This is a genomic window from Nocardia sp. NPDC004260 (genome assembly GCF_053603155.1).
In genome coordinates, this window is the sequence record NZ_JBSGEZ010000026.1 from 1 (window position 1) to 55292 (window position 55292).

A 55292-nucleotide genomic window follows, 5' to 3' on the forward strand; every position below is an offset into this window, starting at 1 on the left:
AGGGCGACATCGACCGAAACACCTACAAGATTGAGATCGACGTCACCATCAACACCAGTTGACACCAGCCCGACCAGCCTATGTGAGCGGCATTGCGGTTAGCGGGCGAGGCGGCGGTACGGTCGAGGACCCGATCGACCTCGGCGCGCGCGTCGGCCACCCGGCCGAGATCGGGCACCGGGCAGGCGATCGCGGCCCGCAGCGACAGCGACCCCTTCGCGTCGAAGTGCTCGATCAACTGACGTGTCCAGGCCGTCACCGCCTGCGCGGATCGGTAGCCCGGTAGCAGCACGTAGACGCGGTCACCGATCGCGGTGGTCACCGAGTCACCGCGAAAGGAACTGGCACGCAACCGGAGTACGCCACCCAGCGCGGCCCGGTCGGCGCCGGACGCGTGCTCACCCGCCATGAGCGCGAAGCCGATCACCGCGGCCGGACCGGTCGACGGAAGACGCAGCGCGTTCGCCACCGCCGCGGCGTCGACCGCCGCACCCGCGCCGAACAGCCGGCGGATCAGCAGCGCCTCGGTGGTGGGCGCGTCCAGGCTCCGGGAGATCAGGCGTCCCGCGATGGCCGCCGCGCCGCGCAGGATCTCCGCCGCGTCCGGGTGGAACGGCCGATCCCCCTGCTGCAGCCAGATCGCGCCGAGCACGCGCGGGGCGCGTGCTCGCGCGTCGGTGGGTCGGCGTATCCCGATCGCCAGCCTGCGCTTGATGTTCAACTCGTCGTGGGCGGGCACGTCGACGATCTCGTCTGTGTCGCGCAGCCGATCGAGCACGCCCCACTGCCGCAGCAGGGTCAGGTACTCCGGCGGTCCCTCCCGGCCCAGGATCGATCGCACACGCAACTCGTCGGCGGTCTCGTCGGACGCCGAGTACGCGAGCACATGCGACTGCGGGTCCTCGATCGACACCATCCCGCCCGCGTGGTCCGCGATCATCTGCGCCAGCGCGAACAGGTCGATGTCCGCGGCGACTTCCTCACCATCCCCGCCCACGTTCCCGTCCTTCGGCCAACTCGACAACGCATTTGCCTCATCTTTGTCCAATCGACTCATTGTCCGGACAGTTTTCCGGTGTTGACTTCCCAGTACCGAAATTTCATCTGACAACTGGAGGTTCCATGGACGCCGTCGTGTCCCCGCCCCCGCCGGTCAACGATCCGGTGGGCAGCTTCGCGCCGGGCACGGCGGAACGCGAGCGCCTGCGGACGAAGCTGGCCGATCTGGCCGCGACCCCGACGGAGGTCACCCACGTGATCGGCGGTGTGCATCGGCACGGCTCGGGCGAACGCGTCACGGTGAGGCAGCCGCACCGGCACGCCGCCGTGCTCGGCACGCTCACCACGGCCGGGCCCGGCGAGGTTCGCGACGCCATCGCGGCGGCCGCCGCCGCGGCCCCGGGGTGGCGTGCGCTGCCGTTCGCCGAGCGCGCCGCGATCTTCCTGCGCGCCGCGGACCTGCTGGCCGGCCCGTGGCGCGAAACCATCGCCGCCGCAACGATGCTGGGCCAGTCGAAGACGGCCTACCAGGCCGAGATCGACACCCCGTGCGAGCTGGTCGACTTCTGGCGGTTCAACGTGCACTTCGCTCAACGGATCCTGGCGGATCAGCCGATCTCGGCCCCCGGAGTGTGGAATCGGATGGACTACCGGCCGCTCGAGGGATTCGTCTACGCGATCACGCCGTTCAACTTCTCCGCCATCGCGGGCAACCTGCCCACCGCACCCGCGCTGATGGGCAACACCGTGGTGTGGAAACCGGCTCTCACCCAATCGGTGGCGGCGTACTGGACGATGAAGCTGCTCGAGGCGGCGGGGCTGCCGCCCGGCGTGATCAACATGGTGCACGGCGCGGGCCCCGAGGTGTCGGAAGTGGCCCTGGCCGACCACCGGCTCGCGGGCATCCACTTCACCGGATCCACCGCGACCTTCCGCCACCTCTGGCGCACCGTCGCGACGCATCTCGACCGCTACGACTCCTACCCGCGCCTGGTCGGCGAGACCGGCGGCAAAGACTTCGTCGTCGCGCACAGCTCCGCAGATCCGGACGTACTGAGTACGGCCCTGATCCGCGGCGCGTTCGACTACCAGGGCCAGAAGTGCTCGGCCGCCTCGCGCGCTTTCCTGCCGCGGTCGGTGTGGGATCGGATGGGCCGCGAGTTCATCGACCGGGTGGCCGGGCTCAGCTACGGCGACGTCACCGATTTCGGTCACTTCGGCGGCGCACTCATCGATCGGCGGGCTTTCGACAAGAACACCGAAGCCCTCGCGCGCGCCAAGGCGACCCCGAGCCTGACCATCGCCACGGGCGGCCACGCCGACGACAGCGTCGGCTATTTCGTCGAGCCGACCGTCCTGCTCGGCGACGACCCGACCGACGAGGCGTTCCGCACCGAGTACTTCGGCCCGATCCTGGCCGTGCACGTGTACGACGATTCGGTCCGCGGCTCGTTCGAGTCCGTGCTCGACCTGATCGACCGTGGTTCGCCCTACGGCCTGACCGGCTCGGTCATCGCCCGGGATCGCGCGGCGATCGCCACGGCCGCCGACCGGTTGCGCTTCGCGGCGGGCAACTTCTACATCAACGACAAACCCACCGGCGCGGTCGTCGGCCAGCAGCCGTTCGGCGGGTCGCGCGCGTCCGGCACCAACGACAAGGCAGGCTCGGCACAGAACCTGCTGCGCTGGACCTCCGCTCGCACGATCAAGGAAACCTTCGTCCCCGCGACCGACCACCGCTACCCGCACCAGGAGTTGTGATGGCCTTCTCCGGACTGCTGCGGCCCGCCGTGCTGGCGGCCTCCCGCTCCCCGCGCGTGGAGCGCGCGATCACCCGCATCCCGGCCACCAGGAAGGTGGTCGACCGTTTCATCGCGGGCGAGACCGAGGGCGACGCGGTCGCCGCGACCTCGGCGCTGCTCGGCTCCGGCCGCTCGGTCACCATCGACTACCTCGGCGAGGACACCACCGATCTCGACCGCGCCCGTGGCACCGTCGCACACTATCTGCGGCTGTTGTCGGCACTGGCGCGACTGCGGGCCGTGAACGATCCTCCGGTGCCGCAGCTGGAAGTGTCGCTGAAGCTTTCCGCACTGGGCCAGTCGCTCCCGCAGAACGGATACGCCATCGCCCGGGAGCACGCCTACGAGATCTGCACGGCGGCGAAGTCCGCCGGGGTCTGGGTGACCGTCGACGCCGAAGACCACACCACCACCGACGCGACGCTGGCGATCGTGCGCGAGCTGCGTTTGGACTTCCCATGGCTCGGCACGGTCTTGCAGGCCTATCTCAAACGCACCGAGGCGGACTGCCACACCTTCGCGGGCCCGGGATCGCGGATCCGCTTGTGCAAGGGCGCCTATCGCGAACCCGCGTCGGTGGCCTATCGGAGCCGTTCCGCGGTGGACGAATCCTACTTGCGGTGCCTGCGGGTTCTGCTGGAAGGCAAGGGGTACCCGATGATCGCCACACACGACCCGGCGCTGATCGATGCCGCGCTGCGCCAGGTGCGGGAAAGCGGCCGGAAGTCAGGCGATTTCGAGTTCCAGATGCTGCACGGCATCCGCGACACCGAACAGCGGCGCCTGGCCGGAGTGGGCCACACACTGCGCGTCTACGTGCCCTACGGAGACCAGTGGTACGGCTACTTCATGCGCAGGCTGGCCGAACGCCCGGCCAACATCGCGTTCTTTTTGCGCTCCTTGCGCGACCGCTGAGCGGGAGCGCGGACGGGCGAAGCCCACTCAACCGAGTCACCAGCACTGGCACGCTTTTCGCCGCCGCTTGCGGCGCCGCGCGACCATACTGGCGGAACACACGGTTTCGACCGAGTACGTGCCGTTGGCGCTGGAGAAAACGAACACAGCTTTAAGGAACAGCATGGTCCTCGCTCACCTACGCGCCCAGATGACGCGCCGCAAACCGCTCGGCGAGGTCGAGGACGAAGCCGCCACGGCCGACGAGCAGTTGTCGCGGTCGCTCGGCCTGTGGCAGCTCACCGCGATCGGTGTCGGCGGCATCATCGGCGCGGGCATCTTCACCTTGGCGGGCGCGGTGGCGCACTCGGTCACGGGGCCTTCGGTGTTGATCTCGTTCCTCATCGCGGGTGTGGCCAGCGCCGCCGCCGCGCTGTGTTACGCCGAGTTCGCCGGGATGGTGCCCAAGGCCGGGTCCGCCTACACCTACGGATACGTATCGCTCGGCGAGATCGCGGGCTGGTTCATCGGCTGGGATCTGCTGCTGGAGTACGTCGCGGTCGCGGCGGTGGTGGCCATCGGGGTCTCCGGCTACTTCAAATTCCTGTTGGAACAGGTCGACATCGCGTTGCCGGATTGGATGCTGGGCGCGGCGGGAACGGGTGACGGCCACGTCGTCGACGTGTTCGCCATGCTGTTCTGCCTCGGCACAGCCTGGCTGCTCTCGCGCGGCATCCGCAGCGTCGGCCGGTTCGAGACCGTCGCCGTCGGCATCAAGGTGGCCATCGTCGTGCTGATCATCGCGCTCGGCGTGTTCCACATCGACAGCTCGAACTACACCCCCTACTTCCCGTTCGGCACGAGCGCGGTGTGGACGGGCGCGGCCACCGTCTTCTTCGCCGTGTTCGGCTACGACGCGATGAGCACCGCCGCCGAGGAGTCCACCGAGGGCAAGAAGCATCTGCCGAAGGCGATCATCTATTCGCTGGCCATCGCCATGGTCCTCTACGTACTGGCGACCCTGGTGCTCACCGGCATGCAGAAGTACACCGAGATCAGCCCGACCAGCGGGTTCTCCACCGCGTTCGAATCGGTCGGGCAGCCGGGCGTCGCGAACATCATCGCGATCGGCGCCATCATCGGCATCGTCACCGTGGTGCTCACCTTCATGCTCGGCGTCACCCGCGTGTGGTTCGCCATGAGCCGCGACGGGCTGCTGCCGGAATGGTTCGCCAAGACCCATCCGGTCCGGAAGGTACCCACCCGGGTGACCTGGATCGTCGGCATCGGAGCGGCGCTGATGGCCGGGCTGCTGGACATCACCGTGGTGGCCGAACTGACCAATATCGGCATCCTGATGGCGTTCATCGTGGTGTCCGTCGCCGTGATCGTGCTACGGCGCACCCGCCCCGACGAGCCGCGCGAGTTCCGCCTGCCGTTCATGCTGGTCGTGCCGCTGATCGGCATCGGGTTCTCGGTGTATCTGATCTGGTCGCTGCCGTGGGAGACCTGGGCGCGCTTCGTGATCTGGCTGGTCGTCGGCCTGATCGTCTACTTCACCTACTCGCGCACCCATTCCAGGCTCGAGCGGCCCCGGCTCGCCGCGGCGGAAGGCCCCGCGCCTTCCTGACCGCGGGTCGTCGGCGGGTACCCCATTGCGCAAAGGTCGCTCGACTGCCTACGGTCGAAAACGTCGGCATCGGCGGCAGCCGCGACGTCGCGCGGCTCGGAAGGAGCGGTGGCGGATGGATCTGCGGGAGGTCGTGTCGGCGGGTGTGCTCGAACAGCGCGAGTTGCTGGCCCAGGGCGCACTTTCGGCGGAGCAACTGATCGAGGCGACGCTCGACGAAATCGATGCCGCGGCGGGTCTCGGCGCGTTCACTCATGTCCTGCGGGATGAGGCCAAGGCGGCGGCCGTCGAGCGGGACCGCGAGCGCGCGGCGGGCGAGCCGGTCGGCCCGTTGCACGGGGTGCCGGTCGCGGTGAAAGACGAGTTCGATGTCGCCGGCGTGGTGACCACCTTCGGCACCAGGGCGAATGCCACGCCCGCCGTGGCGGACGCCGAAGCCGTGCGCAGGCTGCGCGCGGCCGGGGCGATCATCATCGGCAAGACCGCGATGCCGGAATTCGGGCAGTGGCCCTACACCGAGTCCAGCACCTTCGGCGTCACCCGCAACCCGTGGGATCCGAGCCGCTCCGCAGGCGGATCGAGCGGCGGGTCCGCTACCGCGGTCGCGGCCGGGCTGGTGCCGGTCGCGCTCGCAGGCGACGGTGGCGGGTCGATCCGGATCCCGGCGGCTTGTTGCGGATTATTCGGTCTCAAGCCGCAACGCGGGCGTGTGCCGATGTCCCCGAACGAACACCTGTGGTGGGCATTGGGCGCCGCCGGGCCGCTGACCCGCGGCGTGCTGGACTCCGCCGTCGTCTACGACGTCATCCGTGGCAGCACCCCCACCGACCGATTCCGGGCGCCGGAACCGCCGACCTCGTTCGAGGCGGCGGCGCGCGAACCGGCCCGGCCGTTGCGCATCGGCTACAGCACCAAAGCGCACGCCCTGATGGCGAAACTCGATCCGCAGCACGTGCGCGCCGTCCGCGACACCGCGAAACTGCTCACAGAACTGGGCCACACGGTGGCGGAGATCGATCCGCACTACCCGGAATCCATGCACGCGTTCTTCCCGCAGTTCTTCGGCGGCGTGCGCGCGGAACTGGCCGAGATCGATCATCCGGAACTGCTCGAACGCCGCACCAAGCAGACGATGGCGCTCGGCGCCTGGGCGCGCAGGCCGGTCATCGAATGGGCGATCCGGCGCGCGGAGGCGTTGGCGCGCAAAATGGATCGCGTCTTCACCGAATGCGATCTGCTGCTGACTCCCACCATCGCGATCCGCCCGCCGCTGCTCGGCGTGCTCGACGGGGCGAATTCGGTACGAGCTCAGCTCGCTTCGATTCCGATGGTCGCCTACACCGAACTGTGGAATGTCACCGGCCACCCCGCCGCCTCGCTGCCCGCGGGCGTCGGTGACGACGGGCTGCCGTTGTCGGTGCAGCTGGTCGGCCCTACGAACGGCGAGACGACGATTCTTCCGATCGCCGCGCAACTCGAGCACGCGCGCCCGCATCCCCGTCCGGCGATCCTCTCGGCCCGCTAGCCGATCCGGGCTCGGCCGACCGGTCCATGCCCGGACATTTACCGATCGCGCCGCGGCGCGCTCGCGACGAATCAGCGGCCACAGCACCGCAGAAGATCCACCCCTGGCAAACCTGCCGCGAACCCATCGGTAAGATACAACTTGTGTCTAAGATGTATTCATCGGCTGAGCAGGCCTACCGCGCCGTGAAGGAGCGCATCCTGTCCGGCGCGCTCGCGGGCGGGGAGCTGATCAGCGAGGGCGAGATCGCCGCCGACCTGGGCACCTCCCGCACGCCGGTGCGCGAGGCGTTTCTGCGGCTGGAGACCGAGGGGTGGATGAAGCTGTACCCGAAGCGCGGCGCGCTGGTGGTGCCGATCCCACCGGACGAAGCCGAGCATGTCGCGCACGCCAGGTATGTGGTGGAGACCGCCGCGGTTCGCAGCGCCACCGTGAACGACCCCGGCATGCTGGTCGAGGCGTTGCGTTCCTCGATCCGGCGGCAGCGCGAACTGGCCGCCGCGGGTGATCTCGACGGCTTCGCGCTCGCCGACACCGACTTCCACCGCACCTACGTCCTGGCCGGTGGCAATCCGCTGCTGTCGGGTTTCTACGACTCGCTGCGGGAACGCCAGCGCCGGATGAACAGCGTCGCCCTGCGCCGCGGCCCGGTCGACATCACCCGGATCATCGAGCAGCACGCGCGCCTGGCCGACCTCGTCGCGGCCTCGGACGTCGACGGGTTCGCCGACGCGCTGGTCGAGCACCTGTCCGGCGTGCACCAACTGGAACTACGAGGCCGGTGATGGCGACACTCACCGTCACCGCGCCCCGCGATCGGGTCGTCTCCAGCCGATGGCGGGGCGTCGCCGCCGCGATGTTCGCGATCGCTTGGGCCGGAAACGAATTCACGCCGCTGCTGGTGATGTACAAGAGCGACGGGCTGGCGGCCACGACCGTCGACCTGCTGCTGTTCTACTACGTGCTCGGCATCGTGCCCGCGTTGCTGATCGGCGGCCCGCTGTCGGATCGCTACGGCCGCCGGGCCCTGCTGCGGCCGGCGCCGCTGATCGCCGCGGCCGGATCACTGCTGCTCGCGTTCGGGTCCGCGTCGGTGCCGGTCCTGTCGGCGGGACGAGTGCTGTGCGGCATCGCGCTCGGGCTGGCGATGGCGGTCGGCGGCAGCTGGCTCAAAGAGCTGGCGCAACCGCCCTACAGTCCGGAGCTTCCCGCGGGCACGGGCGCGCGCCGTTCCGCGATGAGCCTCACCGCGGGCTTCGCCATCGGTGCTTGCTGCGCCGGTGTACTCGCGCAATGGGCGCCGTGGCCGAACACCTTGGCATACCTGATCAACGTAGGCGTGTGCCTGATCGCCGCCGTGTGGGTCCGGCGTACCCCCGAAACCGTCCCCCGGCGGCGGAACGCGGGGAGCCTCCGCGACGACCTGCGCATTCCCGCGGCGGGGCACCGGCGCTTCCGCACGGTGGCATTGCCTGCCGCGTTGTGGCTGTTCACCTCCGCCGCGGCGGCCTACGCGGTGCTGCCCGCGCTGATGGCGCCTCAGGTCGGCGCGGCGCCGATCGCGTTCTCCGCCATGATCTGTGTCATCACCCTCGGCTGCGGGTTCGCCGTCCAGTCCGTCGCGCGGCGGATCGACCGGCCCGGCACCGCGCGGGCGGCGACGGTGGCACTGATCGCGGTCACGATCGGGATGGCGCTCGCCGCGACGGCTTCCGATCTGTTGACCCTGTGGGCGACGGTGGCCGCCGCCGTGGTGCTGGGAGTCGGCTACGGCATCGGTCTGGTGGCCGGGCTGCAGGAGATCGAACGCATCGCCCGCCCGGACGATCTGGCCGGGCTGACAGCCGTGTTCTACTCCGCGAGCTACTTGGGCTTCGGCACCCCGGCCCTGCTTTCGTTCCTGCACGACATGTTCGGTCTCGGCTATCCGGCGATGTTCGGTGCAGGCGCACTCGCGGCGGCCGGATGCCTCGGTCCGGTGCTGCGCGACTATCGCGGCTGACGGTTACCGATCCGCCGCGCCGCTCTCAGCTTTTCGGCGTCAGCAGGACGAGCGGAATCTCGCGCGTGGTCTTCGTCTGATAACCGGCGTAGACCGGCTGCGCGGAGGTGACCCGGGGCCACAACGCCGCGCGCTCCTCGCTGGTGGCCACCCGAGCCGTCATCGGGACCTTCGGCCCGTTGCGCACCGACACGACGACGTCCGGGTTGTCGCGCAGGTTCAGGAACCACGCCGGGTGGACGGGGTCGCCGCCCCGCGAAGCGACCACGACATAGGTGTCACCGTCGACGATCGGCGCCGTGAGCATCACCGCGTGCGGCCGGCCCGATTTGCGGCCGGTGGTGGTGAGCTCGAGCGACGGCATGCCGGAGAAGTCGTTGCCCAGTTTCCCGAAGCTGATCTTCAGTAGGACGCGATGCGCCGTATTCATGGTCTTCAGCGCGAAATTCGAGGGCATACGATCCTCACGATCGACTCGACGGGTGGTTCGGCTCGACGACCCCCGCGACGGGAGATCACGAATCGGACTGTACCCGAATCGGCGCGGCTCGCTCAGCGGGCGGACCATCCCGACCACCGCGCCACATCGATGGCTATCACCGGGCCAGGTGGCGGCTGCTGTTCGTACTGGGAGTAGCGCGCGGTCAAGTGAGCGATCGCCGCCTGCGCCTCGGCGCCGTCCGCGATGCGGGCCGTACCGTCGGCGCGAGCCCACCACAGCTGGGTCCAGTCGTCGCCGTAGCGGTCGACGAGCACGGCGACCGCAGGGTTCGCCGCGATATTGTCCAGGCGGCGCAGCGCCGTGGTCGTCTTCGGTTTCGCGTCGACGCTGGTGTAGACGACCTCCCCCGCCACTGCGAAGACTATGGGCACCAAATGCGGGCGTAGTTGCGGCGAAACCGTTGCCAACCGTGCGACCGGACTGGTCGCGAATCGTTTGCGCGCCTCCTCGGAACTCAGCCGCACACCCGCCTCCTCGAGCTCGCCGTCCCCGGAAATCGGGGATCGAGTATGTTCCGCCCCCTATGCAACCGGACATTTGCCGTGAAATCACGGCGATCGACTACTACCACGCTACGGTCGAGTCAATGTGTGACCCGTCAAGAGGCTATGTCGTCAGAAGGTGGAGGCGGTTGTGGAAATCGATATCACTGCCCGGCTGAACCTAGCGTTCGAGATGTGGGAGCGTGCGCACGGGCGCCCGCTCGCCGACGATACGGTCGAGACATGGGTGACCGCAGCCGGGTACGACCTGGAACCAGGTCACCTGACGAAAGTTCGACGCGGTCAGGTCGCCACGCTCCCGGAGCAGACCCGCGCCGGGCTGGCCCACGTGTTCGGGCTCGACCCCAACTATTTCGTGTTCGATCCCGGTCCCGACCGGGCCTGCGACGCCGAAGTGATCGCGCACCTGGACAATTCGGCCCTGCGCCGCCTCGGACAGGCCGTGAACGGCGTATCGCTGCGCACCCTGCTGTACCTGGAGTCCGTCGCCGAAGTACTCCGCCAGGCCGACGGCCTGCCCCCGTGCGAGCAAACCGCACAACTCTGATCGAACGACAGCGGCTCGGCTTCGGCCCCCCGGGAAGCCCGGCGGGCCGGCCACACCGCCCCGGCGCCACCGCCACTCGCGGACGCGATCACATGACGCGTCGATAATCCAAGCTTGCAATATCGCATCGGTAATACGGCCGCACATAGGACGCCCCGGCACACCGATAGTGAATTCTAGGCAAACGTTAATTTCCCCATTTGGCACCGAGTGCGTCGCCGTGTAGCACTTTTCGGCGCGTCGTCAGCGTAATCCGAGCATCGGCACGGCAGCGGAATATCCGCCCGCGCCGCTTTCCCGCGAAATACGTCCGAGTGGCGCCGCACCGCCCACCCCGCTATGCTCGGGCCGCGATATTTCGAAACTGCTTGCCGGTCTGCGTATTTGGGGTGACGAGGCACGCAGAAGGGGGCAAGTTTGCCGTTTCCCGGCGGCAAGCGCGAGTGCGGAAGTACGGAACTTGTCAGAGTTATTGAATCCGGCGGTGAGTGAGCCCGGCGAAGACGCCGTCCGGCATCCGAAACCGCCGTACGCGACATTGTGGGCCTGCGTTGTCGCGACCGCTGCCGTCGTCACGGCGGCGGTGTACTACGCGCCCGCCGAATTCCGGATCCCACTCGCGGCGGGCGCCACCGCCGCCGCCGTCGCCCTGTGCGCCGCCACCACGGCGGCCGTCCACTTCCGCAGGCAGGCCCGGCACGCCCGGCGGGACGCAGGCCGGGCCAGGGACGACCGAGCGCTCGTCGCCAGCGGCGCGGAGGCCGAGGTCACCGCCGCGAGCGCGGCGGTCGCCGAATACGAAGCGCGCGCGAAGAGCAGTGATAGTCGTCGCGCCGCGGCCATGGCGGCCTTCGCGGGCGCGGCGGGCCGCATGCAGGCGATGACCACCAGCATGCTCGCGGAACTGCGCGAGATGGAGCACCGCCACGGCGACCCCACCGTGCTCGCCGATCTCCTGCAACTCGATCACCGCACCGCTCGGGCGGGCAGGCTCGCCGACAGCATCGCCGTGCTCAGCGGCGCGCGATCCGGCCGCCGCTGGGCCAAACCCATTGCGATGGAATCGATTCTGCGTGGCGCGATGGGACGTGTCGCGGGCTATCAGCGAGTCCGGTTGCGCGCGATCGCCGACATCGCGGTCTCCGGTCACGCCGCGGAAGGCGTCATGCACGCGCTCGCGGAACTGCTCGACAACGCCTGCAACTTCTCCCCGCCCACCACCGAGGTGCACGTCTACGCCGCCGAGGTTCCGGCGGGCGTGATCATCACCATCGAGGACAGCGGATTGGTCATGAGCGAGTCGGCGCTGCGCCGGGCCGAGGCGGCGGTCTCGGCCGGCACGCCGGACGCCCGCGGGGCCGGAGCCGACCTGTCCTCCCTGACCGGGACCAGGCTCGGCCTCGCCGTGGTGGGCAATCTGGCGCGCAAGCACGGGCTCACCGTCTCCTACCGGCCTTCCGCCATCGGCGGCACCGCCGTGGTCGTGGTGATCCCGCGGGACCTCACCACCCGCGCGGAACGGCCGCAGCCGTCCACCACGGGCACGCTGCCCGTCGCGCGGGAGCGGTCTCGCGCAGCCGCCCCGCTCGATCACGAATCCGCCGATCCGGAGCCCGTGCGTCCGTCGCCCGCGGTGGACGCTCCCGCCGTCGCGCCCCGAGCGCTGCCCAAGCGGCGTCGCGGCAGCACGCTGGCCGCTGTCCATCCCGAGGGCATCGGCGCACCGGAGGCCGCCGCACCGACTCCTCCTCCGGCACGACCGGACTCGCTCGGCGCGTTCCAGCGCGCGATGTCCGGGCCCACGACCGGCAGCGCCGCCACCATTCCCCCTGCCCCCTCCGTCTCCGTGGAGAACGAACGATGACAACCTCCGAGACCGCCCAGCTGAGCTGGCTTTTGGAACAGCTGCTCACCCGCACACCGCGCACCAGACACGCCCTGCTGCTGTCCAGCGACGGGTTGAAGATCTGTCACACGCCCGAACTCACCGTGGACGGGGCCGACCAGCTCGCCGCCATCGCGGCGGGCATCCAGAGCCTCTCGCACGGCGCGTCGGTGGAATTCGGCGACGGCCGGGCCGGGGTGCGCCAGTCGATGACGGAGTTCTACGGCGGCATCCTGTTCATCGTCGAAGCGGGGCTCGGCGCGCACATCGCGGTCGTCGCCGCCGAGGACGCGGACGCCGGGCTGGTCGGCCACAATATGCGGGAGCTGGTGGAACAGCTCGGCGAACACTTGGCGGCCACACCGCGCTTCCCGGGAGCGGGCGTGTCGTGAGCAGACCAGGCCGCGACGACCACCCCGATCGGCTCTACACGCTGACCGGCGGGCGCAGCAAACCGGACTCCGACGCCTTCGATCTGGTCACCCTGGTGGTCAGCGAGTGCGCGCCGACGCCGGGCATGCAGTCCGAGCACGTGGCGATCCTCGACCTGTGCCGAGCTCCGACCGCCGTCGTCGAAATCGCGGCCGAGCTGCGGATTCCGGTCGGCATCGCGACCATCCTGCTGTCGGACCTGCTGCACGCGGGCAAGATCACCGTGCGTCCTCCGCAGACCGGTCCGTCCGACTCGCCATGGCACTGCCTGCCCGACACCACGACGCTCGAGAAGGTGCTCGTTGGACTCCGCAAGCTCTGATCCGCGTCCCGCCCGCGCGGACGCGCCCCTGCACCGTGCGACCACGCGGGGACTGAAGGTCGTCATCGTCGGCGGTTTCGGCGTCGGCAAGACGACGATGGTCCGCGCGGTCAGCGAGATCCGGCCGCTCGATACCGAGGCGATCATGACCGACGAGGGGCTGGAGATCGACGATCCCAGTGGCGCGCCGGGCAAATCGACGACGACCGTCGCCTTCGACTTCGGGCGGATCACCATCGATGACGAGCATGTGCTGTACCTGTTCGGCGCACCGGGACAACAGCGGTTCCGGTTCCTCTGGGATCGGCTGTTCACCGGCGCGCTCGGCGCGATCGTGCTGGTCGACCCGCACCGGATCGCGGATTCCTGGTACGCGGTCGACCGGCTGGAACACCAGAAGACACCGTTCGTCGTGGCCTGCAACGACTTCGGCGAGGGCCACCGCCCCGACGAGGTCCGCGACGCGCTCGACCTGGATCGGCACGTGCCGGTGATCGACTGCGACGCCCGCTCCCGCGAGTCCGGCAAGGGCGTCCTCATCACCCTCGTCGAACACCTCTATTCCCGCGCGCCGTCCCCGGCGGCCCGGCGCCCCTTGTTCCCCACTCCGGAGGCCGCGTCATGACCACGCCCGCGCCGAGCTCCGCCGACAGCTGCCCCATCGGCACCGCACCGGTCCCGTTGAGCGGCCCGCGTTTCCATACCGACCCGCATCAGCTCTATCACGAGATGCGCCGGGAGCACGGACCGGTGGTCGCCGTGGAGCTGCCCGGCGGCGTCCCCGCCTGGCTGGTCATCGGCTACCGCGAATTGCATCAGGTGACCAACGATCCCGAGTTGTTCCCCCGCGATGTCGGGCGGTGGAACCAGTGGCCGAACATCCCGCCGGACTGGCCCTTGCTGCCGATGGTCGGGCAGCCGATGCCGTCGATCTATTTCACCGCGGGCGCGGAGCACCGCAGGCACGTGGCGATGGTGGAACCGGCATTGGAGACCGTCGACACCTTCGAATTGCGCCGCACCTGCGAGGACCTGGCCGACCGCCTGATCGACGCGTTCTGCGGCAGGGGCGAAGCGGAGCTGGTCGCCGATTTCGCCGAACCGCTGCCGGTGCTGGCCCTGGCGCGGATCCTCGGCTTCCCCGACGCGGACGGACCGCGGCTGGCGTGGACGATGAAGACCCTCGCCGACGGCGGGGCCGACGCCCAGGCCGCGCATCAGCAGTTCGCCGAGCACATGGGGCGGTTGCTCGCGACCAAGAAAGTCGCGCGAGGCGCCGATTTGGTGTCCTGGATGCTGGCGCATCCCGGTCCGTTCTCCGACGAGGAATACGTCCTGGACCTGATGGCGATCACCGCCGCCGGATACCTGCCCACGGCCGACTGGATCGGGAACTCGGTGCGGCTGATGCTCACCGACGACCGGTTCGCCGCGGCGCTCGGCGGCGGGCGACACAGTGTGGGCCAGGCGATGAACGAAGTGCTGTGGGAGGACACCCCGACCCAGATCCTCGCCGGACGGTGGGCAGCCCGCGACACGCGGCTCGGCGACAAGGTCATCAGGGCCGGTGACATGCTGCTGCTCGGCCTGGCCGCGGCCAACGCCGATCCCCATGTGCGCCAGCATGTTTCCGACGGCGCCGAGCCGGCGCACTCGGGCAACAGCGCGCACTTCGCGTTCAGCTACGGCGAATACCGCTGCCCGTTCCCCGCGCAGGAGATCGCCGAGGTCATCGCGCGCACCGGCATCGAGGTGCTGCTCGACCGGCTGCCCGATCTCGATCTCGCGGTGCCCGCCCAGAACCTGGTCCGGCGACCGTCGGCCTTCCTGCGCGGCATGACATCCCTGCCCGTCCGCTTCACACCCGTTCGTGCCGTCGGAGGTACCCCGTGACCAGAGAATGCCCACACGCAGCAGCCCTTGTCATCGATCCGATGGTCGGCGACCTGGGCGGAGAGACCAGCAGCCTGCGCGCCGCGGGTCCGCTCACCCGGATCGAGTTGCTCGGCGTGCCCGCTTGGACCGTCACCCAGCACGCACTGGCCAGGCAGTTGCTCGTCGACACCAGGCTGGTCAAGGACATCAACGCCTGGGCGCTGTGGCAGTCCGGCGCGGTGACCAGGCAGTGGCCGCTGATCGGCATGATCGACGCGGGCCGTTCCATGTTCACCGTCGACGGTCCCGAGCACCGCAGGCTGCGGATCAAGACCACCCAGGCGTTGACCAAGCGCAGGCTCGACGCGCTGCGTCCCGCGGTCGAGCGGATGACCGCCGAACTGCTCGACGACCTGTCCGAGGCCGGACGCGACGGCGCGGCAGTCGACCTCAAGACGGTGTTCGCCTACCCGCTGCCGATGCGGGTCATCAGCGAGCTGATGGGCGTGGACCGCGCCGACCATCCGATGCTGCTCGACTGGTACAACGCGTTCTTCTCGCTGCTGACGCCGCAGGACGAGCGGTTGCGGGTGATCGACGAGTTGGACGTCTATTTCACCGATTTGGTGCGCAAGAAGACCGCCGACCCGACCGACGACCTGACCAGCGCCTTCATCGTCGGCGACGACACCGAGCCGCTGACCGAAGAGGAAGTGGTCGGCAACCTGAAGGCGCTGGTGGCCGCCGGGCACGAAACCACGATCGGCCTCATCCTCAACACCGTGCGCGCCCTGCTGGCGCGGCCGGAGCAGTTGAGCGCCGTCCACACCGGTGACCGCACCTGGGACGCCGCGGTGGAGGAGACCCTGCGCTGGGACAGCCCGGTGACTCATCTGCTCATGCGTTTCGCGATCGAGGACATCGCCGTCGGCGACACCGTCATCGAGAGAGGCGAGGGCGTGGTCATGTCCTACCGCGCGATCGGCCGGGACTTCGCCGTCCACGGCGAGGACGCCGACGACTTCGACGTCTCCCGCCCGACGGCCAACCGGCACTTGGCTTTCGGCTACGGCCCGCACATCTGCCCCGGCGCAGCGCTCGCCCGCATGGAAGAGGGCATCGCGCTGCCCGCCTTGTTCGCCCGCTTCCCCGGCCTGCGCTCGGCCGTGCCGGTCGAACAGATCCGCAACCTGCCGGTGCTCACCCAGAACGACCTCGAAGCGTTCCCGGTGTATCTGGGGAACTGACCGTGACCGGCGAATTCGCACCGGCGCGCCCAGCTGTGCGACTCCGCACCCGTAGGGCCGGATCACGCCGAAGGACGTCGGTCTGCCGACAGTGGGCCGGCGGCGGTCGCGGCCAGCGGCAAGCGGAGGTCGCGATACTCACCGGGGTGACGTCAGCAGGCGACAACTCTCAGGATGACTCCCCGTAGTAGGTGGCGATCGCGGCGGCGCGGTAGCGAAGGGAAGTGCGCAACGACTGCGGGGCCAGTGCTTCCGCGTCTGTGGTGAGCTGCCACAGCGCCCATTCGGCGTGTCGCGAGTCTTGGAAGATCACCTCCAGCCGCAGCCAGCCGTTTGTGTCGGTTTCCTCGGCGCGGACGGCCAGTGCGGTGCTCACCAGTTCCTCCCGCCGGGCTGGGTTCACCCGTACCAGCACGGCGATTCGGTCGCCGCCGGTCCGGAACCGCGCGCTGCGTTCCTGCCACGCCCGGTCCAGATCGACCCGGCCTGGTCGCTGTGCCGGTTCGGGGAGTTCCTTCGCAGCCAGCACCCGCGACAGCCGGTAGGTGCGGTCCGCGCCAGATCTCGTGGCCAGCAGGTAGCCCTGGTCGCGAACGATGACCAAGCCGATCGGGTCCACCGTGCGCCACTTCGGGGTCTGGTCCACAGCCGCGTAGTGGATGCGCAGCTTGTGTCCGGCGAACACCGCGCGCCGGATCTCCGCCGATATGGTGTCGGGCACTTCCTCAGCGATCAGCCGACGCGACAGCAGATCGGTCTGCGGATCGATGAGCAATCGCTCGGCCACGTCAGCCGCGGTGTCCCGATAGCTTTCGGGTAGCGCGTCGATCACCTTGAGCATCGCCGAAGCAAGCGCCGAGCCGAGGCCGAATGCCTGTGCGCCGCGACGTGATCCGGCGACCAGCAGGGCAAGCGCCTCGTCGTGGTTCAGCCCGGTGAGCTCGGTCCGAAACCCAGGTAACAACGCGTAACCGCCGTGCCGGCCGCGTTCGGCGTAGACCGGGACACCGGCCGCGGACAGCGCCTCGATGTCGCGCAACACGGTGCGGGTGGACACCTCCAGCTCGTCGGCCAGCTCGGCCGCAGTCAGCCGACCACGCTGGCGCAGCAGTAGCACCAGCGAGACCAACCGGTCGGCGCGCATACGAAAACTCTAACGAATACACGACACAGGATGTCGTGATTCGCTGGGAGGCTCATCACCACGGCGTCACGGACAGCGGCTACCGGGCCGACAGGACGTACGTACTTCGAAATCGAATGGAGCTGATGTGGTAGCGGAACGAACGGCGGTCAACCCGGTGACGTGGTCGGTGGAGATGGGATTCAACCAGGGCGAGCTCGTCTGCGGCCACACCCGGACCCTGTACTGCTCCGGGCAGACCGCGATGGGCGGCGACGGCAAGCCCCAGCATGACGGTGACATGGCGGCGCAGTTGGCGCTGAGCCTCGACAACCTGGAAGCCGTGCTGGGCGAGGCCGACATGTCTCTCGCGAACCTCGTCCGGCTCAACGTCTACACCACCGACGTCGATCTGCTTTTCCAGCACTACGGTGTGCTGGCGTCGAGGTTGGGTGCTTCCGGGGTGGCGCCGACTACCACGATGCTCGGGGTCACACGGCTGGCGATCCCGGGCCAGTTGGTCGAGCTCGAGGGAACCGCCGTCGCGTGATGCCAACTCCGTCGAGCACATGACCGCCGGGAACTGGTCCGACCGGCCCGTGCCGCATCAGGTGCGGGCATCGGTTTCGCGGCGCACGGATTCGATGATGGCGTCCCGGATGGGCCGCCAGCGCAGATCGAGATCGGCCAGCGTGCGGGAGTCGTCGGTCGGCGTGGCGGTGGTCAGCAACCACGCCGCCTCGTAGCTGAGGCCCGCGCTGATCGGGAGGAATCGGGCGGCGGCGTCGGTGAGCCGTCCGATTCCCAGCAGGGCGGCCTTCGGCACCGGTATCCGGCGGATCCGTTGCCCGGCAGCGCTTTCCAAGATGTCCACGATCTCGTCGAAGGCCACCGGGTGACCGCCGCACAGATAGCGCCTCGGTCCGAGACCGGGGCGCATGACGGCGGCGTGCACGGCGGCCACGTCCCGGACGTCGATCATCTGCATTCCGCCCTGGATTCGCGGTGCGACGCGAGCCCGCAGGATGGCGCCCCAACCGTCGGAGGTGATTCCGGCCTGTGTCCCGAGACCGGGGCCGACGACGCTGGACGGATAGGTGATCACCACGGGAGCGCCGGTGGCCTGCAACGCCCGCGCGATGCGATCGGCGGCCGACTTGGTACGGCCGTAGGCACTGCGACCCGGTGCGGTGGGGCTGTCCGGCGTGATGACCGGATCGGGGCTGGGAAACAGTGCGCTGTAGCTGGCCACGTGCACGACCGGGTCCAGCCCGAGCGCCGTCGCGCGGGCGAGCACCATCGCCGTGGCGTCCGCGTTGACCTCCCACATCAGCTGCTCGCGCCGGTTGTCGGTGCCGACCACGCCTGCCGCGTGCAGAACGGCGTCGCATCCGACGAGCAACTTCTCCACGGTCTGCGGGTCCCTGATGTCACCGGGCAGCACCGAGAGCATGTCCGGCGCGGTGTCGAACATGCCGAGCACCGCGGTGAGGGACTCGCTCGGATGGACCAGCAGAACGACCTGATGCCCGTCCCGCAATAGTGCGGAAACGGTGTGCGCGCCGAGATAGCCGGTGCCGCCGGTGACCGCGATTCGCATACCGGCTACCCCTCGTCGCTACCGGTCGGCGTCCACGCGCTCGCCGCTCGCGCCGCCGTGCCGGTATCAGCCGGTATGCCTTTCGGTCCGCCCATCTCATTCCTTCGTCACCACGGGTTCCGCCGTCCGGTCCACCGCCGCCGCGCCCACGGCACACGCGACAATGGCCGCACATCGGAAGAATCGGTACAAATTCGATGCCAGTGGCATCGTAATGGAGGTCAGGGAGCGGCATGGGCGAAACGGCGCGGGACCCGCATTCGGCGACCCGGAGCGCGGGCCGGCCCCGGGACGAGTCGGTCGAGCAGCGCGTGCTGGCGACCGTGCGGGAGATGCTGGTAGAGGTGGGTTGGGACGGGTTGAGCGTGCGGGCGGTGGCGGCACGCGCGGGGGTCGGCCGGGCGTCCATCGGTCGCCGCTGGCGATCGAAGGCCGAACTGGTGCTGCACGCCGTCCTCGGTGAGACGCCCGATCTGGGCCCGTTCGAGGGAACCGATCGGAAGGGATGGATCGAGTGGGTGCTGCGCGGCAGCCGGGAACTGTTCGCGCGTGACGATGTTCGCGCGGCCGTGCCCGGCCTGCTGACCGCGCTCGATCGCGATCGGCAATTGCGCGACCAGCTGTGGGCCGGATTCAGCACACCCGCGGCCGCGCTGTTCGCCGCGGGCGACACCGAATCGCGTGCGCGATCCGAACTGGATGCCAGGGCCGTCATCGCGCTGGCGGCCGGTGCGGCGCTGTTCCTGGAGTTCGTCGCCGACGGTGATGACACCGCGCTGATCCACCGGCGCATCGGCGAGCTCCTGCACCGCGCCGCGCTCGACCACTGAGCGGCCCGAACGGCCGAAAATCCAGTTGACGTCGCGTTCGGTCCGCTCAGTACAGTGGGCCGGTGATTCGCACCGCCGCGCTGGCCCATGTCCGGGATCGCCGCCTGCTACAGGCGCGCTCGGTCGGCAAGGACGTCTTCTACATGGCCGGCGGCAAGATCGACCCGGGCGAGACGCCCGAGGCGGCACTGCACCGCGAGGTGCGCGAAGAACTCGGCGTCGGCGTCGTCGCCTACGACGAACTCGGCGTGTTCCGGGCCGAGGCGTACGGGCACTCCCCTGGCACCCAGCTGCACATGACCTGTTTCACCGCGGAACTCGACGGCGAGCCGCGACCCACCAGCGAGATCGCCGAGCTGCGCTACTTCACCGTGCGCGAGTACGCCGCCATGGACCACGTCGCCCCCGGCTCGATGCTGGTCTTCCGCAGGTTGCACGAACTCGGCGCGGTCGACTGGTAGCTCACCGAGAGAACTTGGCGCACAGAGGTTTTCCGGAAGTGCGAGCTCCCGGCCGCATCATGCGCCGTTCTGCTGCGGACCGCGCAGAAAACGACCGACGGCGGTCTCGTCCAAGGCGAGCGCCTTGACGACCGCCGCCGCGCCCACGATCACCATCGACAGGACGAAAAGCCAACTGACCGTGGTGAAGGCCAGGCCAAGCGGGCCGAAATGCGCTTCGGCGTTCGCGGTGGTCCGCGGCAGCACCACCCGGCCCACCGCGTGCATCGCGGTCAGACCGGCCGCGGTGAGCACTCCGGACACCCACAACAGCCGCCCGGTCAGCGCTCCCTTCGTGAGCAAGAAGGGCGCGACCGTCCAGACGCACGCCCAGACGGCCAGCTCACCCGCCAAGGCGAGCGGTCCACCCGCATACCGGATTCGCGTGAGTTCCCTGGTCTGCCCCACCAGCGCTACCGCGATCGCGACGGCGAGCAGTGCGGCGAGCCAGCGCCACGCATCGCGGGGGCCAAGGGTCGGCACCTTCCATACCGCCGCGTAGACGCGTGCGAGCGCCCGCGCGAACGAGGTCCCCCCGAGCACGACCATGAGCAGTCCGACCACTCCGAACGCCGCCAGCGTCGGGTCGCCCGTGCCGGTTTCGGCGCCCAGAGAGCCGGAATCGAACCCGAACTGGTCGTTGATCGTCTCCGCCGCCGCATGCCACCCGCTGAACACGGACGCGGCGATGATCACCGGCAGCACCGAGGTGAAGATCTGCGCGGCGAGCACCATCGACCGATCGACGATCTGGACCTCCGCCAAGCCATCGATCACCCGGCGCACGGTGCGGCCCTGGGGGGTTCCGCGCAGCCATCCGGTCGCTGCCCGGCTTCGTGCCAGCGAGACTTCCCGGGCCAATGCCACGGACAACTTCACCGACCGCACCGCGATTCACTTCCTCTGCTCATCCGGCCGCTAGGGCGGATTCGCGCGACTGGTCCGCGCCGTCTCGACGTCCGGCCCCTCCCGAACCGGTCGTCGCCCGGCCAGGAGAACTCCCGCATTTCGCCGAATCGACGCTACGCCGCGCTCATGGCGACTCGCGCACATTCCGGCAACAATTGCGCCGCTCGTGACCGGAAAATGCGGCGACCCGCGAAACGGCACTCCGGGGCCTCGTGCCTGTGCAAGGATCGAGTGCACCGACAGCATTGGACAGACGTATGCGTGCGGGCCTGTTCCCGGGCAATTCCACGCATCGCACCGAATGGCGCATACGGGATTTCTCCACCGAAACAGGAGTAGGCAGATGATTTCCAAGAAAAGCGTCAGTGGAATCGCCGCTGTGGCCGTCGCGCTGCTCATGACCGCGGCGTGCGGGTCCGACGACGGCTCGAATTCTTCGGCGACGACGACCGAGCAGACCCACCCCCTGCGCAGCAGCCTGGCCACGACGGCGTCCTCAGCCGTGCGCTCGGGCCTGAACACCGCGCAGCAGGTGATCCAGGACGGGATCAACGCGGCGCTCGCCGCAGCGCCGATCACCTTCGACAGCGGCAGCTCCGACCTCAGCGGGACGGACGTCGCCACCATCAAAGTGGTGGCGGTCCCGTTGAAAGGCAACGACGCCAAGGTGGAGATCACCACCTACGCCCAGGACGAGAACCCCGCCACCGCCAAATCCGTGGCCAAGGCCAGGGGCGACAACATCGCGGCCGAACTCGAGTCCGCGGGCGTCGAGAAGTCGCGCATCACCGTGAAACCCCAGGGCAACCCGACCGACCAGAACATCAAGGTCGACGAAGCGAAGATCGAGGTGCTCGGCAGCTGACCGTGTTGCCATCGGGCCGGTCCCCGGCCCGATGGCGCCGGACCCACCAAGGGCTTCACCCCGCGCATGGTGACCAGGCTGCGTCCGCGAATCCAGGAGCTCACGAGCGACTGGTCGACAAGGCCCTGGAGGCAGGCGAATTCGACCTCGTCGAGACGGTCGCCTACCCACTGCCGCTGATCACTCACGAGGTTGCGCGGCCGGGTGTGGTCCGGCGGCTCCATCAACAGGAACGGCGTGGCCGACCGGCTCGAATCGTGGCCGGGTTCGGGTCGAGGTAGTACCGGGTGTAGCCGTCGCCCGCGGTCTCCCGTCGAATGCCCAGAGACGCGCCGACGCCCAGGTTTTCGCGATGTCGATCCTGATCATGGCTCTTCCTCCCTGCGAACGTTGCCCCGCTATTCGACCAGCGCCCGATGAACGCCACCCGAGGGCATGCGCTTGCATACCGACATTCGATCGGGTGATAGGACACTTTTTCGTAGCGAATCCGCCGCATCGGCACCGTCCCGCGCCCATCGCGGCGTGCGCTAGGGTTCGAACTCGTGTCCAAGCTGCGGCGACGGGTGGTCGAGGCTGCGGAAGCGGCGATCGCCCAACGCAAATACGTGTCGGCGGTCGATGTGTTCGCCGTTCTGGGGTGGGTGCGGTCCGGTCAGGTCGATCGCTGGCGACAGGGGCAGGCGCCGTCGCTGGAGCAGGTCACGGCGGTGGACGGGCGACGAATGCTCGAAGCGGCGGATCTGCTGGGCGAGTGGGCTCGCGAGCACGGGCTGACCGCGAGCACAGCGGCGTATCTGTCGAGCGGCCGCGACCGCGAGGCGTTGCGGTTCGTCGACGACGGCGACGACACGGTGTTCCGGGTGCACTGGCTCTCGGCGGAGCTCAGCCCGGCGCGGCGCGAGCAGGTCGTCCAGCGCCAGAACCGGGCCCCGGATCTGACGGTGGTCGAGGCCGCTGAGCCTTGGACGTGCGCGGAATGCGCCGAGACCGGCTCGCATCTGATCACCTCCGCGGCCGGGCCGCTGTGCCTCACCTGTTCGGACCTAGATCATCTGGAGTTCCTGCCGGCCGGGAACGCGGCGTTGAGTCGGCGCGCCAAGAAGGAGAGCACCCTCGCCGCCGTGGTGGTCCGCTTCAACCGGCGGCGCAAACGCTACGAACGGCTGGGTATCCTCGTCGAGGAAGCCGCCCTCAGCCGCGCCGAACAGCAATGCCTGGCCGACGAAGAGGCCCGTTCCCGCCGCCGCGACCGCGACCGCGTGCGCCGCGCCGCCGAGGACGTCGAATACCGCGTCCGCATGTCCGACGAGATCCGGCGGCTGTTCCCCGGCTGCCCCGCCGGCCGTGCCACCGAGATAGCCGAACACGCCGCCGCCCGCAGCAGCGGCCGCGTAGGTCGCACCGCCGCCGCCAAACTCCTGTCCCCCGAAGCGCTCACCCTCGCCGTCATAGCCTCCATCCGCCACCGCGACACCGACTACGACCACCTCCTCATGGCCGGCATCCCCCGTTCGGAGGCCAGGGCTCGTATCCGGCCCATCGTCGACCATGTCCTCGAAACCTGGCGCGGTTGAGGCGGCGCTCGGGGTCAGCGCGTGGTCAGGTCATTTTTCGGCCCCGTCTCCCGTCGCCTCCGGCGAACGACGGGCATGCTCGGCCACCCAGACGCCGACGCCGATCGCTCCGGCGACCGGCCACGACACCAGCCCGGTGACCGCCGCCGCGCCGAGTCCGCCGAAATAGAGCAACGACTCCCGGTCCGGTACCCGATTGCGCACCGCCGTGGTCGCCGAGGAAACACCGGTCGCCACGCTGTGCGGCCCGGGCGGCAGCGGAAGTCGAGCCATCCGCATCCCGAGCGTCGGAACCGGCACACGCACCCCGCCGCGCTCGGCGGTCGCGGTGTCGGAGCCGGTCGGCGCTCCGGTCTCGGCGGGCGGCGCGGAACGTGCCTTCTCCGGTGATTCGGAACCGGACTCGCGGACCTTCTCGGTTGTTGTCTTGGCCATGACCGCTCCTTCCTGCGCCCTGCACCTCGTCGCTGTGTATGTGATCCAGCCAAGCCGTGCTCGCCCCGCATCGCAACCCCTGGTCGGGATGCATTCGGTCGCGAAGTGACAAACGAACGGACATCGCCGGACGTTCGCGGCCATGGCCAACGGCGGATCGGATGCCCAGCGCGGATGTGCGGTCTCCGCTTCGGACGCAGGGACTCTCCCAGTAGTGGCTGTTCAGTTGCTATGCCTCACGATACCCACAATGAAGCGCGTCAAAATCGCCAGTTATCTTCGAGGCCAGTGGATTTTTCGCGCATTCCCGAACTCACCACTTAGTGTTGCTGATAGTTTGCCGACGATGCACTCTGATGCCCCCCACTGTTCGGCGAATGCGGCGAACTACCCCTGGAGGTCAAGGTCGTGACTCGTCCGTTTCTTCGTTTGCTCGGCAGTAAACGCATCGGTTCCGCCCGTGCCATCGGCGCGTGCTGCGGAATGGCAGTCACTCTTCTGCTGGGGACGGCGGCTACCGCGGAACCGCTCTATCCGCAGCCCGATCCGGACCCGTTCTACGCCGCGCCGGCCGATCTGGCGGCGCACCGTCCCGGTGACATACTCGACGCGCGCGTCTTGCCACCGCTTCCGCTGTTCCCCGGCGCCACCGTCCGGTTGGTCGAGTTCCGGTCCACGAATTCGCGGGGCGCGCCGATTTCGGCCACAACAACGATCCTCACCCCCCTCGGCCAGCGGCCCGGCATGCCGCTGTTGTCGTATCAGCACTTCATCAACTCGCTCGGCACGCACTGCGCGGTGTCGCACCTGCTCTACAACAACGATCCGAACCTGTCGCTGACGACGCCGATGTTGAACGTCCTGCTGGCGCAGGGCTGGACGGTAGCGCTGCCGGACCATCTCGGACCGCAGTTCGCGCTCGGCGCCGGGCGTTTGGGCGGCCAGATCACGTTGGACGGTATCCGCGCGGCCAAACAGCTACCCGAACTCGGCTTGCAGAGCAGCCCGACCGCGCTGGCCGGTTACTCCGGCGGCGGTCTCGCCACGGCATGGGCGGCCGAGCTGCAACCGACCTACGCGCCCGACCTGCGGCTCGCGGGCGCGGCCATCGGCGGCGCCCCGATGAACCTGGTGACGATGGCCAAAGCGTTGGGTTTCGAACCGCATCCGGCGTTCGGCCTGGCCATGGCGACGGCGATCGGCCTGGAACGGGAGTACCCGGACCGCGTGCCGACCAGCCAATCACTGAACGAGCGCGGTCTGGCGCTTCGCGACGAGATGGCCAACAGCTGCACCAACGACATCCTCGCCGCGGGCGTGAACGGCAGCGCGCGCGACTATGTGACCTCCACGTCGGTCTTCGACACTCCGGCCGCGTGGTCGGTGGTCGAGGAGAACAGTGTGGAGCTCTACCCGAGCGCCCCGGAAATCCCCATTTTCGAATGGCATTCACCGAGCGATGGGCTGATTCCGATCGATGCCATCGACAACACCAATCGCCATTGGTGCTCGGCCGGGGTGCCCGTGCAGACACTGCGCGTGGCCGAGGTGGAGCATCTGACCGCAGCGGTCCTCGGTGCCCCGTCGGTGCTGCCGTGGCTCCAAGGCCGGGTTCGCGGAGAGCCCGCGCCCAGCACCTGCTGACGTCGGCTCACCACCTCCCGGAGTAGCGGTCGCGCTCTCGGAAACTTCGGATGGCCGGGCCCGGCGGACGAGTCGGGCCCGATCCGGATTGCGCGCAGATTCCCGGGGTAGACCGCAAATACAGGAGGTGATGACATGCCGAAGGCTTGGACCGACAAGCAGGAACGCCAGTACGAGCACATCGCGGATTCGGCGAAATCCCGGGGCGCGAGCACCGGCCGCGCGAAGGAGATCGCCGCTCGCACGGTCAACAAGAACCGCGCCCAGTCCGGACAATCCAAGACTGCGAGCAAGACGTCGACCGACGACAAGTCCCCGCAGCAGCGCGGCGGTCAGCGTTCGCACAGCGGCGCCCGAGGGCCGACCCGGGACCAGCTGTACAACGAGGCCAAGAAGCGCAATGTCGAAGGCCGCTCGAAGATGACGAAGAAGGAGCTGGCGCACGCGCTCGGACGGGACTGACGCGACGCGCGGCTCGGCGACGAAGAAGCGAAAGGAGTGGAGATGACCAAGCAGCAGGAAACGGGCACCATCACCGGCACCAGGGACAAGGACTACAACCTGATCTGGTTCGTCGAGGCGTCCCTCGAGAACGCACTGCGTCTGGACACGTTCATCCAGGACGCGGAACGCGACGGAGACACGGAGCTGGTGGAGTTCTTCCGCAAGGCGCAGGCCGACAGCCGCAAGGGCGGCCGGATGGGTAAGGAACTGCTTGCCAACCGTCTCGCCCAATCGAATACGTGACGTTTCGCAGACGAGCGGCGGACGGGAGCCCGAGTGGGTTCCCGTCCGCCGTTGGTTCACAGGTCGTCCGGATGCGCACCGGCCCGTCGTGACGCGGTTTTGGCCGCGCCTTCGGACCACCGCACCCGGCGGTCGCCGGGCCCGGCCGGAATGAGTCCGATGCACCGGTCCACCGCGGTGTCGTCGCCGACATCCTGGGTAAGCCGCTCTCGAACCTCGTCACCGAGCCAAGGAGCAGATATGCGCGTCGTCGTGGTCGGTGCCACCGGAAACGTCGGAACGAGCCTGCTGGAGATACTGTCGGCAGAAGCGGGAGTCAGTTCGATCGTGGGGATCGCGCGGCGCGTGCCGGGCGTCCCTCGCCCGGGTGTGGAGTGGGTGCGCGCGGATGTGCGAACCGACGACCTGGAGCCCCATTTCCACGGAGCCGATGTGGTCGTGCATCTGGCATGGCTGTTCCAGCCCACCCATCAGCCCATGGTCACGTGGCGCGCGAATGTCGGCGGCACGGAGCGCGTGCTGCGCGCCGTCGCCGCGGCGCAGGTCCCCGCGTTGGTCTACGCCTCCTCCGTCGGCGCCTACTCCCCGCGCCAGAGCGACGAGCCGGTGCCGGAGAGCTGGCCGACCGACGGCTGGCCACCCGCCGCTTACATGCGGGAGAAGGCTTACGTCGAAAGGCTGCTCGATCGGTTCGAGGCCGAGAATCCGGATCGCCGCGTGGTTCGCATGCGCCCGGCGTTCATCTTCAGCAGGCACACCGCCAGTCAGCAACGGCGTCTGTTCGCCGGTCCGCTGCTACCGAACCGCCTGATGCGGCCGGGTCTCCCGCCGATCCTGCCGATTCCGCGTGGCCTGCGGTTCCAGGCGGTGCACAGCGCCGACGTCGGGCGCGCGTACGCGCTCGCGATCGCGACCGATGCTCGTGGCCCGTTCAACCTGGCCGCGGAGCCGGTGATCGATCGCTCCTGGCTGGCCGCGGTCTTCGATGCCCGGGTGGTGTCCGTTCCGCCCGCGGTGATCCGCGCCGCACGCGCGCTGGGCTGGCACGCGCGGACACTGCCCGCTACGCCGGACCTGTTGGACGGGGTGATGCACCTGCCGATCATGGACACCGGCCGCGCGCGGGCGGAGCTGGGCTGGACACCTCGGTTCACTGCCGTCGACGCACTCCGGCACCTGATCTCCGGGTTGCGGGCGGGCGCGGGGGAAGACACCCCGCCGCTGGCCGGCGACGCGGGCGGGCCATGGCGCTGGAAGGAATTCACCTCGGGAGTCGGTGGCCGCGAAATCGGCGTCGGCTAGTCACTCGGCCGAGTACGCGGCGCGCTGACCGCGTGCTCCGGCCAGTACCTGTTCGATACGAGCGCTCGAGGACCGGCCCGCCGCGTGCAATGGTTCCGTCGAGCGCAGCGTGCGGCTGAGGACGAAAGCGCCCTCGAGGCTCGTGAGAACGGCGAGGATGAGATCGCGAGCGTCCGGGGCGGACAGGCCGCGGCGGACGAAGTAGTCGGTGCCCTCGTCGATCCAGGAGGCGATGACTTCGGCGGCGACGTCGCGCAGCGCGGGTTCGCTGTCGGCGATCTCACCCGCGACGGTGCCGACCGGGCACATGTTGAGCCAGCCGGTCTGCTCGATCTGTTCGGCGGCCGCCGCGAAGGCGGCGGGTATCGCTTCGCGCAAGTCGTCGTGTGCGTCGAGCAGCAGCGGGAGCAACTGGATGTACGCGGCCCCGGACGTGCGCAGCGCCGCGGCGGCGATCTGCGGTTTGCCCTCGGGAAAGTGGTGATAGAGCGACCCCATCGGAGCCCGAGCGGCGACGGTGAGTTGCTTGACGCTGGTGCCCGCGTAGCCCTGCGTTCGCATCAACTCGGCCATCGCGGTGACGAGGCGCTCCCGGGTGCTGGTTGACATCTTCTCGGTCACCCTTCCAGACTAGAGCAAACACTCTAGAGTGATCGCTCGAATGGAGGCCGACATGCCTGTGATCGAACTGCCCGCGGGACGGGTGCACTACGTCGAGCGCGGCGAGGGACCTCCGGTCGTCCTGCTGCACGGCCTGCTGATGAACCACACGGTCTGGGACGAGGTGATCGACGCCCTACCCGAAGGCTTCCGGTACCTGTTGCCGGACCTGCCGCTCGGCGCCCATCCCCTGCCGCTGCGCCCCGGAGTCGATCTGAGTTTGCGCGGCCTGAACCACCTGATCGCCGATTTCCTCGCCGCACTCGACCTGCGCGAGGTCACGCTCGTACACAGCGATTGGGGCGGTGCGCTGTTCCTCACCGCCTACGGGCTGGACGAACGCGTCGGCAGGCTGATCGTGCTGCCGTGCGAGGCGTTCGACAACTTCCCACCCGGCCTGCCGGGCAAGATGGCCACCGTCGCCACTCACCTCCCGGGCGGCATCTCGCTGGCGCTGCGGCAGTTGCGCGTTCGGTGGCTGCGCCGCTCGCCGTTGCTGTTCGGCTGGATGGCGCGGCGCCCATTGTCCGATGCGCTGGTGCGCGGCTGGACCGAGCCAGGACTGCGCGACGCACGGATCCGGCGGGACCTGCTCGCCTACACCAAGTCGGCGTTCCCGAAACGAGAATTGATCGCCCACACCGAAGCACTGCGCGACTTCCGTGGAGACGCCCTGATCCTGTGGTCTTCGGCGGGCAAGGTGATGCCGCGCCGGCACGGCGCCCGGCTCGCGGAACTCATTCCCGCGGCCCGGCTGGTCGAAATCGATGACGCGTACGTACTGTCCATGCTCGACCAGCCCGCCGCCGTAGCCGAGGCGATGTCGGCGTTCCTGCTCGACAGCCACACCGCACCTGGGCGTGACAAGCGCTCGCCGCGATAGCGCCCGCGAGTCACGCTTCGTCCGGCACGCCGAGGACACCCCGCCCGATCACCCCGGCGATCACCTCCGTCGAATACGCCATGAGCTGGCCGGCCTGGGCATCGCGCAGATGGCGTTGGATCGGCGACCGCTTCAGATACCCCGAGCCGCCGCCGACCCGAACGCCGAGCTGCGCCACGTCGACCGCCACTTTGTTCGCGAGGTACTTGGCTCGGGACAGGTTGTCGAAGAACAGCGCGATCCCATGGTCGGCCTGCCACAATGCCTGTTCGTAGAGCGCGTGCGCGGCGGCGAGCCGGGTCTGCGCGTCCGCGACCTCGTACTGCACCCACTGCTGGTGCGCCAAGGGCTTGCCGAGAATTTCCCTGGTGCGCGCGTGCTCGACCAGCGCGTCCAGCGCGGCATCGGCGATGCCGAGCGAAATCGCGGGAAGCCCGGCCGGGATCACCGCGAAATCTCCCGGACGCGGTGCGCGGCCGCGGCACTCGGCACGCAGCAGGGTGTCGTCGAACGCGAGCAGCTGGCTGCGCGTGGCGCGCAGGCCGAGAGTGTCCCAGATCGGGACGATCGATACCGTTTCGTCGGGGACCACGCCGAAGAAAGCGGGCTCCCCCGCCACGAGCGCGTTGACCAGGAGATAATCAGCGATCTCGCTCCCGGAGACGAACCGCTTCGCCCCGCTCAGCGACCACCCACCCGCGGTCGGCTCGGCGACGTGCTGCGGCTGGAGGAAGCGGTTCCCGCTCGCCGGTTCGGACAACGCGTTCGCGAAGCGCTTACCCGACCGGAACTCGTCGGCGAAGAACGATCCCGAACTCTCGCCGGTGAATTCCGCGAGGGCGACGCCCGCCCCCGCGTGCATGGTCCAGATCGTCGCGGTGGACGGATCGGCTCGGGCCAGGATCCTGACGAGGCGACCGAGTCCCAGGTAGCTCAGACCCGCGCCACCGGCTGATTCGGGCAGGACCGCGTGATCCGCCCCGGCCTCGTGCAACGCGTCCAGATGCTCTATGGCGAGCTCGGCGCGCTCGTCGTAGTCGGCCGCCACGGCCGCGAATCCGGTCGCCAAGTCGGCGACCCGTTCGAGCAATTCCCGCTCGCCGTCGCGGACCGGAACGATGAAATGCGCATTCGTCACGAAATGCTCTCTGGTCGAGGGGAATCGGCGAGCAAGGCTCGCCAGCTGATCTCCCCCGAGGGTACGCAGCCCGCGCCGACTTGCCTTGACGTCGACGAGAAGGTTTAGCGTGGCGGTAGCGGAGGCAAGGAGGACGGATGCGCATCGGCGAACTGGCGGAGCGGGCGGGCACCAGCACGCGCGCCTTGCGTTACTACGAGGAGCACGGTTTGGTGCGGCCGCACCGCGCCGCCAACGGTTACCGCTCGTACGACGACGCGGAGGTGCTGATCGTGGCGCAGATCCGCGAACTGCTCGGCGCGGGCTTCGATCTCGACGACATCCGTCCGTTCGTCGCCTGCCTGCGGGCGGGCAACGGCTCCGGAGACGTCTGCCCGGACTCGGTGTCCACCTTGCGGCGCAAGCTGGCCGAGGTCGATTCATACCTGGCGCGGCTGGAGCGAGTACGGGGCCAGCTGCACGAGCGGCTCGCGGCGGCCTGCGAGTTCGACCGGATCGAGGAGCCGCGGTGAGGTTCGCGGTCAGCTACAGCACTCCCTTCTTCGGCGTCGACCCGGACCGGTTGATCGCCTACGCCCAGCACGCCGAGCACTGCGGATTCGAAGCGATCTACCTGCCCGAGCACGTCGCGCTGTACCCGGGCGCCGCGGTCGGACCGATGGAGATCACGCCCTCGGTGCCGTTCGCCGACCCCCTCGACGCGCTGAGCTTCGTGGCCGCAGCGACCGAGCGGATCCTGCTCGGCACCGCGGTGCTGTTATTGCCCTACCACCATCCGGTGGTGCTGGCCAAGCGCCTCGCGACGATCGATGTGCTGTCCAAGGGACGGATGCGCCTGCTCACCGTGGGGGTGGGAACCCTGCCCGGGGAGGCACAGGCCGTCGGCGTCGATTTCGCCTCCCGAGGCCGCCGCGCCGACGAGGCCATCGATGTGCTGCGACTGCTGTGGTCCGGTGGCGCGGACGGGGTGAGCTTCGAAGGCGAGTTCTTCCGGTTCGAGAACCTATGCAGTTATCCGAAACCTCTCGGCGGCGACCTGCCGATCCATGTCGGTGGATCGAGCCGGGCCGCGGCCCGCCGCGCCGGTTCCCGTGGCGACGGTTACTTCCCGGGCGGGGTGCTCGGGCCCACCGAACGCGCCGCCCAGCTGGAGATCGCCCATACCGCGGCCGCTGCGGCGGGCCGGGATCCCGGCGCGTTCGAGTACACGCGCTGGGGATCTATCGACATGCCGGTCGAGCGGGTCGAAGGACTGGCCGAACAGGGTGTCACGCGCATCGTGGTGAGCGCGAGCACAGGGGACCCGGAGCAAGCCGGAGACGAGTTGTCCGCCTTCGCAGAACGATTCGAACTTGCGAACGCACTGAAATAGCCTTCGCGCCCGGGCGGCGGTCCCGAACCAACTCAGACGGTATGGCCCGCAACCAGATCCGCCACCGAGTGGTAATGCAGCGTCTCCGCGGTGGGCCGCAGCACGGCGCCGTCCTCGGGTTCCAGCAGCATCCCGACATGATCACCGAGGTCATAGCGGTCGCGGATACGAGCGACGAACCAGCTGGGGACCGTGCTGAGCACCGGGATGCCGCCCGGACCCGGGCGCCAGTCGCAGTGCACGAACTTGTCGATGTCGTCGCCGGTCTCACCGCCGAAAAGCCGTGCGAGGGAGAGTTGCTCGCTGCCGAGCAAATGCACCGCGAGCCGGTCGGCGTGCTGCGCGATCCGATAGGTGTAGTTCTTCTTGGACAGGCCGATCAGGAACCGGCGCGGCTCGATGCTGACCTGCGTCGCGAAGCCGACGAGACAACCGGCGCGCCGGCCGTCCGCCTGCACGGTGACCAGCAGCACGGGATAGTCCGCCGCCGCGACCACCGCGTCGAACACTGCGGTCCGGTCTTCGGTAGCCATCGGTCCTCCCAGCGTGATGCGACGTCTTCCCCGGATGCCCGCGCGACCGTCGCGCAAACATGCCGGAACGAGCAGCGCTCACCCTACAACCGCGGCGGCAAGTCGTCTGAGACGCCGACGTCGGCAAGGGTGAGACGCCCGTATGACGGCCCGGTAGATCAGCCCTTTCCGATCTACATTGCCGTGGATGATAGTCCACCACAACGACTTCCGTGCCGACACTGGAAACGCATGGTGGCGGTCGCCACATTGCGAGCGCATCTCTGCATACGGCTGACCCTCCCCTCGGCGGCCACGGTTCGGCGGCACGGATCCTGCCCGGACTCGGCGGCGAGCGAGGCCGTGGGCAGGCCGAGGATCACAGATCCGCGTTCCGGTCGACGGGAGCGTCGCCGGTTCGCCGCCGCAGCGTCATGACGCCCGCCGCTGCGGCGATCATGCACAATCCCACCACCCAGAGCCCGGCGCGCTGGCTGCCGGTCACGTCCTTCAGCCCACCGGTGACGTACGGCGCGACGAAACCGCTGACGTTGCCGACCGAGTTGATCAACGCGATGCCGCCCGCCGCCGCCGCGCCGGACAGGAAGGTGCCGGGCAGGGCCCAGAACGTCGGCAGCGCCGCGAGCACGCCCACCGCGCACACCGTGACCGCGACCATCGCGGCGAACGGATCGCCGAGATACAGCGCCACCGGGATGGCGAGACCGCCCAGCAGCGCGGGCAGGGCGACGTGCCACGCGCGCTCACCGGTCCGGTCGCCGTGCCTGCCCCACCACACCATCACCACGGCCCCGACGAGGTAGGGCACCGCATTGATCAGTCCGCGTTGCACCACCGAGTAGTGCGTTCCGTATTGCTGCTGGAAGCCATCGATGATCGTCGGCAGGAAGAATCCCAGCGCATACAGGCCGTAGACGATGCCGCCGTAGACGAAGGCGAGGCCGAGCACCCGCGGATGGGTCAGCGCACGGCGCACCGTCCAGTGCTCCGCGCGCCGCAACGTGGCCTGCTCCGCGGCGAGTTCGCCGGCCAGCCACTCACGTTCGGCGGAGGCCAGCCAGCCCGCCTGCTCGGGACGGTCGGTCAGATAGAACCAAGTCGCCACCGCCAGCGCGACGGCGGGCAACCCCTCGACCAAGAACATGAAACGCCAACCGCTGAGCCCGAAGACGCCGTCGCCGTATCGAATGATCAAGCTGGACACCGTCGCGCCCAACGCGGTGGACATGGGCACCGCCGTCATGAACAACGCGACGATCCGCGCCCGTTGCGCCTGCGGGAACCAATAGGTCAGATAGAGCAGGATGCCAGGAAAGAAGCCCGCCTCCACCACACCCAGCAGGAACCGCAGGACATACAGCACGGTGGCGTCGGGCACGAAGGCCATCGCCGTGGCCACCAGCCCCCAAGTTGCCATGATCCGGGCGATCCAGCGCCGGGCGCCGAACCGGTGCAGCGCCAGGTTGCTCGGCACCTCCAGCAGCAGGTATCCGACGAAGAAGATGCCGGAGGCGAATCCGAACGCGGTCTCGGTGAGCCCGAGCTCGGTCTTCATGCCGCTCGGCCCGGCGAACCCGATGTTTACCCGGTCCAGATAGTTGACGAAGTACAGCAGCCCGAGAAAGGGCAGCAGGCGAATCGTGATCTTGCGCAGCGTCGTGTCTGCCGCCTCGGCGGTGGAAACCATCTGCGCACTCTCGGCTCCGGACGGCCGCGTCGTCAAGAGCGTCGCAGTAAAATCCGTCCCATGGCGGTTACCTGGCCGGACGATGTGGACGACGTTCTCGGCGGCGATCTGACCTGCGCCGCAGCGTATGTGACGCCCGCGGGCGGCGCGGTGGTGTCGGCGGTGTCGCCGATCGGGCTGCGCGACCGGGCCGCGGGAACAGTGGGATTCACGACATCACTCGGGTTCGGACGCAAGCTGGAGCGAATGAAGCGGGAACCCAAAGTGGCGCTGGCATATCACGCGCGCGAGCACGGCATAGGAAGTCGGGACAACTCGCGATTCGTGCTGGTGCAGGGCACCGCGGCGTTCGACCCGGCGCCCGACCAGGAGGCGCTCGACCGCCTCGGCGCCCAGGCCACGCCCTACATGGGCGCACCGCGGCGCGGTGTGTTCTGGGACCGGTGGCTGCGCGCCTACTACGCCGATCGAGTGGTGGTGACCGTGACCGTCGATCGCATCGTCGTATGGCCGGACCTCGACGCGGCGGGCACGCCCGAGATCCTCGGTGCCGCGGTGCCGTCTGTCGAACCAGCGACACAGCAGCCTCCGGCGAAGAGGACGGGCCCACGGGTGGACGTCGCCCGGACCGCGGCTCAGGCGACGAAGCTGCCACACCGGCTGCTCGGCTACCAGCAGGCCGACGGCTACCCGGCGGTCGTCCCGGTGCAGGTGACCGGGTCGAGCGCCGACGGTGTGCGGTTGACCGTCCCGGCGGGCCTGCCGCAAGGCGGACGCCGCGCCGGGCTGCTGGCCCACGAGTATCGGTCCCAGTTGATCGGCTTGGAATCGCGGCAGAACACCGGTTGGCTCGAGGTTTCCGGCACCGAGGCGGTGTACGCGCCGCACACCGCGTCCGGGTTCAAAGCGCCGCCGAACAAGACGATCCTGTTGCTCGGCAACGGTTTACTCGCCCGGCGCGGACTCGCGAAGGCGCGCAAGTCCGGCTTGGTCGAAGCATTGCGCTGAGCCGCGCCTCCGGCAGCGACCGGAGGCGCGGGTCAACCCCTAGTCCGCCGCCAGGTACACCGGCAGCCTGGCGTGCCCGTTGGAGATGAAACTGGACACGCTCCCGAGTTCGGCGGGATCGGCCGCCAGGCGCAGGTTCGGGAAGCGCTGGAAGAGCGCGGGCAGGGCGACCTCGGCTTCCAGCCGCGCCAGGGGTGCGCCCAGGCAGTGATGGGCCCCGTAGCCGAAGGCCAGATGTTCCTTGCTCGCTCGGCGCACGTCGAACTCGTTCGCTGTGGGGCCGTGCAGTTTCGGATCGCGGTTGGCCCCGGCGTAGGACGCGAGGATCGCTTCGCCCTTGGCGATGCGCAGGCCGTCGATCTCGATGTCGTCGGCGGCGAAGCGCAGCGGCAGGTGCGCAACCGGCGACTCGTACCGCAGCGCCTCCTCGATCAGATCGGACCAGGCCGCACGCCCCTCGGTCACCTCGGCGCGCTGGTCCGGGTGGGTCAGCAGCGCGAAGACGGCCTGATCGATCAGGTTGACCGTGGTCTCGTGCCCCGCGCTGATGACAAGCAGCAGCGTGTCGATCAGCTCCTGCTCGGTCAGCTGCGAGCCGTCCTCCTCGTCCCGGTGCGAGATCAGCAGGCTGGTCATGTCGTCACCGGGTGTCTCCCGCCGATAGGCGACGAGCTCACCAAGGATCCGGTACATCTCCGTGTAGTTCGCCTGGGACTCCTCGGGCCCGAGCGACGTATCGAAGATGCCGTCCACGCATGTGCGCAGACCGGCGTTCAGGGATTCCGGAACGCCCATCAGCGCGCTGATGACCTGGATCGGCAGCGGGTAGGCGAAACCTTCCCTGAGATCGACCGCTTCGCCCGCCGGTGTCGCGGCGAGCGCGCCGAGCAGGTCCGCGGTGATCTGCTCGACCATCGGGCGCATCGCCTGGGTGCGGCGGTGCGTGAAGGCGGGCGCGACGAGTTTGCGCAGCCTGCGGTGGTCGGCACCGTACGCGGTGAACATATTGTTCACCGCGACCCACGGCAACAACGGCCAGTCCTGGGGTATCTCGCCGTTGATCAACGCGGGCCAGTGCTGCTTGCCGTCCTTCGACACCCGGGGATCGGCCAGCAACCGCTTGAGCACGTCGGCGTCGGTGACCGACCACGCTCGCACGCCGCCCGGCAATTCGACCGGGGTCACCGGCCCGCGCGCACGAATACGGTCGGACTCACCCTGAATATCGGCACCCACCGGGTCGAGGACCAGGGGTTGTGTGTCCATCGATGACTCCTTAGAAGACGGTCAGCGGAGGGGATTTCGGAAAGACGACCGGCAGGGAGACCAGAGCGCGGTGGAATGGTCCCGGCCGCCAGTTCAATTGATCGGGCCGCACGCCCAAGCGCATCTCGGGCAAGGCGTCGAGGATCTGGTCGATCGCGTCCTGCACCACCAAGTACGCGGCCGACCGGGCGGGGCAGGCGTGCGGGCCCACGCTCCACGCCAGATGGGCGCGGCTGTCAGTGCGCTGCCCGACGCCGATCGCCGGATCGTTGTTGCATCCGGCCATGCTGATCAGCACCGGCTGGTGCGCGGGTAGCCAGACATCATCGATGAGGATCGGCTGGCGCGGGAAGCTGACGCAGTAGTTCGCCATCGGCGGGTCGTTGAACAGCACCTCGTCGAGCGCGTCGCGCGTCGAGAGGCTGCCGCCGAGAAAGTCTCCGGCGAAACGTTCGTCGGTGAGCATCAGCAGCACCGTATTGACGATGAGGTTCTGCGTCGGTTCGATGCCCGCGCCATAGAGGGTGATCAACTGGTGGATCATCTCGACGTCGTCGAGCCCGGCTTCGTGCCGCAACAGCCTCGAGGTGATGTCGTCGCCTGCGTCCTTGCGCTTGAGCTGCACCAGTTCGAACAGCGCGTCGGTGAGCATCGCGTTGCCCTTGTCCGCGTTGACGCCTTCGAAGATGGCCGCCATACCGGTCGCGACCTGCTGGCTGATGTCCGCCGGGCAGCCGAGCATGGCGTTGAGCACCGCGAAGCTGAGCGGGAACGCGTACTGGCTGATCAGATCCGCCGCGCCGTCCTCGCAGAAGGCGTTGATCAGCGGGATGGCGATCTGCTCGACGGTTCCGTGCATCGCGTGCAGGTCGACCCCGTCGATGGCGGCGACGTTCGCCTGCCGGTAGCGCAGATGTTCCAAGCCCGCGCTGCGCAGCGCGTTCTTCCGCCACTCCAGCATCGGCAGGACCGGGCACTCGCCCGGGATGTCCTTCTGCCAGATCCGCGGATCGGCCGGGAAATGATCGGGGTCGTTGAGGATGCGCAGCGCGGTGTGGTAGCCGATCACCAAGGTGGCGGGCACGCCCGGCGACAGCTCGATCGGAACGAGCGAACCGAACTGGCGGCGCATTTCACGGTATGCGTTGTGCGGGTCTTCCGCGTATTCCTGCGAATACAACGGGTAACGAGGGCCGCTGGTGTCGATCGGCGAGCCGTGCGAGACGGGGCACCCAGTCGCGGAAGTGGACGGCGGGAAGTGTGGCGTGGTCAAAAGACGAAACTCCAGAGGAACGAACATGCGACGAACGCGATCGACCGGGCGCGTGCGCGCCGCGACGGCGAAGGTCGACGTCAGGCGTGGGGATCGGTGACAGGCCGGCGCACACCCTCATCAGCTGTGTGCACGACGACCTCTGAGCGGCAACCTCCTTCTGGACGGGAACGCGGCGATGGCGGCTCGCCGGACGGAGCACGGCTACTGCGCCGCGCTCCCCTCCGGCTGCGGGATATGGACGGACAAAGGCGGTGATTCCGGGAAGAGCACCGGCAGGGCGGTCAGCGATCGATGGAACGGACCCGGTCGCCAGGTCAGCTGCTCGGCAGGAACACCCAACCGCATCTCGGGCAACGCGTCGAGCAGCTGATCGATGGCGTCCTGGGCGATCAGATAGGCCACCGACCGGGCCGGACAGGTGTGCGGCCCGACGCTCCAGGCGAGATGAGCGCGGTTGTCGGTGTAGACGCCCGTGTTGATCGCGGGGTCGTTGTTGCATCCGGCCATGCTGATGACCACCGGCTGGTGCGCGGGTAGCCAGACGCCGTCGATCAGCATCGGCTGTCGCGGGAAGGTGACGCAGTAGTTCGACAGCGGCGGGTCGGTGAACAACACCTCGTCCAGCGCGTCCCGGGTCGACAGGCTGCCGCCCAGGATGCCGCCCGCGAACCGCTGGTCGGTGAGCATCAGGCGCAGGGTGTTGACGATCAGATTCTGCTGCGGCTCGATCCCCGCGCCGTACAGCATCAGCACCTGCTGGACCATCTCCTCGTCGTCGAAATCGACGGGGTGCCGCAGTATCCGGGAGACGATGTCGTCGCCGGGATGGGATCGCTTGAGCGCCACCAGGTCCGCCATCGCCTCGTTGAACATCGTATTGCCCTTTTCGGCGTCCACGCCTTCGAACATGGCGGCCAGTCCCGCCGCCGCCCGCTGCCCGATGTCCTGAGGGCAGCCGAGCATCGCGTTGATCACCGCGAACGCAAGCGGGAACGCGTATTGCGAGATCAGATCGGCGGAGCCGTCCCCGCAGAACGTATTGATCAGTGGCACGGCGATCTGCTCCACCGTGTTGTGCAGCGCGAATTGGTCGATCTCATCGATGCCCGCGACCGTGGCCTGCCGGTATCGGGCGTGTTCCATGCCGGAGTTGCGGATCGCCGCCGGACGCCACTCGAGCAGCGGAAGGACCGGACAGTCACTGGGCACGGTCTGCTGCCAAGTCCGCGAATCGGCGGGAAAGTGGTCGGGATCGTTCAGGATGCGCACCGCGGTGTGATATCCGATCACCAGTGTCGCGGGCACGCCGGGCGACAGTTCCACCGGCACCAGCGAACCGTATCTCGCGCGCGCTTCTCGATAGACGTGGTGTGGATCCGCCGCGAAATCGTCCGAGTACAAGGCGACCCGGGGTCCGTCGGAGCCGACCGGTGAACCGTGCGGGACCGGGCAGCCGCTGGAGAAGGACGATGTCGAGGACTGGGGGTGGGTCAAAACGTGACTCCAAAATCGGAACGTTCGACGAGCAGGGTGGGCACACGACACGCGTCCCGGAGCCCGGGAAGCGAATTGCCATGTGAGCGTCTCGAATTCGAGCTTATGCCGAATTCCGCTGCGGCAAAGCATATCTCGTGTGCCAAACCGATGCGATCGTGCGTGTTCCCACTGCGCACGCCAACGGTGGAACACCTCCGCCCGCGTATCCACGAGGGATACGCGGGCTGTCGAGTCCCGGCGCGGGACTGCCGAGCGCCCATGCCGGGTGTGATCGAGATGTTTGTTCTTCCCGGCCGGCCTACTCCGTCGCCTCCAAGAACACCGGCAGCTCGGAATGACCGTTGGAGATGAAGCTGAGCACGGTGCCCAGCTCGGACGGATCGACCGCGAGGCGCATGTCCGGGAAGCGCCGGAAGATGGCCGGAAGGGCGATCTCGGCTTCCATGCGGGCCAGCGGCGCGCCCAGGCAATGATGCGCCCCGTAACCGAAGGCCACATGATCCTTGACCGAGCGACGCAGGTCGAACTGGTCGGCGTTCGGACCGTGCACCTTCGGATCGCGGTTGGCCGCCACGTAGGAGGCCAGGATCGCCTCCCCCTTGGGAATACGGACGTCGGCGATGTCGATGTCCTCGACGGCGTAGCGCAGCGGCAGGTGCGCGACCGGCGCCTCGTAGCGCAGCGACTCCTCCACCACATCCGACCATGGGATCCGCCCCGCCACCACATCGGCACGCTGGTCCGCACGGGTGAGCAAAGCGAAGATGGCCTGATCCAGCAGGTTCACCGTCGTCTCGTGTCCGGCGTTGATGACCAGCATCAGGGTGTCGACGAGTTCCTTCTCGGTCAGCTGTGAGCCGTCCTCCTCGTCCCGGCTGGCGATCAGCACGCTCGTGATGTCGTCGCCGGGTCTCTCCCGCCGGTACGCCACCAGTTCGCTGATGAGCCGGTACATCTCCAGGTAGTTGGCCTGGGCCTCCTCCGGCCCGAACGAGGTGTCGAAGAATCCGTCGACACATTTCCGCACCCCTGGGCCCAGATGCTCGGGCACACCCATCAGCTCGGTGATGACCTGGATCGGCACCGGATAGGCGTAGCCCTCACGCAGATCGACGGCCGTGCCGCGCGGCGTCGCGGCCAACTGGTCGAGCAACTCGGCGGTGATCGCTTCGATGCGCGGTCGAAGCGCCACCGTACGACGGTGCGTGAACGCGGGTGCGACCAGCTTGCGCAGCCGCCGATGCTCGGCGCCGTAGGCGGTGAACATGTTGTCGACCGCTACCCATGGGTGCAGCGGCCACTCCTCGGTGATCTCGCCGTTCATGAACGCGGCCCAGTGCTGCCTGGGATCCTTCGAGACGCGCGGGTCGGCCAGAAGGCTCTTGAGCACGACGGCATCGGTGATCGACCACGCCGGCACCCCGCCGGGCAGTTCCACCAGGGCCACCGGCCCACGCTCGCGCAGCCGCGCCGCTTCGCCTTGGATATCGGAACCGGTCAGATCCAAGACTATCGGCTCTTGCGACATCGGACGCTTCTCCTTACACCATGTTCAACGGAGGGGACTTGGGGAAGACGACCGGCAGGGCCGCCAACGCCCGGTGGAATGGGCCGGGGCGCCAGACCACTTCGTCCGCGGGCACGGCCAGCCGCATTTCGGGGAGAGCGTCGAGGAGCTGGTCGATGGCTTCTTGCACGACCACGGACGCGACGGACTTCGCGGGGCAGGCGTGCGGTCCGACCGCCCACGCCAGATGCGAGCGATTACCGGTGCGGTCGCCGCCGCGGATCGCCGGATCGTTGTTGCACCCCGCCAGGCTGACCAGCACCGGCTGGTGCGCGGGCAACCAGACGCTGTCGATCAGGATGGGCTGGCGCGGATAGGTGATGCAGAAGTTCGCCATGGGCGGGTCGTTGAACAACACCTCGTCCAGCGCGTCACGCGTCGACAGCGCGCCGCCGAGCATGTCGCCACCGAAACGGTCGTCGGTGAGCATCAGCAGCAGGGTGTTGGTGATCAGGTTCTGCTGCGGCTCGATCCCGGCGCCGTAGAGGCTGATCAGGTTCGACAGCATCTCCTCGTCGTCGAGGCCTGCCGGGTGATGCGCCAACCGGGACGTGACGTCGTCGCCCGGCTCCGCGCGGCGCTGGTGGATCAGCTCCATCAGCGCCTCGGAGAGCATCTGCATGCCCTTGGCCGCCTCGACGGTGTCGAAGAGCATCGCCATGCCGGTGGCGACCCGCTGCCCAAGTTCCGTCGAACAGCCGACGATCCGGTTGAGCACCTCGAAGACGAGCGGGAACGCGTACTGGGTCACCAGATCGGCGGACCCCGCCTGGCAGAACGTGTTGATCAGCGGAATCGCGATGCGCTCTACCATCGAGTGCACCTCGTGCAGGTCGATGGCGTCGATGCTCGCGACGTACGCACCCCGGTAGCGGGCATGCGCGGCGCCGCTGTTGCGCAGCGCGTTCGGGTACCACTCCATCATCGGACGGATGGGCGAGTCCTCGGGAATGTTCTTCTGCCAGATGCGTGGATCGGCGGGGAAGTGCTCGGGATCGTTGAGGATCCGCACGGCTTCCTGATAGCCGATCACCAGCGTGGCGGGCACCCCTGGCGACAGTTCGATCGGGACCAACGAACCGTGGCGCCTGCGCATTTCCCGGTAGGTCCCGTGGGGGTCGGCCGCGAATCCCTCGGCATAGAGCGGAATTCTGGGACCGTCGGTGTCGATCGGCGATCCGTGTGCGACCGGGCAGGCGCCGCTGGATAGGTGCGCGGGGTGGGTCGAGGACTGGGGCGTGGTCAAATGCGAGACTCCAAACGGTGGAACAAGAATTCGACTAGCGTGATCAGCGAACGCAGGCACGTGCCTCGGTCCCGGGCGTCCAGTGACGTCAGGGGGGTCCCGGGTTCCAGGTCGAGGGCATCGCGCACCTCATCGAGCGGGTAGGGCCGGGCGCCTTCGAACTGGTTGACGGCGACCGAATACGGGACGCCGCGCTCCTCCAGCACCGAGAGGACCTCGTCGGACTTCTCGATGCGGCGGGTGTCCACCAGCACGAGCGCGCCGAGCGCACCTCGGGCCAGCTCCTCCCACAAGGGGACGAAACGCTGCTGACCCGGAGTGCCGAACAGGTAGAGCGCCAGTTTGGGACTGAGCGTGATGCGGCCGAAGTCCATCGCGACCGTGGTCTGCGACTTGCCGGGCAGCCCCGCCATGTCGTCGACGCCGACGCTGGCTTCGGTGATGGTCTCCTCGGTGCGCAGCGGTTTGATCTCCGAGACGCTGCTCACGAACGTGGTCTTGCCGACACCGAAGTTGCCGGCCACCAGCAGTTTCACCGAGCGGGTCACGGTCTCCGGCACGTAATCGACGGCGCGATCAGACGGCGAGAGCACGGAGCCCATTGAGTACCTCCTCCAGCAGAGCGATCTCCGGCAGGGACTCGGCCGGGGTGGGGGTGACCAGATGCCCGCCGTCCATGAGATCGGACGCGACGATCTTCACGACAGACGGCGGAAGGTCGAGGTACGCAGCGATCTCCGCGATCGACAGCGCACCCCGACGGCTGCACAGGGCCATGACCCGGCGCGCATCGGGCGACGCGCCGGGGAGTGGATCTTTGGCGGTCAGGACCAAAGTAACCAGGTCCAGCTCGCGAGTGGGGCGCGTACGCCCTCCGGTGCGCACATAAGCCCGGACCAGGTCCGGATCGCGCCGCGGCTTGCTCATGACGGCCCCTCGCTCTCGCTCGGCTCCGTGCTGCCCAGCGGCGCAGTACCTCTGACTCGCTCGCTGCGCTCGATCATGGCATTTCGCTGCCGTCAACGCGCCTGCGCGGCTGGCTGCCGAGCTCGCGTCCGACCCGGCCTGCCAGCTCGTTCATCCGGTGGGCGACGAGGCCCACGTCGATGTCGTTGGTGGTCGCGACGCCGAGTAGCGCGCCCTCGCCCGCCGCGGTGATGAGGATCATTCCCTGGTCGTACTCGGTCATGTTCTGCCGCACGCCGTTCGTGGCGTCACCGCAGAATTCACCGAGCGCCTTACCGAGCGAACGCAGGCCGGAGGCCGCGGCGGCGAAGCGTTCCGCCTCGTCGCGGGCGATCCCCGTGGAGTGCGCGATCCGCAGGCCGTCGTCGGAGAGCAACACCGAGAACCGCACACCCGTGATGCTGAGATCTTCGAGTAGCCAGCCCAGTTTGTTGCTGCTGTCGGTCACGGGTGTGGCCATCAGGATGTCATCCCTTCCGTGTCATCAGATGCGGCGGCGCGGCCGCTCTTGGAGCCGGTATGCCAAGCTGCGGCGACCTCTGGGCGAGCGAGGCCGGGTTCGGTGCGCGGCCCGACCGGGGCGAGTGCGACCGTCCTGCGTCGCCGCTTGGGTAGCCCGCCGCTGGTGATCTCGCTCACCGACAGCGACGGCTCGTTCTCGCCGGGCTGTTCGCTCGGCGCGTCCTGCGCGGGAACCGTGGCCGGCTCCGGTTTTGCCTCGGTCACGGGCGCGACCTCCTGGACGTTCTGCGGGGTGACCAGCAGCGACTCCGGGATGTAGACCATCGCGCGCATGCCGCCGTAGACGTTCGGGCCGTCGATGTAGACGGTGAAGCCGTAGCGGCGGGCCAGCGCGGCGATGCCCGGGAAGCCGACCTTCGGTGACGGGCCGAGCTGGTGGATGTCGACGGGCCGCTCGTGCGCGAGCACCTGGCGGGCCTCCTCCATCTGCTCGGCGTTCATCCGCACGCCCGCGTCATCGATGATGACGGTGACGCCGTGGTGACCCTCCTGGAAGTTGACGTCCACGTAGGAAGTCGGCGGCGAGTACCGCAACGCGTTGTCCAGCAAGGTCGCCAGTGTGTGCACGAGCGGTTCCACCGCGCGGCTGATCACGACACGGTCGAGCTGGTTGGGCCGCACCCGCAGGTATTCCCGGACACGGCCGATGGCGCCGCCGACCACGTCGGTCAGCGTCTGCGCGGGCCAGCGGCGGCCGGGCAGACCACCGCAGACGATCACGTAGGACTGCGCCTGACGGATCATCTGCTGCACCGTGTGGTCGATGCGGGTGAGGGTTTCGTACACCTGATCGTCGCGATGCTCACGCAGCGCGGCGCTCACCACCTGGCTGACGTCAGCGCCGAGGCTGACCACGGAGGTGCCGAACGAGCGGACCGCGGCGCTGGTCGCCTGGCGCGACGCGGAGGCGACCTCGTTGCGCGCGGCCTCCTCGGCCGCCTTGATCGCCTGCTGTCCTTCGTTGTTGGTCAGCTCCCTGGTCTCCGAGCGCATCAGGCTCAGATCGTCGGCATACCGCTCGGAGATCCACCGCAGGATCTGCGCGAGCCGCGAATTCTCCATGCCCGCCTGGACTTCGACCGGGGGCACCTGGGACTCGAACCGGCGGATCGACTCGGCCACCGCGGGTAGCGTGGTGGCGGCGAACCGCTCGAGCGTGTCCTCGGTCGCGCGCTGTTCCCTGGCCAGAGCCTCGAGCTTGGCCCGCTGAGCCCTGGCATACTGCACTGCGTACAACGCCCCCGCTACGGCGATCACCAAAGCGACGGCGAGGATCCATGAAAGCATCACGGCGATATCTTGATTCATCAGTTCTTTCGTCGTTGACTGGTCTCGAGGAATCGGCCCACTGCCATCCTGCTTCGCTCGCCTTCCCTCGCCTGCCGACCCATGAACGGACCGGTCGGTGGGGTCCGCGTCGGAGTACCGGAAATCCCACGACGGCACCGGCGCTCACCGAGAGCGCCTACCGCACAGTGCCCGCAGGACAGGCGATTACACGTCAATCGCCGACCGCCCGGATCGTGTCCGAACGGTAACCAGAACCCGACCATTCGCACATTAGCAGCATTCCACCGAACTCTCTGCCGATACCACAGACACTTTCCGGATTCCCGGAACTGGGACGATAGGTGCCGCAGATCGCGACATAGCTGCGCAATAATGTTGGGCTGCCGTGCAACCCGTGGACCATTTGTCCTGCGTATGGGCCCGCGCCGGAGAGCACCGGAAGCGCGGGTGGCGGCGCGGAGGCCGCGAACGCCCACGGCGGCCGAGCCGAACAGGCGGATTGGATGTTCGCTGACGCATCAACAAATGTATTGGCGGGTGCTCGAATTCGAGTCCGCGAAGTAGCGTCCACCTCTGTGCGGGGACTCCACCCGGACCGGCTGCCCTCGCCACCGACCGGACCGCCGGAGCCGGATACCATGCGCCCATGGCAAAGCTGAAGGTCTCGGTCGACGTCCCGATCTCGCCCGAGGAGGCCTGGACGCACACCTCCAACCTCGCCGAACTCGACAAATGGCTGACCATGCACGAAGCGTGGCGCGGAGAGGTTCCCGCCGAATTGACCGTCGGCACCCAACTGGTCGGCATCGCCTCGGTGAAGGGCCTGCGCAACCGGGTCACCTGGACCGTGCGGGCCGCCGAGCCGCCGAGCCGCCTGCAACTGACCGGCGCGGGCAAAGGCGGCACCAAACTGGGTTTGCAGCTGCTCGTCGCCCCGAAGGGCTCCGGTTCGGAGGTCACCGTCGACATCGAACTCGGCGGCGCGCCGCTGTTCGGCCCCATCGGATCCGGTGTGGCCCGCGCCGTCAAGGGCGATATCGAACGTTCCCTGGATCGCTTCATCGCCCTGTACGGGTGACCCCGGCCCTCACCCGCCGAAGGCGTCGAAGATCGTTTCGGCGCGGTCGCGGGTGCGGTACATCCCCCACGCGGTCTCGGCCAAGTCGTCCGGATCCAGAGTGTGGCCATCCGGACTGCCGAAGCGCGCCGGGTCGGCGGCGACCATCGCGTGGATGTCCCCCCGCTCGACGAGACCGCCGATGGTGAGTGTGCCCGCGTAGAGACCGCGCTCGGCCAAAGCCGCGTTCAGGGTGAGCGCGTAGTTGCGCAGCGCCGCGGCGGCGAGGGCGAGGTGGCCGAGCATGGGCATGGGGCGGACGCTGGAGAGCCCACCGGCGAAGAGCAGTGCGCCTTTCCGCCGATCGAGCATGCCCGGCAGCACGCCGCTCACCACGTCGACCGCGGGCCACACCCACTCGAACGCCGATCGCGCTGTCGCCGCGTCGATGTCGGTGATCGGCACGGGCTGCTGCGTCGGCCCCGGTCCGTAATAGACCATTCCGATCGGACCCTCCCCGCGGATGTCGCCGAGTATCGCGCCGAGCCGCGACCGGTCGGTGACGTCCGCGACGTGAGCGGTGGCGGCTACACCACGTTCCGCCAGGTCCGCGAGGTACCCGGCGTGCCGAGCGTCGCTGCGCGAGATCAGCGCGACGCGGAACCCTTCCCGTCCGAACCGGCGGGCCATCGACATCCCGAGGCCGGGGCCGACACCGACGATCACCGCTGTTTCCTGGTCCGCCATGCGTTCTCCTTAATTTGAGGCCCCCCTCAATTTATCACCGTAGCGCGAAATCGAGGGCTCCCTCAGGTTCGATAGGATGATCGCGTGACCAAACCGCTGCGCCGCGACGCCGCTCGCAATCGCGATAATCTGCTGCGGGCAGCGGCCCAGGTGTTCACCGAACAGGGCCTCGACGGCTCGCTGGAGGAGATCGCGCGGCGCGCCTGCGTCAGCATCGGGACGCTCTACAACCACTTCCCCACCCGCGACACCCTGATCGATGCCCTCCTGCCGCCCCGGTTGGCCGCGGTGGACGAGATCGCCGCCCGGGCAGCGGCCGAACCGGACGCGTGGACGGCGTTCACCGGATTCGTGGAAGACCTGCTCAGCAGGCTCACCGCCGATCGCGGACTGCTCGAGGCATTCACCGGGGACCATCCAGCGGCGGCTCAGCTGGCGCAGGCCTGCCATCGCGGAATGTCGCATCTGTCGACGGTGCTCGCGCGCGTCCGGGATGCCGGCGCATTGCGCGCCGACGCGACCGACGAAGATGTCGTCAACTTGGTGTGGGCGCTGTCGCTGCTCGGCGAGACCACCGGCTCGCCGTCGTGGCGGCGCGGCCTGGAGATCGTCTTCGACGGGCTGCGCGGCGATCGCTGAACGAAAGGATTTCGCACAGGTGCCCTACGCAACGGCGGCCGACGGAGTTCGCCTCGCCTATCAAGTGGCGGGCACGGGCAGCGCGCTGGTCCTGCTTGCCGGTCAGGCCAACACCCACCACTGGTGGGACGGCATCCGCGCGGACTTCGAGACCGGACACCGCACCATCACACTCGACTGGCGCGGCACCGGCGACAGCGACAAGCCGACCAGGTGTACAGCACGCCGGGATTCGCCGACGACGTGGTCGCGGTACTCGACGACCTGGGCGTGCGGCGGGCCGCCGTCTACGGCACGTCCATGGGCGGGCGGGTGGCCCAGTGGCTGGCCGCGCGCCATCCGGACCGGGTGCGCTCCCTGGTGCTCGGCTGCACTTCCCCCGGCGGCAAGCACGCATTCGAACGCGGTCCCGAGGTCAGGAGATCGCTCGCGCAGCATGACCCGGCCGCCGCGCGACAGGCTCTACTGGAACTGATGTACACCCCGGCCTGGCTGGCGAGCACGTCCGGCCCGTACAACACACTCGGTGACCCGGCCATGCCCGCGTATGCGAAGCGCAGGCATCTCTACGCCAGCAACAAGCACGATGCCTGGGACGCGCTGCCGGACATCCGCGTTCCCACCCTGATCGTGCACGGCACCGAGGATCGGTTCAATCCCGCCGCGAACGCTCCCCTGCTGGTCGAGCGCATCCCCGGCGCGCGACTGCATCTGATCGAGGGCGCACGGCACGCCTACTTCGACGAGTTCCGCGCGGTGGCGAGCCCGGTCGTCCTGGCGTTTCTCGAGCGGACGCGGCCTCGGCAAGCCGCCACCGGTGGGTCTGCGCGGCGGCCGGACCAGGGGCCCGCTGTCCCGGGATCACTTCGGCGAACCGGCGATCCCGGGACGAGCGACTGCTAGGCGTGCACCACCGTGGCGGCGTCGGCCCCCTGCGGGTTCTTCGGCTTGGTCCGCGGCAGGAAGGACGCCGGGATCAAGGTGAGCACGATCAGCACCAGCGCCACCACATAAGTGTGGCTGAACGCTTCCGCGGCCTGCTGCAGACCGGTTTCGACGGCGCCCGGCGGAAGCTGGCTCGCCAAGCTGGGATCGAAGTTGGCCGCGATCGCCGGGCGCGCCAGCGGCTGGTTGTTCAGCAGGTTGGTCAGCACCACCGACATCGTCGCCGTGCCGATGGAGCCCGCGGTCTGGTTGACGATGTTCATCAGCGTCGACCCGCGCGCCACCTGCTGGTGGGTGAGAGTCTGGATCGCCGCGGTCATGATCGGCATCATGGTGCAGCCCATGCCGAGGCCCATCACGAACAGCGCGCCGATCATGGGGAGATACGAGCTGTCCGCGTCGAGCTGGACGAAGTAGGCCGTCCCGATCGAGATCAGCGTGATACCGACCAGCACGATCTTGCCCGGGCCGATCTTGTCCACGAATCGGCCCGCGATGGGCATGCTGAGCATCGCGCCGATGCCCTGCGGCGCGATCAGCAGACCGGCTTGCAGCGCCGACTCACCGCGCACCTGTTGCAAATAGGTCGGCAGCAGCAGACCCGCTCCGAAGAACGCGATGGCGAACAGGACCATCGTGAGCACCGCGAAGGTGAGCGCGCGGTTGCGGAACAGGTGCAGATCGATCAGCGGGTGCTCGGTGCGCAGCGCGTGGAACACGAACGCCGCCATCAGCACCGCGCCGATGGCGGCCGGTATCAGCACCCGCGCCGCGAGCACCGTCCCCTGCTCCGGGATGGAGGAGACGCCGAACAGGAACAGCGCCAGGCCGGGCGAGGCCAGCAGCATGCCGATGAAGTCGAACGACTCGGACGGCTCCGGCTTGTCGCTGGGCAGCACGATGAACGCCAGCGTCAAGGCGATCACGCCGATCGGCAGGTTGATCAGGAAGATCCAGTGCCAGCTGAAGTTCTCGATCAGCCAGCCACCCAGGATCGGGCCGCCGATCGGGCCGAGCAGCATCGGCACGCCGAGCACCGCCATAACCCGGCCCACTCGCTGCGGACCGGCCGCGTGGGTCATGATCGTCATGCCGAGCGGCATCAGCATGCCGCCGCCGAGGCCTTGGATCACGCGGAACGCGATCAGCGATTCGATGTTCCACGCCGTGCTGCACAGCAGTGAGCCCAGCACGAAGAAGGTCAGCGCCATGATGTACAGCCGCTTGGTGCCGAAGCGGTCGGCCGCCCATCCGGTCAGCGGGATCACGGTGGCCAGCGCCAGCGTGTACCCGGTCATCGTCCACGCCGCGATGGCGTAGCTCGTGTCGAACTCGCGCTGGAAGGTCGGGATCGCGACGCTGACGACGGTGATGTCGAGAATCGACATGATCGCGCCGAGCACCACGACGCCGGCGACCTTGAAGACGGCCGCGTCGAGTTTTTCGGTGGCCGGGTCGGGCCCAGCCGCCTGGGTATCCGGAGGTTGTGTCACCGCTTAAGCGTGGCACCTTCGCGGCCGCAATACCAGTCATTACGGGTTCCCGTTGCCGGAAAATCCGCCAGCGCGACCAAGGCGGCCGAAGTCGCCGCCTCGCTCGCGGGCAGCAGAGGCAACCGTACCGCAGGGCTCGGTATGCGGCCCTGCGCCGCGAGCACCGCTTTGATCACCGCGGGGTTGGGTTCGGCGAACAACGCGGCCGACAATACCGCGAGCCGGTGACCGAGCGTCCGCGCCACATCGACCGGACCGGAGCGCCACGCGGCGACCATCGCCGCGAACGACGAGGTGTGCACGGCGGCCGAGGCCGCGATCGCACCGGACGCGCCGAGGGCCAGCAGCGGCGCGGCGAACAGGTCGTCACCGGCCAGTACGGCGAAGCCTGCGGGCCGGGCGGCCATCAGCGTGACGGTGGCGCCGTCGACGGCGCCGACGGCATGCTTCAGGCCGACGACGTTGGGCAGGTCGGCCAGCGCGAGGAGTGTCGCGGTTCCCAGAAAAAGTCCGGTCCGGTAGGGGATGTGGTAGATGATCAGCGGAACGGGAGAGGCCGCCGCGAGTTCACGGAAATGCGCGAGCACGCCCGCCTCGGAAGGGCGCGTGTAATACGGGACCACGGTGAGCGCCGCGGTGGTGCGCGGATCCAGCCCGGCGAGGGCTTCGACGGAAGCCGCCGTCGAGTTCGATCCGGCGCCGACGATCAACGGCGCGTCGCGTTCCCGGCACACGCGCGCGCAGACGGCGATCACTTCCGCCCGCTCGGCGGCGGTCAGGGTCGCGGGCTCCCCGGTGGTGCCGAGCGCGACAAGACCGGTCGCGCCGTCGTCGAGGACTTGGCGGGCGAGTCGCTCCAGCGCGTCCGCGGCGAGTACGCCGTCGGCCGTGAACGGGGTGACCAGAGGAACGAAAAGACCTGCGAGCGTCATGACGATCAGCCTCGCCGCTGGAACTCATCAGATCCAGTTCACGTTTCTGTCGCAGACCATAAGCTGAACTTATGCTCGACGTCCGCAAACTCCGCCTCCTGCGGGAACTGTCGCACCGCGAGACCATTGCGGCGGTCGCGGAGGCCCTCGCTTACACCCCTTCGGCGGTCTCCCAGCAACTCGCCGCACTGGAACGGGAAGCGGGCGTGCCACTGTTGACGCGGACGGGCAGGCGGGTGACGCTGACCCCGGCGGCCGTGGCGCTCGTCGGGCACACCGAGCGGATACTCGCGGTGCTCGAGCAGGCCACCGCCGAACTGGCCACGATCCGCAGCGAACTCACCGGAACCTTGCGCATCGGCGCGTTTCCGACCGCGGTGCGGACCATCCTTTCCCCCGCGCTCGTCGCGCTGAGCAGCGCGCATCCCCGGCTGGAATTGCGTGTGACCGAATTGGACCCGGCGCTGGCGCCCGGCGCGCTGCGCGCCGAGACCCTGGACGTCGCGCTGATCCAGGAGTACGACTACGCGCCGGTCCCCGCCGATCCCGCGTTGCACAGCGAGCCGCTGTTCGAGGAGATCGTCCATCTCGCCGCGCGCACCGCCGAACCGCTCGCCGCGCATCGCGAAAGCGCTTGGATCGCAAGCACTCCCGGCACAATGTGCCACACCATGACGGTGCGTGCCTGCGAGGCGGCGGGCTTCACGCCCCGGATCCGGCATCACGCCGATGACTTCGGCACGGTCCTCGCGCTCGTGGCCGCGGGTCAGGGTGTCGCGTTGGTGCCGGAATTCGGTACGCGGGATTGCCCGCAGGGCGTCATCCTCGGCGCGCTGCCGATGCGACGGCGCACGCACCTCGCCTACCGGCGCGGCACGGGTGGCCATCCCGCCGTGCGCGCCGCACGCGTCGCGCTGCGGGAATCGGCGGGACGCTCCGGCCGCTGAACCCTCAGCGCAGCCGATACCGGCTGGTGGGCACGACATCCAAGTTCCGGTCACCGCCGAACGTCGCGACACTGGCCATCAGCCGATCGATGCGGCGTGCCAGTTCCGCTCCGTCACCGCCGCTGCCGTAGAAGGCGTGCGGATCGGTGAGCGCCTCTAGCGGGAACAGCTCCTCCACGATCCCGGCGATGTCCGGCGCACCGGCCGTCGCGGGCCTGGTCACGACGTTCTGCACGTAGCCGAAGGTCGCCTGAGTCTCGATGGCGACGGCGGTGTGATGGTTGCGCCAGCGATCCAGCCACTCGGCATGCGACAGGTCGTCCGGTTTTCATAGGAAGGCGAGGTTCGACAGCCCCGGCGCACGCTCGAGCACCGCGGTGACCGGCGGGGGAATCGGCGTCGCCTCCTCGACATGCCAGCCTTCCACCCGCTCGGCCACGGTGCTCAGCACCCGCGCGGCCGCCTCCGCCTGCGGCGCGTCCGCCCACCAGACGCTGACGACGGCCCGCACCGGCGTGTCGAACGACGTGATGCGCAGCATCGCCGTCTCGACCGCCGCGTCGGAGATGTTCGCCTGCACCGCGGCGGCTCCGGTCAGACGCGGCGCGAAGTCCGCCGCGAGCAGGTCACCGACGCCCCACAGCGCAAAGATGGTCTTCATCGACAGGCCACTTTCTAGAACACGTTTCACTCGCGTTCGAGCCTAACCCACCCGCACGGTTGGTCGCTCGGGCTCGGGGTATACGACCGTCAGGCTTGCGAAGGTGGTGATCCGTGCGGACCATATCGACCGACATACCGGCCAGGCTGGATCGGCTGCCCTGGTCGCGGTGGCATTGGATGATCGTGATCGGGCTCGGATCCGTCTGGATCCTCGACGGGCTCGAAGTGACCGTCGTCGGCAGCGTGGCCGCGCGGCTTTCGGAACCGGGCAGCGGCCTGACCATCACGGCCGCACAGGTTTCCGGTCTCGCCGCGGCGATGTACGTGGCGGGCGCGGGCTCGGGCGCTCTCTTCTTCGGTTGGCTGACCGACAGGTTCGGCCGCAAGAAGCTGTTCCTGATCACGCTCGCGATCTACCTCTTCGCGACCGCCATGACGGCGTTGTCGTTCTCGATGTGGTGGTTCGTCTTGTTCCGCTTCCTCACCGGCTTCGGCATCGGCGGCGAATACGCGGCGATCAACTCCGCGATCGACGAGCTGATCCCCAAGCAGTACCGCGGACGCATCGACATCGTCATCAACGGCACCTATTGGCTCGGCGCGGTCGGCGGCGCGTTGCTGTCCATCGTCGCATTGAACACGAATCTGCTCCCGCCGAATGTGGGCTGGCGCTTGACCTTCGCGCTCGGCGCCGTGTTCGGCCTGATCATCCTGCTGGTGCGCAGACATGTGCCGGAAAGTCCGCGCTGGCAGTTCATCCACGGTCACGAGGACGACGCGGAACGTTCGGTCACCGCGATCGAGGCGCGCGTCCGGGACGACACGGGCGCTTCGCTCGCCGACGTGTCCGATCATCAGATCCGGATCCGGCAGCGGCGCAGCATCTCCTTCCGGGAGGTCGCGGCGGTGATGGTGCGGCACTATCCGCGGCGCAGCGTGCTCGGGTTGTCGCTGTTCATCGGGCAGGCGTTCCTCTACAACGCCGTCACGTTCAACTACGCGCTCATTCTGTCCAGATCGTTCGGCATTCCGGACGACCGGGTCGGCTATTACTTCGCGGTCCTCTGCTTCGGCAACTTCCTCGGTCCGTTGCTGCTGGGCAAGTTCTTCGACACGATCGGGCGCAAGCCCATGATCGCGGGCAGCTACCTCGGCTCGGCCGTGCTGCTGCTGGGCACGGCGTGGCTTTTCGCGGCGGGCCACCTGACCGCGACCACGCTCACCGCCTGCTGGACCGCGGTGCTGTTCGTCGCGTCGTGCGGCGCCAGCGCGGCGTATCTGACCGTCAGCGAGATCTTCCCGATGGAAACCCGCGCCATGGCCATCGCCTTCTTCTACGCGATCGGTACCGTCGCGGGCGGCGTCGCGGGACCGTTGGTGTTCGCCGGGCTGACCGCGGGCGGCGAGCCGGGGAAGACGGCCCTGGCGTTCACCATCGGGGCGCTCGCCATGTTCGCCGCCGGTCTGGTGGAACTGGCCTATGGGGTGCGTGCGGAAGGGCGGTCGCTGGAGGATTTGGCCGAGCCGCTCAGCGCGACGCCCGAGCGGGCGCGCGTCGAGGCCGGTCAGCCGCCGCCGAGCGGATAGGGACGATACCGCGGATCGTGGCTCGCGATGGCCCCGCCGCAAACCTCGTCCGCGATTGCGCCCGTTGCCCTTCGAGACCTCAAAAGGCTTGCCATTACGGCTCTCCACGGGTGCGGCGGCGGAAAACGGCGTGGCGACCGGGCAGGAGGCAGGTCGGACCTGCCCCGGAATTCGCGGGGCGGTCATGGATGGGACGAGTCGCTACATCCTCGCAAGTCGAGCCGAACTCGGAGCGAGTCTTCGATTTCGAACGCCACGAAATGTGAATGACACGTAAACGCGCGGATTTTTCGGTGAACGCGCTCCCGGCCCACTGTTCACGCTACGACCGACATTCGTCATCACCCTGTGCGCGCAGCGCTTTCGGCTATTCCGCGGAAAACAGTCGCACACATTCGGGCGCAGGTCGTAGAACAACTCACCGCCAGCAATTACGCGCCGAGGGCCGGCCAGCGGCGGCCGGCCTTCTGCACGTTGCGGCGAAACCGACGAGCCCGCGGCTCGTCAGTTGTGCCGCGGGTCGGCGGCCGAGGCGTGCGGCCGGGTGATCCGGCGATGCGCCATGACTTCGGCCCACCAACCGCTCAGCGGGCTCGGGTCGGGCCATACGATCCGATCTCGTTCTTCGTCGTCCGCGACGGGCGCTTCGGGTTTCTCGATCACGATGACATTCCTCTGCGCTGGTGCACGTAGCCGTACACATACTTGCGGAGAGCCCTCGTGTCCGTGCGCGCCGGTAGTTTCGCGACAGAGCGCGTCGAATCGGCTGAACGTCGAGCAGCGCGGGTTCCTCGCCCCTTTTATCGGATGACCGCGCTGTCGATCCGATACACCCCACATTTACCACAGCCGACGGGAAACAAACCGATCTTTTCGGTTTACGATCTGGACACCAAGCGGTCGCTTGTTCACTTTTTTCGGCGCTGAACAGTGGAAATAGCGGGTTCGACCGGGTTTCTTACACGAAACCGAAAAAGCACCGGGTGGTGAAACACACGCGGCCAACTCGTCGCCATCACCCACGGCAGCGCCCGCGTTGACAGTGATCGGCCTCGGCCGCGCGTACGCGACTCCGGAACGCGGCGCGGTAGCGTCGGCGGTTGAAGGCTTCGTAAATCCCTCGGGTACAACTCGTGTGGCAGCGCGCTCCCACACGTACGCGCCGCGCCCGGGCACCTGCGTTCGCTGATTCGGCTCGACCCCCTCGGGTACCCGCCGACTGTGGTGCACCGAACCGAAGCCGTCGGCATACACGACGAAGTCACCCGCCGCCGAGCAGCACGGACCGGGTGGTCGCCGATGGTTTCCGACGACCACCGGCACGCACCTTCGCGGCCTGGGATGCCTAGGTGATCTCATGGCCGACCTCCGCCGCATAATCCATCAGCACGGGCCCTTCGCATCGGTCTGCTTCGACAGTTCCCACGACACCGAGGACGCGGCGCGCGGCACCGAGCTACGCTGGCGTTCGATCGACGCCGAACTGGACCGCAGCGGAGCCCGGCCGCGCACCCGCCGGCTGCTCGCCCAGGCGATCGAACTGCACCCACCGGCGCGAGGGCGATGCGGCAGGCTGCTCATCGCCGACGAGACCGAGGTGCTCGCCGACGAACGTCTACCGCGCCCGCCCGACATCCAGACCGTCCGGGTGTCGCCGCTGCCCTACCTGCTGCC

At 68.6% G+C, this 55292-nt stretch carries 57 protein-coding genes and 1 pseudogene (1 of these 58 running past the window's edge); 32 read left to right on the forward strand and 26 right to left on the reverse strand.

What is annotated here, in order from left to right; translation table 11 throughout:
• Positions 1 to 22 precede the first annotated feature (22 nt).
• Complete coding sequence (locus ACWEO7_RS16890) at positions 23 to 997, reverse strand: hypothetical protein (RefSeq protein ID WP_452424264.1); 975 nt, start codon at positions 995 to 997, stop codon at positions 23 to 25.
• Between the two features lie 125 nt (positions 998 to 1122).
• On the opposite strand from ACWEO7_RS16890, the gene pruA reads away from it, so the two are divergent.
• The 6 genes from pruA to ACWEO7_RS16920 all read left to right on the forward strand — a co-directional run bounded on the left by pruA (position 1123) and on the right by ACWEO7_RS16920 (position 8852).
• Positions 1123 to 2760: an L-glutamate gamma-semialdehyde dehydrogenase gene (gene pruA, locus ACWEO7_RS16895; RefSeq protein WP_452424266.1), complete on the forward strand. Its 1638-nt coding sequence runs from the start codon at positions 1123 to 1125 to the stop codon at positions 2758 to 2760.
• Entirely contained in the window at positions 2760 to 3716 is a 957-nt protein-coding gene (locus ACWEO7_RS16900; protein ID WP_452424268.1) for a proline dehydrogenase family protein, read from the forward strand. Before pruA ends, ACWEO7_RS16900 begins: the two co-directional genes overlap by 1 nt.
• Positions 3717 to 3879: 163 nt before the next feature.
• Positions 3880 to 5325, forward strand: coding sequence for an amino acid permease (locus ACWEO7_RS16905; RefSeq protein WP_452424398.1), 1446 nt, complete (start codon positions 3880 to 3882; stop codon positions 5323 to 5325).
• Between the two features lie 115 nt (positions 5326 to 5440).
• On the forward strand, positions 5441 to 6850 hold the full coding sequence (locus ACWEO7_RS16910) for an amidase (RefSeq protein ID WP_452424269.1): 1410 nt from the start codon (positions 5441 to 5443) through the stop codon (positions 6848 to 6850).
• Between the two features lie 143 nt (positions 6851 to 6993).
• On the forward strand, positions 6994 to 7635 hold the full coding sequence (locus tag ACWEO7_RS16915; RefSeq protein WP_452424271.1) for a GntR family transcriptional regulator: 642 nt from the start codon (positions 6994 to 6996) through the stop codon (positions 7633 to 7635).
• The gene (locus ACWEO7_RS16920; protein WP_452424273.1) at positions 7635 to 8852 is read left to right on the forward strand and encodes an MFS transporter; all 1218 of its coding nucleotides are present in this window, start codon (positions 7635 to 7637) and stop codon (positions 8850 to 8852) included. The genes ACWEO7_RS16915 and ACWEO7_RS16920 overlap by 1 nt, the downstream gene beginning before the upstream one ends.
• Positions 8853 to 8877: 25 nt before the next feature.
• On the opposite strand, the gene ACWEO7_RS16925 is transcribed toward ACWEO7_RS16920, so the two are convergent.
• Positions 8878 to 9309, reverse strand: a complete 432-nt coding sequence (locus ACWEO7_RS16925) for a nitroreductase/quinone reductase family protein (RefSeq protein ID WP_452424275.1) — start codon at positions 9307 to 9309, stop codon at positions 8878 to 8880.
• Between the two features lie 95 nt (positions 9310 to 9404).
• Positions 9405 to 9812 carry a TIGR03668 family PPOX class F420-dependent oxidoreductase gene (locus ACWEO7_RS16930; protein WP_450020285.1) on the reverse strand — a complete coding sequence of 136 codons (408 nt, stop codon included), beginning with the start codon at positions 9810 to 9812 and terminating at the stop codon, positions 9405 to 9407.
• A gap of 175 nt (positions 9813 to 9987) precedes the next feature.
• Between ACWEO7_RS16930 and ACWEO7_RS16935 the strand changes: the two genes are divergently transcribed.
• From ACWEO7_RS16935 to ACWEO7_RS16965, 7 genes are all read left to right on the forward strand, one after another.
• Entirely contained in the window at positions 9988 to 10404 is a 417-nt protein-coding gene (locus tag ACWEO7_RS16935) for a hypothetical protein (RefSeq protein WP_355076474.1), read from the forward strand.
• Positions 10405 to 10888: 484 nt separating this feature from the next.
• Positions 10889 to 12268, forward strand: coding sequence for a sensor histidine kinase (locus tag ACWEO7_RS16940; protein WP_452424277.1), 1380 nt, complete (start codon positions 10889 to 10891; stop codon positions 12266 to 12268).
• A complete protein-coding gene (locus tag ACWEO7_RS16945) occupies positions 12265 to 12681 on the forward strand; it encodes a roadblock/LC7 domain-containing protein (protein ID WP_450020195.1) in 417 nt (138 codons plus the stop codon). Before ACWEO7_RS16940 ends, ACWEO7_RS16945 begins: the two co-directional genes overlap by 4 nt.
• Positions 12678 to 13043: a DUF742 domain-containing protein gene (locus ACWEO7_RS16950; RefSeq protein WP_452424279.1), complete on the forward strand. Its 366-nt coding sequence runs from the start codon at positions 12678 to 12680 to the stop codon at positions 13041 to 13043. Before ACWEO7_RS16945 ends, ACWEO7_RS16950 begins: the two co-directional genes overlap by 4 nt.
• Positions 13024 to 13668 (forward strand): GTP-binding protein, encoded by a 645-nt coding sequence (locus tag ACWEO7_RS16955; RefSeq protein ID WP_379252731.1) that lies wholly within the window; start codon positions 13024 to 13026, stop codon positions 13666 to 13668. Before ACWEO7_RS16950 ends, ACWEO7_RS16955 begins: the two co-directional genes overlap by 20 nt.
• Positions 13665 to 14936, forward strand: coding sequence for a cytochrome P450 (locus ACWEO7_RS16960; RefSeq protein ID WP_452424280.1), 1272 nt, complete (start codon positions 13665 to 13667; stop codon positions 14934 to 14936). Before ACWEO7_RS16955 ends, ACWEO7_RS16960 begins: the two co-directional genes overlap by 4 nt.
• Entirely contained in the window at positions 14933 to 16165 is a 1233-nt protein-coding gene (locus ACWEO7_RS16965; RefSeq protein WP_452424282.1) for a cytochrome P450 family protein, read from the forward strand. Before ACWEO7_RS16960 ends, ACWEO7_RS16965 begins: the two co-directional genes overlap by 4 nt.
• Positions 16166 to 16334: 169 nt before the next feature.
• On the opposite strand, the gene ACWEO7_RS16970 is transcribed toward ACWEO7_RS16965, so the two are convergent.
• Positions 16335 to 17309: a helix-turn-helix transcriptional regulator gene (locus ACWEO7_RS16970; protein WP_452424284.1), complete on the reverse strand. Its 975-nt coding sequence runs from the start codon at positions 17307 to 17309 to the stop codon at positions 16335 to 16337.
• A gap of 175 nt (positions 17310 to 17484) precedes the next feature.
• Between ACWEO7_RS16970 and ACWEO7_RS16975 the strand changes: the two genes are divergently transcribed.
• Entirely contained in the window at positions 17485 to 17838 is a 354-nt protein-coding gene (locus ACWEO7_RS16975; RefSeq protein WP_452424400.1) for a RidA family protein, read from the forward strand.
• A gap of 57 nt (positions 17839 to 17895) precedes the next feature.
• Here ACWEO7_RS16975 and ACWEO7_RS16980 read toward each other — a convergent pair whose 3' ends face one another.
• Entirely contained in the window at positions 17896 to 18888 is a 993-nt protein-coding gene (locus tag ACWEO7_RS16980) for an NAD-dependent epimerase/dehydratase family protein (protein WP_452424286.1), read from the reverse strand.
• A gap of 233 nt (positions 18889 to 19121) precedes the next feature.
• Between ACWEO7_RS16980 and ACWEO7_RS16985 the strand changes: the two genes are divergently transcribed.
• A complete protein-coding gene (locus ACWEO7_RS16985) occupies positions 19122 to 19718 on the forward strand; it encodes a helix-turn-helix domain-containing protein (RefSeq protein ID WP_452424288.1) in 597 nt (198 codons plus the stop codon).
• A 62-nt stretch (positions 19719 to 19780) separates the two neighbouring features.
• The gene (locus ACWEO7_RS16990) at positions 19781 to 20179 is read left to right on the forward strand and encodes an NUDIX hydrolase (protein WP_379252722.1); all 399 of its coding nucleotides are present in this window, start codon (positions 19781 to 19783) and stop codon (positions 20177 to 20179) included.
• Positions 20180 to 20236: 57 nt separating this feature from the next.
• Here ACWEO7_RS16990 and ACWEO7_RS16995 read toward each other — a convergent pair whose 3' ends face one another.
• Positions 20237 to 21106, reverse strand: a complete 870-nt coding sequence (locus tag ACWEO7_RS16995) for a hypothetical protein (protein ID WP_452424289.1) — start codon at positions 21104 to 21106, stop codon at positions 20237 to 20239.
• Between the two features lie 364 nt (positions 21107 to 21470).
• On the opposite strand from ACWEO7_RS16995, the gene ACWEO7_RS17000 reads away from it, so the two are divergent.
• Positions 21471 to 21992 carry an OmpA family protein gene (locus tag ACWEO7_RS17000; protein WP_452424291.1) on the forward strand — a complete coding sequence of 174 codons (522 nt, stop codon included), beginning with the start codon at positions 21471 to 21473 and terminating at the stop codon, positions 21990 to 21992.
• A 545-nt stretch (positions 21993 to 22537) separates the two neighbouring features.
• On the forward strand, positions 22538 to 23569 hold the full coding sequence (locus ACWEO7_RS17005) for a DUF2293 domain-containing protein (protein ID WP_452424292.1): 1032 nt from the start codon (positions 22538 to 22540) through the stop codon (positions 23567 to 23569).
• 30 nt (positions 23570 to 23599) lie between these two features.
• Here the strand turns inward: ACWEO7_RS17005 and ACWEO7_RS17010 are convergent, their stop codons facing one another.
• The gene (locus tag ACWEO7_RS17010) at positions 23600 to 24004 is read right to left on the reverse strand and encodes a hypothetical protein (protein WP_452424294.1); all 405 of its coding nucleotides are present in this window, start codon (positions 24002 to 24004) and stop codon (positions 23600 to 23602) included.
• A gap of 483 nt (positions 24005 to 24487) precedes the next feature.
• Here ACWEO7_RS17010 and ACWEO7_RS17015 point away from each other — a divergent pair, with 483 nt between their 5' ends.
• The 4 genes from ACWEO7_RS17015 to ACWEO7_RS17030 all read left to right on the forward strand — a co-directional run bounded on the left by ACWEO7_RS17015 (position 24488) and on the right by ACWEO7_RS17030 (position 27697).
• Positions 24488 to 25648, forward strand: a complete 1161-nt coding sequence (locus tag ACWEO7_RS17015; RefSeq protein WP_450020228.1) for a lipase family protein — start codon at positions 24488 to 24490, stop codon at positions 25646 to 25648.
• A 135-nt stretch (positions 25649 to 25783) separates the two neighbouring features.
• The gene (locus ACWEO7_RS17020) at positions 25784 to 26110 is read left to right on the forward strand and encodes a plasmid stabilization protein (protein ID WP_452424296.1); all 327 of its coding nucleotides are present in this window, start codon (positions 25784 to 25786) and stop codon (positions 26108 to 26110) included.
• Between the two features lie 42 nt (positions 26111 to 26152).
• Positions 26153 to 26395 carry a hypothetical protein gene (locus ACWEO7_RS17025; RefSeq protein ID WP_450020232.1) on the forward strand — a complete coding sequence of 81 codons (243 nt, stop codon included), beginning with the start codon at positions 26153 to 26155 and terminating at the stop codon, positions 26393 to 26395.
• 240 nt (positions 26396 to 26635) lie between these two features.
• Entirely contained in the window at positions 26636 to 27697 is a 1062-nt protein-coding gene (locus ACWEO7_RS17030) for an NAD-dependent epimerase/dehydratase family protein (protein ID WP_452424298.1), read from the forward strand.
• On the opposite strand, the gene ACWEO7_RS17035 is transcribed toward ACWEO7_RS17030, so the two are convergent.
• Positions 27698 to 28306, reverse strand: coding sequence for a TetR/AcrR family transcriptional regulator (locus tag ACWEO7_RS17035; RefSeq protein WP_452424299.1), 609 nt, complete (start codon positions 28304 to 28306; stop codon positions 27698 to 27700).
• A gap of 64 nt (positions 28307 to 28370) precedes the next feature.
• Between ACWEO7_RS17035 and ACWEO7_RS17040 the strand changes: the two genes are divergently transcribed.
• Positions 28371 to 29240 (forward strand): alpha/beta fold hydrolase, encoded by an 870-nt coding sequence (locus ACWEO7_RS17040; RefSeq protein WP_452424300.1) that lies wholly within the window; start codon positions 28371 to 28373, stop codon positions 29238 to 29240.
• Between the two features lie 10 nt (positions 29241 to 29250).
• Here ACWEO7_RS17040 and ACWEO7_RS17045 read toward each other — a convergent pair whose 3' ends face one another.
• A complete protein-coding gene (locus ACWEO7_RS17045) occupies positions 29251 to 30378 on the reverse strand; it encodes an acyl-CoA dehydrogenase family protein (protein WP_452424302.1) in 1128 nt (375 codons plus the stop codon).
• A 137-nt stretch (positions 30379 to 30515) separates the two neighbouring features.
• On the opposite strand from ACWEO7_RS17045, the gene ACWEO7_RS17050 reads away from it, so the two are divergent.
• Complete coding sequence (locus tag ACWEO7_RS17050; protein WP_450020240.1) at positions 30516 to 30890, forward strand: MerR family transcriptional regulator; 375 nt, start codon at positions 30516 to 30518, stop codon at positions 30888 to 30890.
• A complete protein-coding gene (locus ACWEO7_RS17055; RefSeq protein ID WP_452424304.1) occupies positions 30887 to 31750 on the forward strand; it encodes a TIGR03619 family F420-dependent LLM class oxidoreductase in 864 nt (287 codons plus the stop codon). Before ACWEO7_RS17050 ends, ACWEO7_RS17055 begins: the two co-directional genes overlap by 4 nt.
• A 32-nt stretch (positions 31751 to 31782) precedes the next feature.
• On the opposite strand, the gene ACWEO7_RS17060 is transcribed toward ACWEO7_RS17055, so the two are convergent.
• Together ACWEO7_RS17060 and ACWEO7_RS17065 are read right to left on the reverse strand one after the other, a co-directional pair.
• Complete coding sequence (locus ACWEO7_RS17060) at positions 31783 to 32283, reverse strand: flavin reductase family protein (RefSeq protein ID WP_452424306.1); 501 nt, start codon at positions 32281 to 32283, stop codon at positions 31783 to 31785.
• A gap of 358 nt (positions 32284 to 32641) precedes the next feature.
• Positions 32642 to 33970 (reverse strand): MFS transporter, encoded by a 1329-nt coding sequence (locus tag ACWEO7_RS17065; protein ID WP_452424308.1) that lies wholly within the window; start codon positions 33968 to 33970, stop codon positions 32642 to 32644.
• Positions 33971 to 34030: 60 nt separating this feature from the next.
• On the opposite strand from ACWEO7_RS17065, the gene ACWEO7_RS17070 reads away from it, so the two are divergent.
• Positions 34031 to 34978, forward strand: a complete 948-nt coding sequence (locus ACWEO7_RS17070) for a hypothetical protein (RefSeq protein WP_452424309.1) — start codon at positions 34031 to 34033, stop codon at positions 34976 to 34978.
• Between the two features lie 39 nt (positions 34979 to 35017).
• Here ACWEO7_RS17070 and ACWEO7_RS17075 read toward each other — a convergent pair whose 3' ends face one another.
• From ACWEO7_RS17075 to ACWEO7_RS17115, 9 genes are all read right to left on the reverse strand, one after another.
• On the reverse strand, positions 35018 to 36244 hold the full coding sequence (locus tag ACWEO7_RS17075; protein ID WP_452424311.1) for a cytochrome P450 family protein: 1227 nt from the start codon (positions 36242 to 36244) through the stop codon (positions 35018 to 35020).
• A gap of 10 nt (positions 36245 to 36254) precedes the next feature.
• Complete coding sequence (locus tag ACWEO7_RS17080; protein WP_450020252.1) at positions 36255 to 37376, reverse strand: cytochrome P450; 1122 nt, start codon at positions 37374 to 37376, stop codon at positions 36255 to 36257.
• 345 nt (positions 37377 to 37721) lie between these two features.
• On the reverse strand, positions 37722 to 39014 hold the full coding sequence (locus tag ACWEO7_RS17085) for a cytochrome P450 (RefSeq protein WP_452424313.1): 1293 nt from the start codon (positions 39012 to 39014) through the stop codon (positions 37722 to 37724).
• Between the two features lie 301 nt (positions 39015 to 39315).
• Complete coding sequence (locus tag ACWEO7_RS17090) at positions 39316 to 40545, reverse strand: cytochrome P450 family protein (protein ID WP_452424315.1); 1230 nt, start codon at positions 40543 to 40545, stop codon at positions 39316 to 39318.
• Positions 40546 to 40558: 13 nt separating this feature from the next.
• Positions 40559 to 41830 (reverse strand): cytochrome P450, encoded by a 1272-nt coding sequence (locus ACWEO7_RS17095; RefSeq protein ID WP_452424317.1) that lies wholly within the window; start codon positions 41828 to 41830, stop codon positions 40559 to 40561.
• Positions 41827 to 42432 (reverse strand): GTP-binding protein, encoded by a 606-nt coding sequence (locus ACWEO7_RS17100; protein ID WP_039805400.1) that lies wholly within the window; start codon positions 42430 to 42432, stop codon positions 41827 to 41829. Before ACWEO7_RS17100 ends, ACWEO7_RS17095 begins: the two co-directional genes overlap by 4 nt.
• The gene (locus tag ACWEO7_RS17105; RefSeq protein WP_039805398.1) at positions 42407 to 42757 is read right to left on the reverse strand and encodes a DUF742 domain-containing protein; all 351 of its coding nucleotides are present in this window, start codon (positions 42755 to 42757) and stop codon (positions 42407 to 42409) included. The genes ACWEO7_RS17100 and ACWEO7_RS17105 overlap by 26 nt, the downstream gene beginning before the upstream one ends.
• A gap of 73 nt (positions 42758 to 42830) precedes the next feature.
• Positions 42831 to 43256, reverse strand: coding sequence for a roadblock/LC7 domain-containing protein (locus ACWEO7_RS17110; protein ID WP_039805396.1), 426 nt, complete (start codon positions 43254 to 43256; stop codon positions 42831 to 42833).
• The gene (locus ACWEO7_RS17115; RefSeq protein WP_452424402.1) at positions 43256 to 44605 is read right to left on the reverse strand and encodes a sensor histidine kinase; all 1350 of its coding nucleotides are present in this window, start codon (positions 44603 to 44605) and stop codon (positions 43256 to 43258) included. The genes ACWEO7_RS17110 and ACWEO7_RS17115 overlap by 1 nt, the downstream gene beginning before the upstream one ends.
• Positions 44606 to 45254: 649 nt before the next feature.
• Between ACWEO7_RS17115 and ACWEO7_RS17120 the strand changes: the two genes are divergently transcribed.
• Positions 45255 to 45686 carry a type II toxin-antitoxin system Rv0910 family toxin gene (locus ACWEO7_RS17120; RefSeq protein WP_039805393.1) on the forward strand — a complete coding sequence of 144 codons (432 nt, stop codon included), beginning with the start codon at positions 45255 to 45257 and terminating at the stop codon, positions 45684 to 45686.
• 9 nt (positions 45687 to 45695) lie between these two features.
• Here the strand turns inward: ACWEO7_RS17120 and ACWEO7_RS17125 are convergent, their stop codons facing one another.
• A complete protein-coding gene (locus ACWEO7_RS17125; RefSeq protein WP_452424319.1) occupies positions 45696 to 46412 on the reverse strand; it encodes an SDR family NAD(P)-dependent oxidoreductase in 717 nt (238 codons plus the stop codon).
• 84 nt (positions 46413 to 46496) lie between these two features.
• Between ACWEO7_RS17125 and ACWEO7_RS17130 the strand changes: the two genes are divergently transcribed.
• Together ACWEO7_RS17130 and ACWEO7_RS17135 are read left to right on the forward strand one after the other, a co-directional pair.
• Positions 46497 to 47051 (forward strand): TetR/AcrR family transcriptional regulator, encoded by a 555-nt coding sequence (locus ACWEO7_RS17130; protein WP_452424320.1) that lies wholly within the window; start codon positions 46497 to 46499, stop codon positions 47049 to 47051.
• A gap of 19 nt (positions 47052 to 47070) precedes the next feature.
• Positions 47071 to 47837: pseudogene (locus tag ACWEO7_RS17135) on the forward strand (alpha/beta fold hydrolase); the annotation flags it as partial.
• Positions 47838 to 47950: 113 nt separating this feature from the next.
• Here the strand turns inward: ACWEO7_RS17135 and ACWEO7_RS17140 are convergent.
• Positions 47951 to 49489: a DHA2 family efflux MFS transporter permease subunit gene (locus ACWEO7_RS17140; protein WP_452424322.1), complete on the reverse strand. Its 1539-nt coding sequence runs from the start codon at positions 49487 to 49489 to the stop codon at positions 47951 to 47953.
• Positions 49486 to 50421: a 4-hydroxy-tetrahydrodipicolinate synthase gene (dapA, locus tag ACWEO7_RS17145; protein WP_452424323.1), complete on the reverse strand. Its 936-nt coding sequence runs from the start codon at positions 50419 to 50421 to the stop codon at positions 49486 to 49488. The genes ACWEO7_RS17140 and dapA overlap by 4 nt, the downstream gene beginning before the upstream one ends.
• A gap of 71 nt (positions 50422 to 50492) precedes the next feature.
• Here dapA and ACWEO7_RS17150 point away from each other — a divergent pair, with 71 nt between their 5' ends.
• Positions 50493 to 51368, forward strand: a complete 876-nt coding sequence (locus tag ACWEO7_RS17150; protein ID WP_452424325.1) for a LysR substrate-binding domain-containing protein — start codon at positions 50493 to 50495, stop codon at positions 51366 to 51368.
• Between the two features lie 4 nt (positions 51369 to 51372).
• Here the strand turns inward: ACWEO7_RS17150 and ACWEO7_RS17155 are convergent, their stop codons facing one another.
• Positions 51373 to 51684, reverse strand: coding sequence for an EthD domain-containing protein (locus tag ACWEO7_RS17155; protein WP_452424403.1), 312 nt, complete (start codon positions 51682 to 51684; stop codon positions 51373 to 51375).
• Between the two features lie 12 nt (positions 51685 to 51696).
• A complete protein-coding gene (locus tag ACWEO7_RS17160) occupies positions 51697 to 52029 on the reverse strand; it encodes a hypothetical protein (RefSeq protein WP_452424327.1) in 333 nt (110 codons plus the stop codon).
• A gap of 113 nt (positions 52030 to 52142) precedes the next feature.
• On the opposite strand from ACWEO7_RS17160, the gene ACWEO7_RS17165 reads away from it, so the two are divergent.
• Positions 52143 to 53618 (forward strand): MFS transporter, encoded by a 1476-nt coding sequence (locus ACWEO7_RS17165; protein ID WP_452424329.1) that lies wholly within the window; start codon positions 52143 to 52145, stop codon positions 53616 to 53618.
• Positions 53619 to 54122: 504 nt separating this feature from the next.
• Here ACWEO7_RS17165 and ACWEO7_RS17170 read toward each other — a convergent pair.
• Positions 54123 to 54281: a hypothetical protein gene (locus ACWEO7_RS17170; protein WP_452424331.1), complete on the reverse strand. Its 159-nt coding sequence runs from the start codon at positions 54279 to 54281 to the stop codon at positions 54123 to 54125.
• Between the two features lie 694 nt (positions 54282 to 54975).
• Between ACWEO7_RS17170 and ACWEO7_RS17175 the strand changes: the two genes are divergently transcribed.
• Positions 54976 to 55292 carry the 5' portion of a baeRF2 domain-containing protein gene (locus ACWEO7_RS17175; protein ID WP_452424333.1) on the forward strand. The gene runs 760 nt beyond the window's last position, so only the first 317 of its 1077 coding nucleotides appear in the window; the start codon lies at positions 54976 to 54978; the stop codon falls past the right edge of the window.

Coding starts and splice junctions, on each gene's coding strand:
- ACWEO7_RS17000 (WP_452424291.1), top strand. CDS start 21,471: ATGATTTCCAAGAAAAGCGTCAGTGGAATCGCCGCTGTGGCCGTCGCG.
- ACWEO7_RS17075 (WP_452424311.1), bottom strand. CDS start 36,244: ATGGACACACAACCCCTGGTCCTCGACCCGGTGGGTGCCGATATTCAG.
- ACWEO7_RS16920 (WP_452424273.1), top strand. CDS start 7,635: ATGGCGACACTCACCGTCACCGCGCCCCGCGATCGGGTCGTCTCCAGC.
- ACWEO7_RS16925 (WP_452424275.1), bottom strand. CDS start 9,309: ATGCCCTCGAATTTCGCGCTGAAGACCATGAATACGGCGCATCGCGTC.
- ACWEO7_RS17065 (WP_452424308.1), bottom strand. CDS start 33,970: ATGGTTTCCACCGCCGAGGCGGCAGACACGACGCTGCGCAAGATCACG.
- ACWEO7_RS16960 (WP_452424280.1), top strand. CDS start 13,665: ATGACCACGCCCGCGCCGAGCTCCGCCGACAGCTGCCCCATCGGCACC.
- ACWEO7_RS17150 (WP_452424325.1), top strand. CDS start 50,493: ATGCTCGACGTCCGCAAACTCCGCCTCCTGCGGGAACTGTCGCACCGC.
- ACWEO7_RS17160 (WP_452424327.1), bottom strand. CDS start 52,029: ATGAAGACCATCTTTGCGCTGTGGGGCGTCGGTGACCTGCTCGCGGCG.
- ACWEO7_RS16945 (WP_450020195.1), top strand. CDS start 12,265: ATGACAACCTCCGAGACCGCCCAGCTGAGCTGGCTTTTGGAACAGCTG.
- ACWEO7_RS16900 (WP_452424268.1), top strand. CDS start 2,760: ATGGCCTTCTCCGGACTGCTGCGGCCCGCCGTGCTGGCGGCCTCCCGC.
- ACWEO7_RS17070 (WP_452424309.1), top strand. CDS start 34,031: ATGGCGGTTACCTGGCCGGACGATGTGGACGACGTTCTCGGCGGCGAT.
- ACWEO7_RS17050 (WP_450020240.1), top strand. CDS start 30,516: ATGCGCATCGGCGAACTGGCGGAGCGGGCGGGCACCAGCACGCGCGCC.
- ACWEO7_RS17125 (WP_452424319.1), bottom strand. CDS start 46,412: ATGGCGGACCAGGAAACAGCGGTGATCGTCGGTGTCGGCCCCGGCCTC.
- ACWEO7_RS17110 (WP_039805396.1), bottom strand. CDS start 43,256: ATGGCCACACCCGTGACCGACAGCAGCAACAAACTGGGCTGGCTACTC.
- ACWEO7_RS16970 (WP_452424284.1), bottom strand. CDS start 17,309: ATGCGCGCCGACCGGTTGGTCTCGCTGGTGCTACTGCTGCGCCAGCGT.
- ACWEO7_RS17120 (WP_039805393.1), top strand. CDS start 45,255: ATGGCAAAGCTGAAGGTCTCGGTCGACGTCCCGATCTCGCCCGAGGAG.
- ACWEO7_RS17100 (WP_039805400.1), bottom strand. CDS start 42,432: ATGGGCTCCGTGCTCTCGCCGTCTGATCGCGCCGTCGATTACGTGCCG.
- pruA (WP_452424266.1), top strand. CDS start 1,123: ATGGACGCCGTCGTGTCCCCGCCCCCGCCGGTCAACGATCCGGTGGGC.
- ACWEO7_RS17060 (WP_452424306.1), bottom strand. CDS start 32,283: ATGGCTACCGAAGACCGGACCGCAGTGTTCGACGCGGTGGTCGCGGCG.
- ACWEO7_RS17030 (WP_452424298.1), top strand. CDS start 26,636: ATGCGCGTCGTCGTGGTCGGTGCCACCGGAAACGTCGGAACGAGCCTG.
- dapA (WP_452424323.1), bottom strand. CDS start 50,421: ATGACGCTCGCAGGTCTTTTCGTTCCTCTGGTCACCCCGTTCACGGCC.
- ACWEO7_RS17020 (WP_452424296.1), top strand. CDS start 25,784: ATGCCGAAGGCTTGGACCGACAAGCAGGAACGCCAGTACGAGCACATC.
- ACWEO7_RS17105 (WP_039805398.1), bottom strand. CDS start 42,757: ATGAGCAAGCCGCGGCGCGATCCGGACCTGGTCCGGGCTTATGTGCGC.
- ACWEO7_RS16980 (WP_452424286.1), bottom strand. CDS start 18,888: ATGCGAATCGCGGTCACCGGCGGCACCGGCTATCTCGGCGCGCACACC.
- ACWEO7_RS16985 (WP_452424288.1), top strand. CDS start 19,122: ATGGGCGAAACGGCGCGGGACCCGCATTCGGCGACCCGGAGCGCGGGC.
- ACWEO7_RS17115 (WP_452424402.1), bottom strand. CDS start 44,605: ATGCTTTCATGGATCCTCGCCGTCGCTTTGGTGATCGCCGTAGCGGGG.
- ACWEO7_RS17040 (WP_452424300.1), top strand. CDS start 28,371: ATGCCTGTGATCGAACTGCCCGCGGGACGGGTGCACTACGTCGAGCGC.
- ACWEO7_RS17080 (WP_450020252.1), bottom strand. CDS start 37,376: ATGCGCCGCCAGTTCGGTTCGCTCGTTCCGATCGAGCTGTCGCCGGGC.
- ACWEO7_RS17090 (WP_452424315.1), bottom strand. CDS start 40,545: ATGTCGCAAGAGCCGATAGTCTTGGATCTGACCGGTTCCGATATCCAA.
- ACWEO7_RS17010 (WP_452424294.1), bottom strand. CDS start 24,004: ATGGCCAAGACAACAACCGAGAAGGTCCGCGAGTCCGGTTCCGAATCA.
- ACWEO7_RS17035 (WP_452424299.1), bottom strand. CDS start 28,306: ATGTCAACCAGCACCCGGGAGCGCCTCGTCACCGCGATGGCCGAGTTG.
- ACWEO7_RS16910 (WP_452424269.1), top strand. CDS start 5,441: ATGGATCTGCGGGAGGTCGTGTCGGCGGGTGTGCTCGAACAGCGCGAG.
- ACWEO7_RS17025 (WP_450020232.1), top strand. CDS start 26,153: ATGACCAAGCAGCAGGAAACGGGCACCATCACCGGCACCAGGGACAAG.
- ACWEO7_RS17015 (WP_450020228.1), top strand. CDS start 24,488: ATGGCAGTCACTCTTCTGCTGGGGACGGCGGCTACCGCGGAACCGCTC.
- ACWEO7_RS16975 (WP_452424400.1), top strand. CDS start 17,485: ATGGGATTCAACCAGGGCGAGCTCGTCTGCGGCCACACCCGGACCCTG.
- ACWEO7_RS16905 (WP_452424398.1), top strand. CDS start 3,880: ATGGTCCTCGCTCACCTACGCGCCCAGATGACGCGCCGCAAACCGCTC.